Origin of the sequence: Peribacillus sp. AS_2 (assembly GCF_026891895.1) — a bacterium.
GTDB classification, from domain to species: Bacteria; Bacillota; Bacilli; order Bacillales; family DSM-1321; genus Peribacillus; species Peribacillus frigoritolerans.
Window position 1 is genome coordinate 56,399 of sequence record NZ_JAPTGA010000003.1, and the last position, 57,671, is coordinate 114,069.

The 57,671-nt window shown below is 40.6% G+C and carries 46 protein-coding genes and 1 pseudogene (2 of these 47 running past the window's edge); 39 read left to right on the plus strand and 8 right to left on the minus strand.

The window, feature by feature from the left end:
- Positions 1–247: the start of a sigma-54 interaction domain-containing protein gene (locus OTG27_RS05870; RefSeq protein WP_268936477.1), read on the minus strand. The gene continues 1,127 nt to the left of window position 1, outside the view; 247 of the gene's 1,374 nt are visible here — the first part of the coding sequence; the start codon lies at positions 245–247; the stop codon falls past the left edge of the window.
- A gap of 289 nt (positions 248–536) precedes the next feature.
- On the opposite strand from OTG27_RS05870, the gene OTG27_RS05875 reads away from it, so the two are divergent.
- The 9 genes from OTG27_RS05875 to OTG27_RS05915 all read left to right on the plus strand — a co-directional run bounded on the left by OTG27_RS05875 (position 537) and on the right by OTG27_RS05915 (position 10,610).
- The gene (locus tag OTG27_RS05875; protein WP_268936478.1) at positions 537–1,556 is read left to right on the plus strand and encodes an NAD(P)/FAD-dependent oxidoreductase; all 1,020 of its coding nucleotides are present in this window, start codon (positions 537–539) and stop codon (positions 1,554–1,556) included.
- A gap of 22 nt (positions 1,557–1,578) precedes the next feature.
- The gene (locus OTG27_RS05880) at positions 1,579–1,827 is read left to right on the plus strand and encodes a ferredoxin (protein ID WP_268936479.1); all 249 of its coding nucleotides are present in this window, start codon (positions 1,579–1,581) and stop codon (positions 1,825–1,827) included.
- Positions 1,828–1,903: 76 nt separating this feature from the next.
- Complete coding sequence (locus OTG27_RS05885; protein WP_063596645.1) at positions 1,904–2,986, plus strand: aromatic ring-hydroxylating oxygenase subunit alpha; 1,083 nt, start codon at positions 1,904–1,906, stop codon at positions 2,984–2,986.
- Positions 2,979–4,430: an aldehyde dehydrogenase family protein gene (locus OTG27_RS05890; protein WP_268936480.1), complete on the plus strand. Its 1,452-nt coding sequence runs from the start codon at positions 2,979–2,981 to the stop codon at positions 4,428–4,430. The genes OTG27_RS05885 and OTG27_RS05890 overlap by 8 nt, the downstream gene beginning before the upstream one ends.
- A gap of 17 nt (positions 4,431–4,447) precedes the next feature.
- Positions 4,448–5,530, plus strand: coding sequence for a tartrate dehydrogenase (locus OTG27_RS05895; RefSeq protein ID WP_268590760.1), 1,083 nt, complete (start codon positions 4,448–4,450; stop codon positions 5,528–5,530).
- A gap of 222 nt (positions 5,531–5,752) precedes the next feature.
- Positions 5,753–7,513 carry a CocE/NonD family hydrolase gene (locus OTG27_RS05900; RefSeq protein ID WP_268936481.1) on the plus strand — a complete coding sequence of 587 codons (1,761 nt, stop codon included), beginning with the start codon at positions 5,753–5,755 and terminating at the stop codon, positions 7,511–7,513.
- 543 nt (positions 7,514–8,056) lie between these two features.
- Positions 8,057–8,245, plus strand: a complete 189-nt coding sequence (locus OTG27_RS05905) for a DUF3311 domain-containing protein (protein WP_063596649.1) — start codon at positions 8,057–8,059, stop codon at positions 8,243–8,245.
- On the plus strand, positions 8,242–9,726 hold the full coding sequence (locus OTG27_RS05910; RefSeq protein WP_268936482.1) for a sodium:solute symporter family protein: 1,485 nt from the start codon (positions 8,242–8,244) through the stop codon (positions 9,724–9,726). Before OTG27_RS05905 ends, OTG27_RS05910 begins: the two co-directional genes overlap by 4 nt.
- Before the next feature lie 188 nt (positions 9,727–9,914).
- Positions 9,915–10,610: a YjjG family noncanonical pyrimidine nucleotidase gene (locus OTG27_RS05915; RefSeq protein ID WP_268936484.1), complete on the plus strand. Its 696-nt coding sequence runs from the start codon at positions 9,915–9,917 to the stop codon at positions 10,608–10,610.
- A gap of 91 nt (positions 10,611–10,701) precedes the next feature.
- Here OTG27_RS05915 and OTG27_RS05920 read toward each other — a convergent pair whose 3' ends face one another.
- Positions 10,702–12,000, minus strand: a complete 1,299-nt coding sequence (locus OTG27_RS05920; RefSeq protein ID WP_268936485.1) for an MFS transporter — start codon at positions 11,998–12,000, stop codon at positions 10,702–10,704.
- 466 nt (positions 12,001–12,466) lie between these two features.
- Between OTG27_RS05920 and OTG27_RS05925 the strand changes: the two genes are divergently transcribed.
- From OTG27_RS05925 to OTG27_RS05995, 15 genes and pseudogenes are all read left to right on the plus strand, one after another.
- Complete coding sequence (locus OTG27_RS05925; protein WP_034315231.1) at positions 12,467–12,646, plus strand: IDEAL domain-containing protein; 180 nt, start codon at positions 12,467–12,469, stop codon at positions 12,644–12,646.
- Positions 12,647–13,242: 596 nt separating this feature from the next.
- A complete protein-coding gene (locus tag OTG27_RS05930; RefSeq protein ID WP_268936486.1) occupies positions 13,243–13,563 on the plus strand; it encodes an antibiotic biosynthesis monooxygenase family protein in 321 nt (106 codons plus the stop codon).
- Between the two features lie 861 nt (positions 13,564–14,424).
- On the plus strand, positions 14,425–15,894 hold the full coding sequence (locus OTG27_RS05935) for a CoA-acylating methylmalonate-semialdehyde dehydrogenase (RefSeq protein WP_063577288.1): 1,470 nt from the start codon (positions 14,425–14,427) through the stop codon (positions 15,892–15,894).
- 73 nt (positions 15,895–15,967) lie between these two features.
- Positions 15,968–16,783: a 5-deoxy-glucuronate isomerase gene (gene iolB / locus OTG27_RS05940; RefSeq protein WP_063577287.1), complete on the plus strand. Its 816-nt coding sequence runs from the start codon at positions 15,968–15,970 to the stop codon at positions 16,781–16,783.
- Between the two features lie 21 nt (positions 16,784–16,804).
- Positions 16,805–17,782 carry a 5-dehydro-2-deoxygluconokinase gene (iolC, locus tag OTG27_RS05945; RefSeq protein WP_268936487.1) on the plus strand — a complete coding sequence of 326 codons (978 nt, stop codon included), beginning with the start codon at positions 16,805–16,807 and terminating at the stop codon, positions 17,780–17,782.
- A gap of 32 nt (positions 17,783–17,814) precedes the next feature.
- A complete protein-coding gene (gene iolD, locus OTG27_RS05950) occupies positions 17,815–19,725 on the plus strand; it encodes a 3D-(3,5/4)-trihydroxycyclohexane-1,2-dione acylhydrolase (decyclizing) (protein WP_268936488.1) in 1,911 nt (636 codons plus the stop codon).
- A gap of 17 nt (positions 19,726–19,742) precedes the next feature.
- Entirely contained in the window at positions 19,743–20,630 is an 888-nt protein-coding gene (gene iolE / locus OTG27_RS05955; RefSeq protein ID WP_063577284.1) for a myo-inosose-2 dehydratase, read from the plus strand.
- Between the two features lie 22 nt (positions 20,631–20,652).
- A complete protein-coding gene (locus OTG27_RS05960; protein ID WP_268936489.1) occupies positions 20,653–22,065 on the plus strand; it encodes a sugar porter family MFS transporter in 1,413 nt (470 codons plus the stop codon).
- A 48-nt stretch (positions 22,066–22,113) separates the two neighbouring features.
- Positions 22,114–23,145, plus strand: a complete 1,032-nt coding sequence (gene iolG / locus OTG27_RS05965) for a bifunctional inositol 2-dehydrogenase/D-chiro-inositol 1-dehydrogenase (RefSeq protein ID WP_268936490.1) — start codon at positions 22,114–22,116, stop codon at positions 23,143–23,145.
- A 45-nt stretch (positions 23,146–23,190) separates the two neighbouring features.
- Positions 23,191–24,069, plus strand: coding sequence for a sugar phosphate isomerase/epimerase family protein (locus OTG27_RS05970; RefSeq protein ID WP_268936491.1), 879 nt, complete (start codon positions 23,191–23,193; stop codon positions 24,067–24,069).
- Between the two features lie 4 nt (positions 24,070–24,073).
- Positions 24,074–24,919 carry a 2-keto-myo-inositol isomerase gene (gene iolI, locus OTG27_RS05975; RefSeq protein ID WP_268936492.1) on the plus strand — a complete coding sequence of 282 codons (846 nt, stop codon included), beginning with the start codon at positions 24,074–24,076 and terminating at the stop codon, positions 24,917–24,919.
- A 41-nt stretch (positions 24,920–24,960) separates the two neighbouring features.
- The gene (gene fba / locus OTG27_RS05980; RefSeq protein ID WP_268936493.1) at positions 24,961–25,815 is read left to right on the plus strand and encodes a class II fructose-1,6-bisphosphate aldolase; all 855 of its coding nucleotides are present in this window, start codon (positions 24,961–24,963) and stop codon (positions 25,813–25,815) included.
- A 109-nt stretch (positions 25,816–25,924) separates the two neighbouring features.
- Positions 25,925–27,118 carry an MFS transporter gene (locus OTG27_RS05985; protein ID WP_268936494.1) on the plus strand — a complete coding sequence of 398 codons (1,194 nt, stop codon included), beginning with the start codon at positions 25,925–25,927 and terminating at the stop codon, positions 27,116–27,118.
- A 42-nt stretch (positions 27,119–27,160) separates the two neighbouring features.
- Positions 27,161–28,114 (plus strand): annotated as a pseudogene (locus OTG27_RS05990) (sugar phosphate isomerase/epimerase family protein).
- 67 nt (positions 28,115–28,181) lie between these two features.
- Positions 28,182–29,195, plus strand: a complete 1,014-nt coding sequence (locus OTG27_RS05995; RefSeq protein WP_268936495.1) for a LacI family DNA-binding transcriptional regulator — start codon at positions 28,182–28,184, stop codon at positions 29,193–29,195.
- A gap of 548 nt (positions 29,196–29,743) precedes the next feature.
- On the opposite strand, the gene OTG27_RS06000 is transcribed toward OTG27_RS05995, so the two are convergent.
- Positions 29,744–31,147, minus strand: a complete 1,404-nt coding sequence (locus OTG27_RS06000; RefSeq protein WP_268936496.1) for a sigma-54 interaction domain-containing protein — start codon at positions 31,145–31,147, stop codon at positions 29,744–29,746.
- 319 nt (positions 31,148–31,466) lie between these two features.
- Between OTG27_RS06000 and speB the strand changes: the two genes are divergently transcribed.
- The 9 genes from speB (at position 31,467) to OTG27_RS06045 (ending at position 40,367) form a co-directional block, all read left to right on the plus strand.
- On the plus strand, positions 31,467–32,465 hold the full coding sequence (gene speB / locus OTG27_RS06005; protein ID WP_268936497.1) for an agmatinase: 999 nt from the start codon (positions 31,467–31,469) through the stop codon (positions 32,463–32,465).
- A 100-nt stretch (positions 32,466–32,565) separates the two neighbouring features.
- Positions 32,566–34,005: a sodium:solute symporter family protein gene (locus tag OTG27_RS06010; protein ID WP_268936498.1), complete on the plus strand. Its 1,440-nt coding sequence runs from the start codon at positions 32,566–32,568 to the stop codon at positions 34,003–34,005.
- The gene (locus OTG27_RS06015) at positions 34,005–34,811 is read left to right on the plus strand and encodes a class II aldolase/adducin family protein (protein ID WP_268936499.1); all 807 of its coding nucleotides are present in this window, start codon (positions 34,005–34,007) and stop codon (positions 34,809–34,811) included. Before OTG27_RS06010 ends, OTG27_RS06015 begins: the two co-directional genes overlap by 1 nt.
- A gap of 83 nt (positions 34,812–34,894) precedes the next feature.
- On the plus strand, positions 34,895–35,884 hold the full coding sequence (locus OTG27_RS06020; protein WP_268936500.1) for a D-2-hydroxyacid dehydrogenase: 990 nt from the start codon (positions 34,895–34,897) through the stop codon (positions 35,882–35,884).
- Positions 35,885–36,039: 155 nt separating this feature from the next.
- Positions 36,040–36,132 (plus strand): putative holin-like toxin, encoded by a 93-nt coding sequence (locus tag OTG27_RS06025; RefSeq protein ID WP_220126990.1) that lies wholly within the window; start codon positions 36,040–36,042, stop codon positions 36,130–36,132.
- Positions 36,133–36,391: 259 nt separating this feature from the next.
- Positions 36,392–36,964, plus strand: a complete 573-nt coding sequence (locus OTG27_RS06030; protein ID WP_063577274.1) for a TetR/AcrR family transcriptional regulator — start codon at positions 36,392–36,394, stop codon at positions 36,962–36,964.
- A 61-nt stretch (positions 36,965–37,025) separates the two neighbouring features.
- Positions 37,026–38,453, plus strand: coding sequence for an MDR family MFS transporter (locus tag OTG27_RS06035; RefSeq protein ID WP_034315214.1), 1,428 nt, complete (start codon positions 37,026–37,028; stop codon positions 38,451–38,453).
- 192 nt (positions 38,454–38,645) lie between these two features.
- Entirely contained in the window at positions 38,646–39,704 is a 1,059-nt protein-coding gene (locus OTG27_RS06040) for an alkene reductase (protein WP_374941243.1), read from the plus strand.
- Positions 39,705–39,845: 141 nt separating this feature from the next.
- On the plus strand, positions 39,846–40,367 hold the full coding sequence (locus OTG27_RS06045; RefSeq protein ID WP_063577272.1) for a P-loop NTPase family protein: 522 nt from the start codon (positions 39,846–39,848) through the stop codon (positions 40,365–40,367).
- Between the two features lie 486 nt (positions 40,368–40,853).
- On the opposite strand, the gene OTG27_RS06050 is transcribed toward OTG27_RS06045, so the two are convergent.
- From OTG27_RS06050 to OTG27_RS06060, 3 genes are all read right to left on the minus strand, one after another.
- Entirely contained in the window at positions 40,854–42,260 is a 1,407-nt protein-coding gene (locus OTG27_RS06050) for a M20 family metallopeptidase (protein WP_268936501.1), read from the minus strand.
- A gap of 36 nt (positions 42,261–42,296) precedes the next feature.
- Positions 42,297–43,556 carry an amidohydrolase gene (locus OTG27_RS06055; protein ID WP_268936502.1) on the minus strand — a complete coding sequence of 420 codons (1,260 nt, stop codon included), beginning with the start codon at positions 43,554–43,556 and terminating at the stop codon, positions 42,297–42,299.
- A 120-nt stretch (positions 43,557–43,676) separates the two neighbouring features.
- The gene (locus tag OTG27_RS06060; protein ID WP_098864956.1) at positions 43,677–45,221 is read right to left on the minus strand and encodes an AbgT family transporter; all 1,545 of its coding nucleotides are present in this window, start codon (positions 45,219–45,221) and stop codon (positions 43,677–43,679) included.
- Between the two features lie 475 nt (positions 45,222–45,696).
- Between OTG27_RS06060 and OTG27_RS06065 the strand changes: the two genes are divergently transcribed.
- The 3 genes from OTG27_RS06065 (at position 45,697) to OTG27_RS06075 (ending at position 48,334) form a co-directional block, all read left to right on the plus strand.
- Positions 45,697–47,001, plus strand: a complete 1,305-nt coding sequence (locus OTG27_RS06065; protein ID WP_098185642.1) for a helix-turn-helix domain-containing protein — start codon at positions 45,697–45,699, stop codon at positions 46,999–47,001.
- 128 nt (positions 47,002–47,129) lie between these two features.
- Positions 47,130–47,288: a YjcZ family sporulation protein gene (locus tag OTG27_RS06070; RefSeq protein WP_072272451.1), complete on the plus strand. Its 159-nt coding sequence runs from the start codon at positions 47,130–47,132 to the stop codon at positions 47,286–47,288.
- 365 nt (positions 47,289–47,653) lie between these two features.
- Positions 47,654–48,334 (plus strand): LbetaH domain-containing protein, encoded by a 681-nt coding sequence (locus OTG27_RS06075; protein WP_268936503.1) that lies wholly within the window; start codon positions 47,654–47,656, stop codon positions 48,332–48,334.
- A 507-nt stretch (positions 48,335–48,841) separates the two neighbouring features.
- On the opposite strand, the gene OTG27_RS06080 is transcribed toward OTG27_RS06075, so the two are convergent.
- The gene (locus OTG27_RS06080; RefSeq protein WP_268936504.1) at positions 48,842–48,970 is read right to left on the minus strand and encodes a hypothetical protein; all 129 of its coding nucleotides are present in this window, start codon (positions 48,968–48,970) and stop codon (positions 48,842–48,844) included.
- A 1,376-nt stretch (positions 48,971–50,346) separates the two neighbouring features.
- Here OTG27_RS06080 and OTG27_RS06085 point away from each other — a divergent pair.
- The 3 genes from OTG27_RS06085 (at position 50,347) to OTG27_RS06095 (ending at position 56,880) form a co-directional block, all read left to right on the plus strand.
- Complete coding sequence (locus OTG27_RS06085) at positions 50,347–51,375, plus strand: hypothetical protein (RefSeq protein ID WP_268936505.1); 1,029 nt, start codon at positions 50,347–50,349, stop codon at positions 51,373–51,375.
- 126 nt (positions 51,376–51,501) lie between these two features.
- Positions 51,502–55,605, plus strand: a complete 4,104-nt coding sequence (locus OTG27_RS06090; RefSeq protein ID WP_268936506.1) for a non-ribosomal peptide synthetase family protein — start codon at positions 51,502–51,504, stop codon at positions 55,603–55,605.
- A 24-nt stretch (positions 55,606–55,629) separates the two neighbouring features.
- Positions 55,630–56,880 (plus strand): MFS transporter, encoded by a 1,251-nt coding sequence (locus OTG27_RS06095; RefSeq protein ID WP_106026759.1) that lies wholly within the window; start codon positions 55,630–55,632, stop codon positions 56,878–56,880.
- A 421-nt stretch (positions 56,881–57,301) separates the two neighbouring features.
- Here OTG27_RS06095 and OTG27_RS06100 read toward each other — a convergent pair whose 3' ends face one another.
- A protein-coding gene (locus OTG27_RS06100) for a 4'-phosphopantetheinyl transferase family protein (protein WP_268936507.1) crosses the window boundary here: on the minus strand, positions 57,302–57,671 show its 3' portion. 377 nt of this gene lie beyond the right edge of the window; the window shows 370 of its 747 coding nt (coding positions 378–747); the start codon falls outside the window, past its right edge; it ends in the stop codon at positions 57,302–57,304.

The following is a 57,671-nucleotide window of genomic DNA, read 5'->3' on the forward strand; positions in this document are numbered from 1 at the left end:
GCTTTTTTCTTTTAAATACTTCAGGCACGATGGAGGGCGTCCAGTATCCTTTTTCAAATAAGTCCACATTATTTTTGCCGATGACATCAGAAGGCTTCAGCCCATAATGGCGCTCACATGCCTTGTTGACGTAAAGAATCCGCTTTTCACCGTCAAGGACGAAAATCTCATCAGAGGAATGATCAAGAATTTTTAATAGAGTTTGGAGTGTCATCTCGACACTTTCAGTAGAATCCGTACTTTTCATAAGGTAATCCTCTCTTTTCAAAAGGGAATGAGTGAATTCTGAATAACGTTTCATCAAATTTGAGTTAATTATAACTCAATATGACAGCGTTTTCAAAAAGAATTCTAAATATTTAGTATATGAAAGGCGGTTTCCGTGGTTGGCACGCATATTGCAATATATAAAATTATCAATTGCTGAAATTGACGATTGGCTAGGTTTGCATTAATTATTGCATGCATTCACATGTAAGCAAAGCGATTCTAGTAAATGGAATCGTATTACGGAAGACATCCAGGGGGGAATGAGTTTGGAAGAAAAGTATGAAGTCACTGACATCACTATTATCGGGGGAGGACCGGTTGGTTTGTTTACCGCTTTTTATGCAGGGATGCGCCAAGCTTCAGTGAAAATCATTGAAAGTCTCCCTCAATTGGGAGGGCAGCTGTCTGCTTTGTACCCTGAAAAATATATTTATGATATTGCGGGTTTCCCAAAAATTCAGGCCCAAGACCTCATCAATCGATTACTGGAACAAATGGGTCAATTCAAAACGGATATATGTCTTAATCAATCTGTAGAGACCATTGTTCGTACTTCGGATGGGATATTTGCCATTACTACATCTGAAGAAACACATTATACGAAAGCGATAATCATCACTGCCGGAAACGGGGCATTTCAGCCTCGGAAATTAAAAATCGAAGGCGAAGAAAGATTTGAAAATGCCAACCTTCATTATTACGTTCAGAATATGAGTCAATTCGCTGATAAGAAAGTGGTTGTGTTCGGTGGCGGCGATTCGGCAGTCGACTGGTCGCTAATGCTTGAACCGATAGCTGAAAAAGTGACACTCATACACCGAAGGGAAAAATTTCGTGCCCATGAACACAGTGTAGAGCAGCTGAAACAATCCAAGGTTGAGGTCTTGACTCCTTATCTCCCTGACGAACTGATTGGAGAAGAAAGAATAGAAAAAGTGATTGTGACGGATGCAAAGAGTGGAAAACAGCTTGAATTGGAAGTCGATGACGTTCTCGTCAATTATGGATTCGTATCATCAATAGGCCCAATAAAGGATTGGGGCCTTGAAATTGAGAACAATTCCATCGTTGTCAATTCTAAAATGGAAACGAATATCAAAGGCATATACGCCGCAGGAGATATTTGCACGTACGAAGGGAAGGTGAAGCTGATTGCCAGCGGGTTCGGTGAAGCGCCTACAGCAGTGAGTAATGCAAAAGTTCATATCGACCCGAGTGCGAAAGTTCAGCCGCTGCACAGCACGAGCACAATGGGAGGAAAAGAGAAAAGCGCAACATCCGTTTAATTATGTGAAAGGGGGGAGCCACATGGCTATATACACAATGGTTGATCAGGAGACATGTATCGCTTGCGGGGCATGTGGAGCGACTGCACCGGAAATTTTCGATTATAACGATGAAGGGATCGCTTTTTCAATCCTGGATGCCAATACAGGAATAACTGAAGTGTCCGAAGATCTGGAGGAGGACTTGGAAGATGCTTTTGATGGTTGTCCGACAGATTCAATTAAGTTGGCGGCGGAACCTTTTGCCAATATACCAGTGACAGCCGGTTGAAGCGGAAGGCCGGATCAATTAAGGGATATTAATCTAAATAGGAATGCTTGTAATCATTTTTTAGGGGGAAATAATGATGGCTTATAACAAGGTGGAAAATGTTACGAATCGTACATTTGAAAGGACATTGACGTATGACAAATACACGGATCCGAAAGTTCTCGAAAAGGAAATCGATCTAGTATTCTCTAAATCTTGGCAGCTTGTGGGTCATGTCAGCCAATTGGAAAAAGTGGGATCATTCTTTACGACAGAGGTAGCTAATGAGCCGATCATCGTGAACCGTGGCCAGGATGAGGTGATCCGCGCTTTTTATAACGTATGTCCTCATCGTGCTACTAAGCTTGAAAAAAGTGAATCAGGCAAGAAGAAAATCTTGCAATGCAGTTATCATGGTTGGACATTCAAATTGGATGGGAAGTTGAACAAAGCGCCGAATTTCAAAGGCGAAGATGAAGCATGTGTTCAAGATGCCTGTTTACGCTCAGTACGCATGGAAATCTTGGAATCCCTAATTTTTGTAAACTTGGATGATCATGCGAAACCGCTTAGCGAATCTTATGGCGATTTCTTTGACCGTTTAAGTAAATACCCGTTTTTAAGTGAGTTAAAAAGAACAAGTCAAAAAACGAGGGTGATCAAGGCAAACTGGAAAGCGTTCATTGATAACTATTTAGAATGTGATCATTGCCATGTCGCACATCCAAGCTTTGTTGCAGCACTCGATATGGATGATTACCAAATCATTACTTGCGATAACTATTCACTGCAAGGTTCGATCGTTAAACCGGATAAAAATTACGGAACGGTCGATTTAAATCAGGCGGAAATGCAAGGTGGATCCTTTTTCTGGCTGTGGCCTAACTTGATGTTGACCATTTATCCAGGCCCCGGAAATATGGCAACCATTCAAATGGTTCCGATTGATCACGAAACGACTTTGGCTGTTTACACATATTATTTCCGCGATGAGAATTTGACTCAGGAAGAGAAAGATCTTGTTACGTTTGCCGAACAAGTCCGACAGGAAGATGTGGAACTAGTTGAGCTGGAACAAATAGGTTTCCGCTCCCGTGCCTTTAACAAAGGCAGATATTCCTCTTCGGAAAAAGCAATTGTTCAATTTCATGAAATGGTATTGGAGGCCCTAAATGAGTAAAATAGCGAATCAACTAAAATCAGTGAAACAATATCTAATGATCAATGGTGAAAAAGTGGAAACGGTAAGTTATGCTCCGCTATATTCCCCTTATTCCGGGGAAGAAATCGCCCAAATTGCCATGGCGGATAAAGAGCTGACGGAAAAGGCGATTGCAGCCGCTTACAATGCACGTGAAGTCATGGCAAAAATGCCAGCTTATCAAAGGGCGGATATATTGGAGAAGGCTGTCGCGTTATTAGTTGAGAATGCGGAAGAAGCGGCAGAAATCATATCCCGTGAATCAGCCAAACCGATCATGTTTGCAAAAGCGGAAGTTGGAAGGACCATCGAAACGTATAAGTTCTCGGCTGAAGAGGCTAAACGGATTCACGGTGAAATGATTCCTTTTGATGCAGCCGTAGGCGGGGTTGGCCGAATTGGTTACACGTTAAGAGAGCCGATCGGGGTCATTGGAGCCATCACCCCGTTTAACTTCCCGATGAATTTAGTGGCGCATAAAGTCGGACCGGCAATAGCGGCTGGGAACACCATTGTGTTGAAGCCAGCTTCGCAAACTCCACTCTCGGCACTTTTCATCGCAGAAATTTTTGAAAAGGCGGGTCTGCCGGCTGGCGTATTAAATGTGGTTACGGGTCCGGGCAGCACGGTCGGGGAAGCGATTGTAGAAAATGATCGGGTGAGCATGATCACATTCACAGGCAGCCCAAGCGTTGGAATCGGGATCCGCAACAAAGCCGGGCTGAAAAAGACCACACTTGAACTTGGCTCGAACTCGGCCTTAATCATTGATAAAGATATAGATATCGATAAAATTATTGATCGCTGCATCATGGGTGCTTTTTCCAATCAAGGGCAAGTTTGTATTTCATTGCAACGTGTGTATGCACATGAAGAAGTGTATGAAGAGTTTGTCGAAAAATTCACTGCAGCGGCCAAAAAACTTAGAATTGGCGATCCATTAGATCCGGATACGTATATTTCCTCCCTGATCTCCAAAGGGGAAACGGCACGTGTAATGGGCTGGATTGAGGAAACTAAAGACAGTAAGTCAACGATCGCTGCAGGGGGGGGATTGCAAGGGGACATTCTTGAACCTACAATCATTACAGATGCGGATCATACGTTAAAAGTTTCATGCCAGGAAGCATTTGCACCGGTTGTCATTGTCAATAAAGTGGGTTCAGTGATGGAAGCGATTGATCAAGTGAATGATTCCCGCTTTGGTTTGCAGGCCGGTATATACACAAACAATGTCAAAAACGCATTATACGCTTCACGGGAATTGCATGTAGGCGGTGTAATCATCAATGATGTACCTACCTATCGTGTCGATCAAATGCCATACGGCGGAGTAAAAGAAAGCGGGACTGGCCGTGAAGGCATTAAATACGCTGTGGAAGAAATGACCGAAATGAAATTGGTTGTTTGGAATCAAGACTGAAATCGAGGAGATCATTTATGAAACAATTCAAAATTGCAGTCATCGCAGGAGATGGCATTGGCCCTGAAGTGATTAATGAAGGCATAAAGGTATTAAAAAAAGTGGCTGAACTGGATTCAGGTTTTCAATTGGATTTCACATACTTCCCATGGGGCTGCGAATTTTATGCCGAAAATGGTAGAATGATGGATGATGATGGGATTGAAAAGCTGAAAGCTTTTGACGCAATTTATTTGGGAGCGGTCGGGTTTCCGGGCGTTCCAGACCATATTTCACTATGGGAGCTATTATTGAAAATCCGTAAAAGCTTTGATCAATATGTCAATATCCGGCCCGTGACATTGTTAAAAGGGGCACACTTGCCTCTTGTTGATGTGAAACGTGAAGATATTGATATGCTGTTCATCCGCGAAAACAGCGAGGGTGAATATTCAGGCGCTGGAGACTGGCTGTTTAAAGGGCAGGAACATGAAGTGGTTCTGCAAAACGGTGTGTTTTCCCGTAAAGGGACGGAAAGAATCATCCGTTATGCTTTTGAAACCGCGAAAAAAGAAGGCAGGTCGCTCACGAGCATCTCTAAAGCCAACGCCCTGAATTATTCCATGGTTTTCTGGGATCAAGTATTCGAAGAGGTCAGCAGGGAATATCCTGAAGTCGAAACGGCCTCATATCTTGTCGACGCAGCGGCAATGCTGATGATCAAAGACCCGAAGCGCTTTGAAGTCGTTGTCACTTCGAACCTGTTCGGTGATATTTTAACAGACTTAGGGGCTGCGCTTGCTGGAGGAATCGGCCTTGCTGCCGGTGCCAATATTAATCCCGATAGGGAATTTCCATCAATGTTCGAACCAATTCACGGCTCAGCTCCTGACATTGCCGGCAAAGGCATTGGAAACCCGCTTGCCTCCATTTGGTCAGCAAGCCAAATGCTCGACTTTTTTGGCTATGAATCACATGGTAAGATTGTTCTTGAAGCAATTGAGCAACTGTTGCTGGAAGACCGGGTGCTCACGCCTGATATGCATGGAACGGCGTCCACTTCCGAAGTGGGGGACAGGGTGACGGAAATCATTGAGTCAATCATTTTGTCCAAGGTCTGACTTGAATGGATATGGGGAACGTTCAATATTCATTGAATGGTCACCTCAATATAATGATGCATCCAGGGTGGTAAGCCAATCGTTTATACAAAATCAAGAGGCCAAGGCTTGGAAAGAAAAGCACTTGGTCTCTTAATTTTCACGAGCAAGGAACCCGGAATGGTGATTATTAATACACAGGCAAAATCACTCAAATCAATGGTATAGCTAAGAGGAGCGGTCATGATGAAAAAAGTTGAAATCGTTGTCGAAAAAAATGTGCCATGCATCATGAGGGACGGCACCGTCCTTTATGCGGATGTATACAGACCCAATTTGCCTGGGCAATTTCCTGTGTTATTGACCAGGCTTCCATACAGTAAGGACTTACCGAATTACTCCCATCGTTATTTGGACACTAATCGTATTGTTGAAAATGGGTTCGTTGTCATCATTCAGGATGTGAGAGGACGATTTCAGTCAGAAGGAGAATTTCGACCATTCAGCCAGGAAGCGGATGACGGATACGACACAGTGGAATGGGCGGCTTCACTCTCGTATTCAACAGGGAAAGTGGGCATGTTTGGCCTATCCTATTATGGATACACCCAGCTGCTTGCAGCGGAAAAAAAACCTCCACACTTAATCGCCATTTTTCCAGCAATGACGCTGAATGACCAAAGAAATGGAACGGTTTATCGTAATGGGGCTTTTGCTCTCGGCCTTTTTGAAACGTGGACATTGGAATCGATTGTACCTGATTTGCTGAAGCGAAGGTATGAAAAAAATAAGGAAAGAACTTCGGTTTTTCATAAGCTTGCTGACTCCCTCAACAATATTGAGGAATTGTATGCATATGCACCTATTAATGATTGGCCGCCATTAAAGGTTCTGGACGAAAATAACTTTTTCTTTGAACATTTGAATCACCCAATCGAAGACGAAACTTATTGGCAGAACTCAAGTATTACTGAAAAATTTGCTAGGATACAGCTGCCTGCTTTTCATTTGGGAGGTTGGTATGATTGTTTTATCGGCCCTACCCTGGAAAATTACGTTGAAATGAACAAAGTGAATGACCACCTTAGCCATACTCAAAAACTAATTATTGGACCATGGAGCCATGGACTTTTTTCTTCGAACCAGGGTGAACGCTCTTTTGGAGTTCATGCGTCCGGGGATTGGATCAACCTTGAAGAAGATATTACCGCCCTTCATATTCGCTGGTTCAATCGCTGGCTGAAAGGCATCGATAATGGTATTGAGAAGGAACCGCCCGTGAAAATATTTATAATGGGGATTAATAAATGGCGTGATGAAAATGAATGGCCGCTTGAACGGACTGAATATACGAGTTATTATTTGCACAGTAAGGGAAAGGCGAATACGAAAACAGGTGATGGGCGCTTAAGCACGGATCAGCAGGAGGGTGAAAAGACGGATTCATATATATATGATCCCCTAAACCCTGTACCGACAAAAGGTGGAGCTACACTTTTTTCCGGCCCACTTACAATGGGTCCATATGATCAGAGCGACATCGAAAAGCGGAACGACGTGCTCGTTTATACTTCAGAGCCATTGAAAGAAGCACTTGAAGTAACAGGTCCGGTTAAACTGAAGTTGTTTGCATCAACTGATGCAGCGGACACTGATTTTACTGCAAAGCTTGTGGATGAATCACCGGATGGCACAGCGATTATTTTAACCGAGGGAATCATCAATGCAAAATACCGGAACGGCCATCGTGCTGAAAAAGAACTGAATGGGGAAATCGTTGAATACGAAATTAACTTGTGGGCTACAAGCAATGTTTTTCTTCCGGGTCATCGAATCTTGCTTGAAATTTCATCAAGCAGTTTTCCACAATATGCCCCCAATCCGAATACAGGGAAATCAATGATCGAAAGCAGTGAAACGAAGACGGCCAGACAAACGATTTATCATAGCAAGGAATTTCCTTCTCGCATTCTATTGCCAATCATTCCTGCAAGTGATAACTGATTATAAAAGAAGGGAGGAGAGACTTCCTTATTTTCTGGTTTACAACATTGTCACTTGTTTTATGAGTTAAAAACAGTTCAGCTGAGGTGATTAAAACTCAGGAAACAGATGCTCAATAATATAAAAACAAATTGTAAAGTTAATAAAAGCCTTAGGATTTTCAAATCACTCGTATTAATAGGGTTAAAGGGTGAAGCGTTATGAATAAAAGCGATTGGCATAACTCTTGCAAATAACAATATGAAGGGGGGAAAGTTCATCCATTATAATAGATCCCAGGCTTAAGGAAATGACGGAACATGTTAGGCATGATCTTGTCTCTTATGTTATTTGTAAGCCAAGGAAAGGTGATTAACTATCTGCAACCTTAATTAGAAATTGATGATTAATGGTTTGAAAATTTGTAATATTATTACTTTTTGGTGTTAGTAGAGAAGCTACTGCCATTGTGAAGGTGGTAAAGGAACAAGATTTGCGTGACCCATATTTTAAGCGCTTTCACAGGCCGTTTCATTAACAGATTTATTAAGAGGGGGACTTCATTTGAAGAAAATCATTGTGCTGCTCAGCGTCATACCCGCAATTGGCTCATTATCTGTGGTTAACCGTGTTGAGCCATATATATTCGGTTTGCCTTTCATTATCTTTTGGTCCACAGCCTGGCTTATTTTGACTTCCATCTGCCTTTATATTAGCAGTGTGATCTGTGATAGACAGGAGGAGAATAAATGAACAGTTCCATATTGATCATCACCATGACTCTTGTTTTGGCTTTTTACTTAGGTATCCGCGCAAAAAAGGGGCGCGAAATGAAGCTTGACCAGTGGGCAGTCGGGGGGAGGAACTTCGGTTCGTTAATCATGTTCGTACTGATGGCGGGAGAGATGTTTTCGACTTTTGTGTTTCTTGGCGCCAGCGGAGCGGCATACCGTATGGGCGGTCCCACTATCTATATATTTTGCGCTCTTACTTACATCGTTCCTTTCTGGATTTTACCCCCAATTTGGCGCTATGCGAAAAAACATAATGTGCTGACACAATCTGACTTTTTCACAAAAAAGTATAATAGTAAACCATTGGGACTTCTGGTTGCTGTTATTGGAGTCCTATCAATGATTCCCTATATCGTATTACAATTAAAAGGCTTTCAAATCATCGTTTCCGAAGCATCATATGGGCTGATTCCACCAACGGTTGCTGTTTGGATCGGGATGCTATGCGTAACTGTTTTTGTATATGTTTCAGGTATTCACGGTTCTGCTTGGACAGCAGTATTGAAAGATATCCTCATTCTTGTCGTAATCGTGTTTTTGGGCATATATTTGCCCATACATTACTTCGGTGGAATACAACCGATGTTCGAAACTCTTGAAGCAACAAAACCGGGATTCTTATTGCTTCCGGACGAAGGATTTAGCATCTCTTGGTATATTTCCCTTTGCCTGACCATCGCATTGGGGCAATATATGTGGCCGCATTGCTTTGGAGCGAGTTTATCTTCCCAGAACGAATCGGCTCTCAGGAAAAATTCTGCCATTTTACCTCTGTATCAAATCATTCTGGTTTTCATTCTTTTTATCGGTTTTACGGCGGTTTTGCAGATACCGAATCTACAAGGTGGAGAAACAGACCTTGCCTTATTTAAAATCGCGAAAGATGCTTTCCCGCCCTGGATTGTTGGCGTTGTCGGAGCAGCAGGCATGCTTGCAGCCCTTGTACCATGTTCGATGTTAATTTTGACGGCAGCTACGATTTTATCAAAGAATATTTACAAAGCCGTTAAGCCTGACACATCGAATGAACAGCTTGCCAAACTAACCCGTATATTTGTTCCAATCGTATCATTAGTCTCCTTGATCTTTACATTCTATGGAGGCAATACGATGATTGCGTTACTGACCATGGCTTACAGTTTTGTCCTGCAAATTTTCCCTCCTTTAGTATTCAGCTTGCTTAAGAGAAATCCGGTAAGTAAAGCAGGGGCATCTGCAGGAATGATTTTAGGGGTGGTGTTGGTCGCTTACTTTACGCTGGCAGAGGCAACAATGGCCACTTTATTACCGAAGGCACCGCATTTCATACAGGATCTTGATATAGGGATCGTCGCCATTACCTTTAACGCTATCGTCATGCTGGCTGTCAGTGCTTTCACAAGAAAAGATCAACAAATGATTCAGGAAGAAGAGCCGGTTAAACGAATAATCATTTCTTGATCAAAGATGCTTGGTATGTTGAAAACGTCCCATGCGCCTTATCTTCCATGACTCTCTATATAGAACCATACAAAAGGATAGCCTTTGAGCTATCCTTTTTTGTAGTTTTCCAAGCTTTCAGTATATATTTTCGATACGTAATTAAAGGAAATGTGTTAAGTTGGACTAAAATGATTATGGGGGCAGCGATGAAATACGAAATTATATTATTTGATGTTGATGATACTTTGCTAGACTTTGGAATATCGGAAAAGAATGCGCTGCATGAAGCCTTTTTAGAGTTCGGTTTGCCAACAGGGGCGGAGGATTATGCGCGATGTTACCAAGAAATCAGTAAGGTATTATGGAGGGATTTGGAACAGGGGCATATAGATTTAACCATTCTGGGAGTGGAAAGGTTCAAGCGGTTGTTCCTGAAGCATGGGCTTGATATGGATGCGGATGCGTTCAGCCGTGCGTACCTGGGACATTTGGGAAAGGAAATACATCTTCTGCCCGGGGCTATAGAAGTTTGCGAGAAGCTTGGAGGATGCCGGCTTGCTATTATAACAAATGGCTTCACGGCAGTGCAGACAGCAAGGATCGGCGGGTCAGCCCTTTGCAGCACCTTTGAGACCTTGATAGTTTCCCAAGAGGCTGGATTTCAGAAGCCTGATAGAGGGATTTTTGATTATGCATTTTCCAAGTTAAAGATCACAGATAAATCGAAAGCGTTGATAGTGGGTGACTCCTTGACTTCAGATATACAGGGCGGCTTGAATTATGGAATGGATACATGCTGGTACAATCCCCATCAAAAGGATAATGATCTGGGAATCAAGCCCACCTATGAAATCCGGACGCTCACTGATCTTTTGGAGATTGTAGGAAGTAAACAAGTATAGGGTGGTATATGCATCGTAAAAAAACAGAGGCCGCTTGTCCGAGTGATAGGACGTGCAGCCTCTGTTATTACTCATGCAAGAGATTTTAGAATCAGTTCAAATCCAGCTTATGTGGTTTGAGCGTTTGATCCTTTTCATTTCTTCTGCTGAAATGCGGGGATAATATACAAAGCGCCAGGGAAATAGCGAGACCTGCCATCATGAATCCGCCAAATACCAATGGGGATGGGCCATATGATTCTGCCATGGCGGTCCAGATGAGCGGACCGAAACCTGCAATGGCTGCCGCGACCTGATAACCGACGGATAATCCAGTATAACGGACCTTGGCTGGAAAGAGCTCCGAGAATAATGTCCCTTGTGTGGAAAAAATGGCTCCCCAGATGACACCGAGTACAACTGCCTGCATCATGTAGAACCAGCCAACCCCACGCCCAATCATTGTGAAATATGGGATGGCCAAGACGAAAAGGAGAGTCAGGCCCCCAAAATAGATGATTTTTCGATCAATGAAATCTGAAATGTAACCAATGACAGGAATGGTAATCAGCATTGTAGCGCAGCCAATCGTTAAACCGGTAAGAGCTGAATCTTGGGAATAACCAAAATACAGCGTAGTAAAGACGAGAACATAGGACATGATGAATACATTGAAGAAGCCGTCCCCAATTTTTAGTCCGATCACTTGCAGCACACTTCTCCAATCGTGTTTCAACGTTTCAATAATGGGAACTTTCGCAAGATCGCCGCTATCTTTCTGCGCTTTAAATTCCGGCGTTTCTTCAATGCCACTCCTTACCCAAATTGCCAACCCGATCAGTACACCGCTTAAAAGGAATGGAATCCGCCAACCCCAAGATAAAAATTGGGCATCGGTTGTCAAGGAGCTGATGAGGGTTAGGCTGAACGAGCCGGCAACCAAGCCGATGGGGACCCCTAGTTGGGGAATGGATCCATATAACCCACGAACACCTTTAGGAGCAGATTCCGTTGCCAATAGGATGGCTCCGCCCCATTCACCTCCCAAGGAAATTCCTTGAATCAACCTCAGCACCACCAAGATGGCGGGGGCGGCCAACCCAACCTGGGCATAAGTGGGCAGAACACCGATTAGCATTGAACTCCCTCCCATACCAATAAGGGTGAACATGAGTGCTGCCTTCCGTCCGATGCGATCACCCATATGCCCGAACAGGATGCTGCCGATTGGACGGGCTGCATAACCAGCCCCGAATGTGACAAAGGCGAGAAGAAGTGAAATCGCAGGATCATGATTGGGAAAGAATAGCGTCGTAAAAACCAGGCCCGTTGCTGTTCCGTATAAATAGAAATCGTACCACTCAATAACGGAACCCGCTAAACTTGCGAAAAGAACTCGACTTTTTTTCATGATAAATGCTCCTTTAATGCAAAGTTTTTCATCAAAATTGTTTTCAACGATAAATAAAGCCGAAATGAACAAAAATGATGGTAAATGAATATAAGTAAAAAACTGGATTATTTAGATTATTTTAGAGGGCCTATCCATACCGGTCAATATATTTCTGACTTTTCTGAAAAAATGAAGCAAATAACTTAGCTCCCTTCACCTGTAATGGCATATAATTAATTCTAAAGTAATGGAAATAAATGATCCGATCTTCCTGGGTAAAATGACTAAGTGGATAAAAAGAAAATATGTTACTGATTAGAAAACCGAATATTTAGAAATTTTGTGTATAGAAGAGTGGCAAAGTGGAAATCATGTGGATAAGGAAATGAAAAATGAAAAAGAGGAAAGGATAAGATTTTAATAAATAATAATAATCTCCAAGTTATTTAGTATAATAGAAAAAAGGTTAAGGAGTTGGTTTCGTATGGAGAAGCAATTGCCAGGAACATCGCTTGAACCTGAAGAGATGGCTGAAATGGTTTTAAAAAAGGCCCTTAGTGATTACCGGAAAGCACAAATCGAAAAAGAAATCGATGACTCATTAAGAAATCGTGATAAGGAAGAGTTCCTACGTTTAACTGAAATATTGAAGGGCATTTCCTGAAATTTTATTCTTTGTGAACAAGACAAGTAGTTAGGATATGGAATGTATACTGAATAGCCAGCAAAGCTGATAACCATAAATATGCCGATGAAAAAACTTCATTTACCTGGAACATACTAAGTAAATAGCAATCTATAGAATTATAATATTTTACATTGTAAGCGCTTTCTTATATAATCAAATAAAGAAACGATGGAGAGAAGAGTGTAAGTGCGCTAATGGCAGGATTCACAGGTATTAGTTGCTGAAAAGTTCATGCACCGGGATAAAAACTTAAAGGGGGAAAAGTTATGAAAAAGAATGGAGTGTCTTTAGTTGAATTTGTTCAGGAGGATCGATTCGAACTCAGCTCCTACATTACTTCTTTATTTAACAAACTGAATGACTATGTTCCCAAAAGTCTTAAAGATAAAAGGTGAGTGACAATAAAAAAAGGATCAGGAAGATATGCAAGACTTACTGATCCTTTTTTTATTTTGTTTTTGGTAATCAGAATTTTAAGTAGTGCACTTAAGTAAAAGTCTCATTAATTGACAATGAGAATCGTTATCGAATAAAATGATTCAATACAAGTATATCGATTGGAGTTGTTCATATTGTTCGTTCAGATGAGAAAAATGGTGGTAAAGGAAGGTAATGCAGAACAAGTAGTAAATCGGTTCAGCGGGGAAGGGATCATAGAAAAGCAGGAAGGATTCATCGATTTAAGTGTAATGGTGAAAAAAGTGCGACGCGGGGATGAAGAGGTCATCATTATGATAAATTGGGAGTCTGAGGCGCATTGGAAGCAGTGGGAAAAGAGTGAAGCCCATATCGCAGGCCATAAAGCAAACCTAGGGAAACCAAAGCCTGAATATATCGTCAGTTCGGAAGGATCATTATATGAAGTGAAGGCGATTAAAAAGGCAGTGAAATAACTGACCTTAAACTAGCCTGTTTTAAATTTCGTTCAAATAAATAACTGGGTGGAATATCGCATTTCTCAATCATCTTGTTAGCATAAGGATACGGAATGGTTAACATTCACATATAATAGCTTACCTTCACTAAAATTCAGGCTCCCATTATGGGTGCCTCTTTTTGTTGATGAAATGTCGGGATAGGTTATGTAATTCTAAGTCTGTTGATATAGTAAAATATCATTTATTTTCATTGAAATGGAGACATTCATGGAAATGTAAAGAAAAGGGGAGCAGGAAGGTAGTCTGAAAAGTTTACATATATGAAAAACTAGGGATATTATTGTTAGCTGGAATTCCTATGATAAAGTCAATTGAGTTTAGGAATATTAATATATCAAAATACCACTATCGATATCAATATAGTATTGGTCAGTTTTTAAAACCGCTGAAGATGTTTTTTTATTAAATAATTCAGCACATTTCCATATTTATCAATGTTTTGAAATGTGAAGAAGAGAGAATATTTCAAAAAATACAAAAAAAGTGTTTACAGGGAAAATTTTTCATTGTAGTATTTCCTTATAAAGTAAATGAAATCGATTTCATCCCGAATCAAGGTTATGTACAGGCTATAAATTAAGGGGGAGTGGTTTGGTCCTTACTTTTTCTTAAGGTAGACCCTAATAATAAATGAAATCGATTTCATTCGCAGAATATATTCTTGAATATTAGGATTGAGCTAGAAAATTTATTGATAAATCCTAAAAAAACATGGAAGGATTTCTTCCATAGTCAAATGAAATCGATTTCATTGACGGCGATGGTTATACTGGCTTGATGATCTAACAAAATACTTTATTTTAAGGAGGAAAAAACATGTCTTCAGTAACACATGAGGTGAAAAAATTAAAAAACTATATAAATGGTAAGTGGATTGAGTCCACTTCAAAGGAAACGGAAATTGTATTCAACCCTGCAACTGGTGAGGCAATTGCCGAGGTGCCACTTTCAACTAGGGAAGATGTGAATCGTGCGGTTGAAGTGGCGGATGAGGCTTTTAAAAAGTGGTCGCAGGTCGCTGTCCCGAAACGGGCTCGAATATTGTTCAAATATCAACAGCTCCTTGTGGAAAATTGGGAAGAACTTGCTAAGCTGGTCACTATCGAAAATGGTAAAAGCCTATCGGAATCGATGGGTGAAGTACAGCGGGGCATCGAGTGTGTCGAGTTTGCGGCGGGGGCACCTACGCTGATGATGGGCAAGCAACTTCCGGATATCGCGACAAACATTGAATCGGGTATGTACCGTTACCCAATCGGTGTAATCGGCGGCATCACCCCATTTAACTTTCCAATGATGGTTCCTTGCTGGATGTTCCCGCTTGCAATCGCATGTGGCAATACATTTGTGTTAAAGCCATCTGAACGTACACCTTTGCTTGCAGCACGCATTGTGGAACTGTTTGAGGAAGCAGGTCTTCCTAAAGGAGTACTGAACATCGTTAATGGAGCACATGACGTGGTTAATGGTCTTCTGGAGCATGAAGATGTGAAAGCTATCTCCTTCGTCGGTTCACAGCCAGTGGCAGAATATGTGTATAAAACAGGCACGGCTAACTTGAAGCGCGTCCAAGCTCTTGCGGGAGCGAAGAATCACTCGATTGTCTTGAAAGATGCCAATCTTGATATGACGGCCAAGGAAATAACAAGTGCGGCTTTTGGGTCGGCCGGTGAGCGTTGCATGGCCGCTGCGGTTGTTGTCGTAGAAGAAAGTATAGCGGACGAGTTAGTTGAAAAATTGAAACAGGCAGCTGATGCCATTACAATCGGGAATGGTCTGGATGACGGCGTTTTTCTAGGACCTGTGATCCGGGAAGGAGCTAAGAAGAAGACTATTGATTACATCGAATCAGGTATAGCTCAGGGCGCGACCCTAGTACGCGATGGCCGTAAAGATGAGGCAGCAAGCGGTAATGGATATTACCTAGGGGCTACGATTTTTGATCATGTGACACAGGAAATGAAAATCTGGCAAGATGAAATTTTTGCACCAGTGCTCTCCGTTGTCCGTGCCAAAGATTTAACGGAAGCCGTTGAGATAGCCAATGCTTCAGCACTGGCTAACGGGGCTTGCCTTTATACGGACAGTGCAGCTGATGTACGCCAATTCCGTGAAACGATACATGCCGGGATGTTGGGCATTAACGTGGGTGTTCCTGCACCGATGGCATTCTTCCCATTCTCTGGATATAAAGATTCATTCTATGGTGATCTTCATGCAAATGGAACCGACGGTGTGGAGTTCTATACACGTAAAAAAATGGTGACTGCACGCTACGTGAAATAAGTGAAACGAAAAAGCCTTGCAAGATGGCCCGTTTGGATACGGGCCGGATTTTTTGAAAACTAAGGAGGTACATATGAGTAAACTGCTTCAAAAACCGGTAAAAAAAGAGGTCGCTGAAGGTGTTACAGTCGTTCAAGCAGTAACGAAAGGAAATTCTCCTTTAGAATTTGTTGAATTCAAAATAGTGGAGTTGGCTCCTTGTGCTGAGTATACGGAATTGTTGAATAAAACGGAATGCTGCATTGTCGCTCTTACGGGAAAAATCAATGTGGCTGTTGGCGAAAATGTATACCATGATTTAGGCACACGCGATAGTGTATTTGATAAAGTGCCGACTGATAGCATTTACGTGTCAAATGATAGAGGCTTCAAATTGGAAGCGATAACCAAGGCCAGAGTGGCGCTGTGTTATTCGCCTTCTGATAAGCAACTTCCGACTAAATGGATTAAAGCGGGGGATGTTGACGTGGAACATAGGGGCATTTTGAGCAATAAGCGGATGGTGCATAATATATTACCGGATTCAGCTCCGTATGCGAATAGCCTTCTGGTGGTTGAAGTATATACAGAAAGCGGAAACTGGTCGAGCTATCCTCCGCATAAACATGATCAGGATAACTTACCAAATGAGTCGTTATTGGAAGAGTCCTATTATCATGAAATGAACCCGCCTCAAGGATTCGTTTTTCAGCGAGTATATACAGATGACCGTTCGATTGATGAGACCATGTCGGTTGAAAACGGCGATGTCGTACTTGTACCGGCCGGTTATCATCCGGTAGGCGTACCTGACGGTTATGAATCCTATTATTTGAATGTTATGGCCGGTCCGACAAGGACATGGAAATTTTTCAATGATCCCGATCACGAGTGGATCCTGAATCGTTAAAGGAAAGGAGCTGTTAACCGGATGAACTATACATTTAATATCGATAAGGAATTTGACTTGATTGCCATTGGCCGTGCCTGCATCGACTTGAATGCCAATGAATATAACCGTCCGATGGAAGAGACCATGACATTCACAAAATACGTGGGCGGTTCACCTGCCAATGTTGCCATCGGAAGTGCAAAATTAGGCTTGAAAGTCGGATTCATCGGTAAGCTTTCGGATGATCAGCACGGCCGTTTCATCGAGAGTTATATGCGTGGGGCAGGTGTTGATACATCGAATATGGTAATCGATCAAGAAGGGCATAAAACGGGACTGGCCTTCACGGAAATTAAAAGTCCTGAAGAATGCAGTATCCTGATGTATCGGGATGATGTAGCCGACCTTCATTTAGCACCTTCGGAAGTGCATGAAGAATATATCAAAAAATCAAAGATTCTATTGGTTTCAGGAACGGCTTTAGCAAAAAGTCCATCACGTGAGGCGGTTTTAAAAGCAGTCAGCCTTGCGAAAAGAAATGATGTAAAAGTCATATTTGAATTGGATTACCGTCCCTATACATGGAATTCCATTGAAGAAACCTCCGTTTACTATTCGTTAGTCGCAGAGCAATCAGACATTTTGATTGGCACACGTGATGAATATGATGTAATGGAAAATACCGAAAAAGGTACAAATGAAAGGACCGTCCGTTACTTGTTTGAACATTCCGCAGACCTGGTCGTCATCAAACACGGCGTCGAGGGTTCATATGCCTATGCCAAATCAGGAGAAGTATTTAAAGCGAAGTCCTATAAGACGAAAGTATTGAAAACATTCGGCGCAGGGGATTCATATGCTTCCGCTTTCTTATATGCGTTAGTTTGCGGCAAAGGGATTGAAAGCGCTTTGAAGTTTGGCAGTGCTTCCGCTTCCATAGTTGTAAGCAAGCACAGTTCATCTGAGGCGATGCCTGTTGCAGAAGAAATAGAGGATTTGATTGCCGAACGCGTGTAAGGAATGTATCTACATAGAGGGGTGAACAGAAGATGGGAACAGTGAGGTTGACTACAGCCCAGGCTTTGATCAAGTTTTTAAATCAGCAGTACATTCATGTTGATGGTGAAGAGTCTCCGTTTGTAGAAGGGATATTTAATGTATTCGGCCATGGGAATGTAGTTGGTATCGGTCAGGCACTCGAACAGGACGCTGGCCACTTGAAAGTGATTCAAGGAAAGAATGAGCAAGGGATGGCACACGCTGCAATCGCCTACAGCCGGGAAATGCTAAGAAGGAAAATTTATGCCGTCACTACATCTGCCGGGCCAGGCTCGGCAAACTTGATAGCGGCAGCGGGGACGGCACTCGCTAACAATATTCCTGTCCTCTTACTTCCTGCTGATACATTTGCGACACGTCAGCCGGATCCGGTTCTTCAGCAACTTGAGCATGAGCATAGTACGGCGATCACAACTAATGACGCTTTTCTGGCAGTATCAAGATATTGGGATCGCGTCACTCGCCCTGAGCAGCTCATGTCCAGTCTGATCCGGGCCTTCGAGGTCATGACCGATCCCGGGAAAGCCGGGCCAGCGACGATATGCATCTCACAGGACGTAGAAGGGGAAGCATTCGATTTCGATGAACATTTTTTTGAAAAACGCGTCCATTATTTAGATCGGAAAGTTCCGGTAGAACGTGAACTGCAAGGAGCTGCCGAGAGAATTAGAGCAAGTAAGAAGCCGATCATCATCGTCGGTGGCGGAGCAAGATATTCCGGGGCTCGGGATATTTTGATGAAGCTGGCAGAAAAGCATAACATTCCACTTGTGGAAACACAGGCAGGTAAATCGACGGTGGAATCATCTTTTCCTAAGAATTTGGGCGGTGTCGGCATTCTCGGTACGATGGCTGCCAATAAGGCTGCCCGCCAGGCAGATCTCGTAATTGGTGTCGGGACCCGCTATACGGACTTTACGACGTCTTCCAAAACTGCATTTGATTTTGAAAGGACAAAGTTCTTGAACATTAACGTCAGCCGCCTTCAAACCTATAAATTAGATGGATTTCAGGTCGTCGCTGATGCAAAAGTGGCGCTTGAGAACCTTGAAGCGTTACTAGTAGGCTATGAAACCGAATATGGGGAGATGCTTGGAGATTGGAAGGAGGAGTGGCTTTCCGAACGGACCCGTTTAAGTCAAGTCACTTTCAGCCGTGAAAATTTCATGCCTGAAATCAAAAGCCAGTTTTCACAGCAAGTCTTGAATGAATACTCGGATGCATTAAAAACTGAATTGGCACAATCCACTGCGATGATCGCAATAAACGATACGGTCGATCAGGAAAGTGTGGTGGTCGGTTCAGCCGGATCACTTCCGGGTGACTTGCAGCGCCTCTGGCATTCAAGCGTGCCAAATACGTACCATCTTGAATATGGATTCTCCTGCATGGGGTACGAAATTGCAGGAACTTTAGGAGCTAAGCTTGCCCATCCAGACCGGGAAGTCTATGCAATAGTAGGGGATGGCAGTTTTCTGATGCTCCATTCGGAATTGATTACAGCCATTCAATATAATCATAAAATCAACATTTTATTGTTTGATAATTCTGGATTTGGCTGCATCAATAATCTGCAAATGGAGAATGGCAGCGGAACATATTGCTGTGAGTTCAGAACACATGATAACCAAATCATGAATATTGATTACGCAAAAGTAGCCGAAGGGTATGGAGCCAAAACTTATCGGGCCAATACTGTCGATGAGCTGAAAGCTGCATTGGAGGATGCAAAGAAACAGTCGGCATCTACATTAATAGAAATGAAGGTTCTGCCGAAAACGATGACGGATGGGTATGACTCCTGGTGGAATGTTGGCGTGGCAGAGGTCTCTGAACGGAAAAGTATACAAAGGGCATATGAAGCGAGACAAGAAAAATTAAAAATGGCCAAGCAATATTAAAAGGGGGAAGTCGGAAAATGCAGGAGATTTCGTGGGGGATTGCCCCAATTGGCTGGCGTAATGATGACATACCGGAAATCGGAGCTGAAAACACCTTATCCCACCTTTTAAGCGATATTGTCGTGGCGGGATTTCAGGGGACCGAAGTAGGAGGTTTCTTCCCGGAACCGGAGGTCCTGAATAAAGAGCTGAAGCTTCGGAACTTAAAAATAGCCGGTCAGTGGTTCAGCAGTTTCATCATCCGTGATGGCATCGACAAAGCAGAACAGGATTTCCATGAACACTGCAAATATTTACAGGCTGTCGGTGGAGATGTAGCGGTAGTATCCGAACAGACTTACAGTATCCAAGGCGAAAGGTACGATGTATTTAAGGAAAAGCCCCGCTTTACTGAAGAAGAATGGGGAATATTGTGTACGGGCCTGAATCGGTTAGGGGATATTGCAGGACTTTACAACTTAAAACTGGTGTATCACCACCACATGGGGACGGGCGTCCAGACACTGAGTGAAATTGACCGCCTTATGGAAAATACCGAAAAGAAAGTGCAACTGTTATATGATACTGGACATATTTATGTATCGGATAACGATTGCATGTCCCTTCTGCAAAAGCATATCAACCGCATTGGGCACGTTCATTTCAAGGATGTGAGGCATAGCGTGCTGGAGCAGTGCAGAAAAGTTGGAAAATCATTTCAAGAATCTTTTTTAGCCGGAATGTTCACGGTGCCTGGTGACGGCTGCATTGACTTTGTAGAAGCTTACCATACATTACTGGAAAATCATTATAAAGGCTGGATTGTAGTAGAGGCGGAACAAGATCCGTCCGTTGCCCATCCATTGGAATACGCATTAATCGCTCGCAAGTATATAAATGAAAGGCTGCTCCTAGTTCAAGATTAAAAACGGGAAAGAAGTGATTAATTTGAATAATGATGGAAATCAAATGGCATTCTTACGCAAGATTATTATTATCTCGACGTTAGGCGGTCTTTTGTTCGGATATGATACAGGTGTCATTAATGGTGCCTTGCCCTTCATGTCCGAAGCGGATCAACTTAACCTCAATTCACTTACGCAAGGACTTGTTGCCAGTTCACTTCTTTTAGGCGCGGCACTTGGAGCTTTTCTGGGAGGCAGGCTTTCGGATTATGCGGGCCGCCGAAAAAACATTCTTTTTCTTTCGGTACTTTTTTTCTTTTCAACTGTTGGATGTACGTTTGCACCGAGTGTTACGGTCATGATTGCCTGCCGTTTTCTACTCGGCATTGCGGTAGGCGGTGCGTCAGTAACCGTTCCTACTTATTTGGCGGAAATGTCTCCAGCTGAACGACGCGGCCGGATCGTCACCCAAAATGAATTAATGATTGTTAGCGGACAGCTGCTTGCATTCATCTTCAATGCCATTCTTGGGACAACGATGGGTGACAGTTCACATGTTTGGCGTTACATGCTGGCAATAGCCTCACTTCCAGCCATACTTCTTTTCTTTGGCATGATCAGGTTGCCTGAAAGTCCAAGGTGGCTTGTGTCCAAGAACAAAAGTGAAGAGGCTCTGAAGGTTTTGAAAAGAATACGTAAAATGGATGAGGCAGAATCGGAATTTCAGGGAATCAAAGCGACATTCGATGAGGAAAACCATGTTAAAAAAGCGACATATAAGGATTTGACCGTCCCATGGATACGGAGAATCGTCTTTCTTGGAATCGGGATTGCCATCGTTCAGCAAATAACGGGCGTTAATTCCATCATGTACTATGGCACCCAAATTTTAAAAGATGCAGGGTTTGAGACAAAAGCTGCTTTGATCGGGAATATTGCAAACGGTATCATTTCCGTTTTGGCAACACTTTTAGGTATTTGGCTGCTTGGTAAAATCGGGCGCCGTCCAATGCTCTTAACCGGTTTGATAGGTACTACGACCACATTGCTATTGATTGGCGTCTTATCTTCCCTTCTTGAAGGGACGGCTGCACTTCCCTATATCATTTTGACCTTGACTGTCACTTTCCTTGCCTTTCAGCAGGGGGCCATTTCACCGGTTACCTGGTTGATGCTTTCAGAGATCTTCCCGCTTCAAGTTCGTGGGCTCGGTATGGGTGTCACCGTATTTTTCCTTTGGGTCGTGAACTTTCTAATCGGCTTAACATTCCCGGTTTTACTAGATAAAGTCGGATTGTCTACCACATTTTATATCTTTTTCGCTTTTGGCATCATGGCTATCACCTTTGTGAAAAAATGTTTACCTGAAACGAGAGGACTTACACTTGAACAGCTTGAACAGAACTTCCGCAATCATGGAAAAGAACCTGCAAAGGAAATGACAAAAATAATTTAAGAGTTATAGAGTAATGAACCAGATATGCATAAAAGGAGGAATATGATCATGACATTAAATTTTGGTGTAATAGGAACGGGTGCCATCGGCCGGGAGCATATTAAAAGAATCACAGACAAATTATCCGGAGGGAAAATTGTGGCTGTAACCGATGTGAATGAAGAGGCGGCAAGGCAGGTCGTAAAACAATATGGACTTGAGGCACTTGTATATCCGGATGACAAATCACTGGTAAACTCGGAAAATGTCGATGCAGTGCTTGTTACGAGTTGGGGGCCTGCCCATGAGCAAAATGTATTGAATGCGATTGAGGCTGGCAAATATGTGTTCTGTGAAAAGCCACTGGCGACAACGGCGGAAGGCTGCAGGAGAATTGCAGAAGCGGAAATGAAACACGGGAAGCGTTTGGTGCAGGTTGGTTTTATGCGACGTTATGATAGCGGTTACGTACAACTGAAAGAAGCCATTGATAGAAATGAAATTGGCGAGCCGCTTATGGTCCGCTGTGTACACCGAAATCCAGAAGTGGACGAAAAATATACGACGCAAATGGCGGTCGTTGATACATTGATTCATGAGATTGATGTATTACATTGGTTAATCAGCGATGATTACAAATCAGTTCAAGTCATTTACCCGAAGAAAGCAAGCCGCGCGCATGCTAACTTAAAAGATCCCCAACTTATCATAATGGAAACGAAGAGTGGAATTGTCATCCAAGCTGAAGTATTCGTGAATTGTAAATATGGATATGATATCCAATGTGAAGTCATTGGTGAGGACGGTGTTGCATATCTCCCTGAACCAGCGAGCATCGTGACAAGGAAAGGCGCTAAACGGAGCACGGATATCTTGGTAGATTGGAAGGACCGTTTTAGGGATGCATATGACATAGAATTACAGGATTTCATAGATTCTATTATAAAGACAGGTCAGCCGAATGGTCCGACTTCATGGGATGGATACATTGCTGCTGTAACAGCTGATGCTTGTGTAAAAGCACAGGAGTCCGGACAGAAAGAATCCGTTGACCTTGAAGAGAAGCCAGTTTTTTATACGGGAAAAATTACTGTTCAGTGAACGTAATTATGCAATGAACAAAAAAAATTATAGGGGGAAAGACCAATGAAACTAGCTTTGGATCCTACGATGTATGCCAATTTATCATTAAAAGAAATGGTCGATAAAACAGCGGAACTAGGCTATGAATATATCGAACTGTCACCGAGGGAAGATTTTTGTCCATTCTATAAATATCCTAAAGTGGATAAGGAACAGATTAAAAATTTGAAACGCTGGTGCAGTGACGCAGGTGTGAAGATATCATCCTTGCTTCCGCTTTACTACTGGGCCGGTCCTGATGAGGACCGGCGCCAGGCCGCAGTCCGTAATTGGAAACGCGCCATTGAAGTGGCAGTGGAATTGGATGTTAACTTGATGAATAGTGAATTTAACGGATCTAAATTCAATGAAGTTATCTGTGAAGAGAAATTCATTAAATCAATGGATGAACTCCTTCCGGTATTTGAAAGGGAAGGCGTTAAACTTAATTTGCAGGCACACCCATTCGATTTCATCGAAACGCATGAGGGAGCTATGGATATGATCCGTGCCCTTGATCGTCCGTGGATCAACCTAGTATATTCAACAGCACATACATTTTTCTATGATGATGGCAAAGGCGATATTGCCCCTATGTTCGATTCTGCCGGGGATCGCCTGCAACATGTCTTGTTTGCTGATACATTCAATCATAAAGCGTCCAACGGACTCCGTTATATCGTCAATCCTCCAGGTGTCGAGGCAACCGTCCATCAGCATTTGAACATCGGCGAAGCCGAAGTTGACTTTGATACGATCTTCAAAAAACTGAAAGAAATGAATTTTGACGGCATCGCGACAAATGCAGTATTTGCTTGGATCGACAAAGCAGACTGGTCAAGTAAGCTTATGCTTCAAAAAATGAGAGACGGATTGGGTTTAGCAGAAAGAATTGGAGGCTGACAGAATGAAACTTTGTTTCAACCAAGCGACCACACTTGAAAATTCCAACTTGGTCAAAGATCTCAAACACTGTGAAAAACACGGTTACGATTATATCGAAATCCGTACCATGGATAAATTGCCTGAGTATTTGGAAGAGCACACAATTGAAGAACTGGCCGGATTTTTTAATGCAAATCATATTAAGCCACTTGCCTTCAACGCGCTCGTATTCTTTAATAACCGCGATGAAGACGGCCATAAGGCGATAATAGCCGAATTTAAGAATATGATGATCATGGCGGAGAAATTGGGTGTGAAATATGTGGTGGCGGTTCCGCTTGTAACGGAAGCAAAAATATTGAAAGAAGATATTAAAAACAGCTGTGTGAAAGTATTGGCTGAGCTTTCCGAGATTGCTGAACCATTTGGCGTTAAAATTGCAGTGGAATTTGTCGGGCATCCGCAATGTACTGTGAATACATTCGGTCAGGCATACGATATCGTTGAAACAGTCAACCGTGATAATGTTGGTTTGGTGCTGGACTGTTTTCACTTCCATGCTATGGGTTCCAGTTTGGAAGACTTGAAGAAAGCGGATGGGGAGAAAATCTTCATTTTACACATTGATGATACAGAGGATTTTCCGATTGGTTTTTTGACGGATGAAGACCGAGTATGGCCTGGACATGGTTCCATAGATTTAGATAGCATATTATCCATCTTGAAGGGAATTGGTTATTCTGACGTCGCCTCTGTGGAATTGTTCCGTCCAGAATATTATGAACTAGATGCTGAAGAAGCCATTAAGACCGCAAAAGAGACGACAATTCAAGTTATTTCGAAGTACTTTGCACTACAGAATGTATGAGTGGATCTAAATAAACTCGGGAATAAGGGGGTGATGGAATAATGCCTTTAGTAGCAATGAGTGAGATGCTTTTAAAAGCAAAAGCAGAAAGGTATGCTGTGGGTCAATATAATATTAATGGTCTGGAATTCGCCCAGTCTTTTTTACAGGCTGCCAATGAGGAACGAGCGCCGATCATACTTGCGGCATCGGACAGGCTTGTTGATTATCTTGGCGGATTTAAAACGATTGCTGCTATGGTAAAAAGCCTTATGGAAGAAATGGACATTACGGTTCCGGTTGCCCTTCATCTTGATCATGGAATGGATGTGGAACGCTGCAAGAAAGCGATAGATGCGGGTTTTACATCAGTCATGATCGATGGTTCCCATCATCCAATAGATGTAAATATTGAAATCACCAAAAGGGTTGTCGACTATGCCCAAAAGATTGGCGTTTCCGTTGAGGCGGAAGTGGGGACAGTCGGTGGGACGGAAGATGGCCTTGTCGGCGGTATTCAATATGCAGATCCCCATGATTGCACGAGGATTGTAAAAGAAACAGAAATTGATGCACTAGCGGCTGCTTTGGGTTCCGTTCATGGCCCATATCAAGGAGAACCTAAACTCGGTTTTGAGGAAATGGAATTAATTTCGAACATGACGAATGTGCCTCTCGTCTTACATGGAGGCTCAGGTATACCGCTGCACCAAATCAAAAAAACAATTGAACTTGGACACGCTAAAATAAATGTCAATACCGAAAGCATACAAGTGTGGGCAAAAATCATTCGGGAAGTATTGGCCGTTGAAGGAACAGTATATGAGCCACGCGCCATTATCACACCAGCGAAAGAAGCTATCATCTCCGTCGTGAAGAGAAAAATGGCAGAGTTCAATACAAGTGGAAAGGCTTAAGAATGAAAAGGTGTTCCCGATTACGCTGCGGGCACCTTTTTGTACATTCACTTTTTTTCATGAGATGCCATTGCTGAAAGATAGTTCGCTGGTTAGGGGAAGTGTTGCAATGACTTTGTTACATAACGCACGTAATAGACTTTTATTTTTAGTGCTCTCATTTATTTTTTGGTTTTCTAATTTCATTTATATTCCCATTTTGTCTCCTTACCTTGAGACGATTGGAGGGGATTATACATATATCGGCATGGTATTAGGCAGTTATGGGCTAATGCAATTTCTCTTCAGGCTTCCGTTCGGAATCCTATCCGACCTAATAAAAGTAAGAAAACCTTTTATTATATTTGGAATGGTCGTAAGTACATTGAGCTCCGTGACATTTGCATGGGCCGATAGTTTAGGCTGGATCCTTTTGGCCCGCTCGTTAGCTGGAATTGCCGCCGCCACCTGGGTAGCCTTCACCATTTTATTTTCCAGCTATTTTTCAGAACGTGATCTTCACCGAGCGATGGGAAGTATCTCGTTAGCTGTGGTTCTGGCACAGCTGCTTGGAATGGTGGTCAGCGGGTACATTGTCGATCAATGGGGATGGCACGCACCTTTTTGGGGAGGCGGGATCATCGGTTTCGTTGGTATCGTCCTTTCGCTTTTTATTTACGAATCAAACGAGGATTTTCAGAAAGAGCCCATTCAATTGAAAGAACTGTTATCAGTCATGCTTGAACCAGGGCTTTTAAAAGTATCATTTCTATCCATTCTCGCACATGGCATCATCTTCTCGACAATGTTCGGGTTCACCCCGACATTTGCTTTAAAGCTTGGTCTCCAGACTGATGAGATCAGCATGGTCATCTTTTCATTCATGATTCCTCATGCTATTGCCACCATGCTTAGCGGGAAGTTATTCGTACCATTATTCGGACAATGGAAGTTACTGAAACTAGCTTTTGCTCTAACGGCCATTTTTACAGCATGTACGCCATTAGCAGAAACAAAAGAGCTGCTTTTTCTGATTCAAGGATTGAATGGATTCTCATTAGGCACTCTTTTTCCCTTGTTTTTAGGAATGGCGGTAGAGGCGATTTCCCTTGAAAAAAGGGCAACGGCCATGGGGGCGTATCAAGCAATCTACGCGATTGGTATGTTCGCTGGACCTTTCATTGCAGGAATATTGATCTTTCATTTAGGTATTTCTTCAGGATTTTATTTCGCGGGGTCATTAGGTTTAACCGCTTTATTATTTATGATTGTATGGAGTCACCTTGAAAGGAAAGCAATAAAACATAATTTGAAATTGAACTAAGCGATGTGAAAGCGATGCTAGTTTAATAGAGGAGGAGCACTTATGAAGGTTGGTTTAGTTACTGATATTTTAGGTTACATGCCATTTGAAGAGATGCTGGATTCGTGTGTGGATCAGGGAATAGAGACACTGGAGCTAGGATGCGGGAATTGGTCGAAGGCTCCACATCTCGATCTCGATGGACTTCTTGGCAATGCGGCAAAACGAAAGCAATTTTTAAATGAATTGAAAGTAAGGGGGATTAGCATTGCAGCGTTGAATTGTTCTGGCAATCAGCTTGATCCATCAGATGAAGGAGCCATGCATAAAGCCGTTGTTAATAAGACCTTTCAGCTAGCTGGGCTTTTAGGTGTTGAAACGGTTGTCATGATGTCGGGGTGTCCTGGCGGCGGACCAAGTGACAGGACGCCAAATTGGCTGACACATCCCATTTTGCCCTCACACTTTGAGATGCTTGATTGGCAGTGGAATGAAGTGGCATTCCCTTATTGGGAAAAAGCTGTGACAACGGCAAAACAAAACGGGGTTAGAAAGGTAGCCATCGAAAATCTAGGCTGCAATTTAGTTTACAATCCTGAAACACTCTTTTAATTGAGGCATGAAGTTGGTAATACGGTCGGAATGAATTTTGATCCGAGTCATTTATTTTGGATGGGCGGTGACCCCATCGCAGCATTAAGGAATTTAGGAAGCGCTGTTTATCATATTCATGCAAAGGATGTCCGCTTGGAAAGAGGGATATATGATGTCCAGGGATTGATTGATGTGAAACCGATGAACCAATATGCAGGTAGATCATGGAATTATGTTGCACTCGGGTATGGGCACGACAGTGGCTGGTGGAAGGAGTTTTTTACTATCGTTAAAATGATTGGTTATGAAGGGCCCATCGTTCTCGAAATGGAAGATTTGACAATGGAACCACTAACGGGCGTGAAAAAATCCATGAATGTTTTGAAAGAAACATTGCCTAGGGAATTCGATGTTTTAACATGAAGTCTAAATTACTTTATAATGGACTTAATGAAAATGACAAAAGAAATAGGCAGGTGGAGATAATAGTATGAAAATGAGCGATGTGGCGAAATTGGCCAACGTATCTCCTGCAACCGTTTCAAGAGTGCTCAGACAGCCGGATTTAGTCAGCGAGGAAACTAAACAAAAGGTGCTGCAGGTGATTGAAGAGATGAATTACAAGCCTCACATGATTGCCAGTCAGTTCAGGACTAAAGAGACAAAGATCATTCTGGTCGTCGTTCCGGATATCACAAGGCCCTTTTTTTCCGAAGTGCTTCGGGGCATTGAGCATACAGCTGTAGAAAATGGCTATCAGGTTATATTGGGAGATACGGAGAACGATATTGAACGGGAAAAGGAATATATCGATTTGCTTTACAAAAAGCAGGCAGATGGAGCGTTACTCCTTACTGCTAGAATGAATAGGGAAAGCCTGGAAAAACTATCAAATCAATTTCCGATTGTATTGGCATGTGAATACGTGGACGGACTGGACATTCCAACTGTTTCGATCGACAATGTAAGCAGTGCCAGAAAAATAACGGAACATTTAATCAAGCTTGGTTATAGACGGATTGCCCATATAACAGCGCCTATGAACATCATTCTTAGCCGGGATCGCCTAGGGGGGTTCCAGCAGGCAATGAAGAAGCATCACTTGAAAGTAAACCCGGAATACATCCAGGAAGGGGATTATGGCATTGACTCAGGTTATGACCAGATGGTGAAATTATTATCGCTTGAAAACAAGCCTGAAGCAGTGTTTGTATTTAATGATGAAATGGCGCTGGGAGCTGTAAAGGCAATCCAGGATCATGGGTTGAGCGTTCCCGAGGATATTGCTGTCGTAGGTTTTGATAATTTGAAAATAGCATCGATTTTTAATCCGCATATGACGACCATTGACCAGCCTAAGTACGAAATAGGGAAAAAGGCAACGAACTTATTGCTGACCTTAATGAAAGGCGGAACCATTGAAAAGAAAAAATTCGTTCTGGAAGATGAGTTGATCATCCGCGAATCTTGCGGTTCCAAATTGGAAAAAAGCTTGAATGTATAAAAATGTTTGGCAAGATTATTATGTTAGTAAATGGATGGCTTCCTTTTATGGGAGCTTTTTTACATGCAGACTAAGATGTGAATAAACCACATTTGTGGGGAAAACATACTAGGAGGATTTTTCACAGTATGAATTATTGAGTCTTTAAAGCAGGGAAACAACCGGAGCAACAGGATCGATAGGAATAACAGGTGAAACCGGTCCAACAGGAATAGTGGAGGCGACCGGTTTCCGCTTATAAGTAACCAAAATTCAAGGTCATTTACAGTGAATGGAGCCAACACTGTGTTTACCGTTCCTGTGAATGGTCGCTAACAGGTGTTGCAGGAGCTTCACTGACATCATTCGTTAAATTGATGTAAGCTTTAACCTTAATAATATGGAAACGTAAATGATATTTCTGAATCCAATTTGAATGTGGATTTTTTTTTCGATGGATTAATTCAGGGCTTATTTCATTGGACAAACAGCGCCCTTAGCTTGAACAGCATCTATGGCTAAAGGCTAAGGACCATTCATGGATTACAGGGGATATCAGTCTAGATGAATTACAAATACTGTTTGTATTTCTTTAATTTATAGATGACTGTTGGCTGGCTGATGCCTAAATGTTCTGCCATTTCGTATGTGGTTTTACATTTTTTCCATGCTTTTGCAATTAGTTGCCTTTCAACCTTTTCCAGTGCCTTTTTTAAATCGAAATTCTCTTCACAATCCTGTTCGATTGCAAGGAAGTTGGAGTCTTCAGGCTGTTCAATTTGCCCTGTGATGGATTGCGGAAGGTGTTCGGGAAATATAATTGGCTCTTCGATGGTCAGGATTAACCGTTCAATTAAGTTTTCTAATTCCCGTATATTTCCGGGCCAATGGTAATGGGTTAAAACTTCATATGTCGTTGGATGGATTTTTTTGTATTTCTGGTATTTATCATTAGTTTTTTCTAAGTAATGCTGAATTAGGAGAGGGATATCTTCTTTACGTTCATGCAATGCCGGAATTTGGATGGGAATCACATTCAAACGATAAAATAAGTCTAATCTAAACTTACCTTGACTTACCATCTCCTTCAAATCTTGATTAGTCGCTGCAACTAGGCGGAAGTTAATATGGTTTTCTTTTTTTCCACCGATGCGCTTTATCTTTTTCTCCTGTAGTACATTCAGTAATTTAGCTTGCATGGCAAGTGGGAGTTCCCCAATTTCATCCAAGAAAAGAGTACCGCTGTCAGCCTGCTCGATCAGGCCTTGCCTCCCTTGCTTATTTGCCCCTGTAAATGATCCCGGCTCATAGCCGAATATTTCTGATTCAAACAAACTTTCAGGTATGGTGCTGCAATTCGCTTCGATAAAGGGTTCTTTCTTTCGGTTGCTTTGGTCATGAACAGCACGGGCAAAAGTGCTTTTCCCTACGCCGGAAGGTCCTAATAAGAGAATCGTGGCATCGGTTTTTGAAACATTATGGATCGTTTTTAAAATATGCTTCGTTTCATTACTTCTGGCAATCAGATAATGGTTATCCAGTTCTTTTTCTCTTAAATCCTCAACTTCCGTTTGATAGCCTTTAACTTTTCGTTGTAATTGTTCAAATTGATCCTGCAATTGCAGGATCTCGGTTTGATCCTGACCATAGCTTATTACCCTAACGAGGTGTCCTTCCTTATTAAAAATGGGATAGCCAGTAGACATGACAACATGACCCGTTTTTGTTTCTTGCATTATGCGTTTCGCTTTCTTTTCCTTTAAAACAATCGCATTGATGGAAGGTGCAAGAAGGCCCTCGCTTTCTAATTGATAGACGGAGGTACCGATATAAGAGTCACTTTTCATACCATAAATCTCCCAAAGCTTTGGGTTGGAATATAAAATGATTCCATCTTGATCGGTAATGAGAATATTATTATTCGATGTTTCAATAATTTTATTTAGTTCTTCCTCCAGCATATCATCGTACATACGTTACGCTCCTTTGGGTTTTGGGATGCTGCTTAATTAAAATATAAATCAAAAAGTCTAAATAATCAAAATTTAAATCAGGAAATAAGAAAATGATTAAGTTTTTAATCATTTGATGAAACAAAATAATGAAAAGCCTTATATACCGCAGCGAAATAGTTGGCCTGAATCTTGCTTATGTAAAAGGTAAGAAGAGAATTTCCAAACAAGGGTGTTATGAATATCCATTCTATTAGAAAAGATGGAAGTTTGTATGACATCTGCAATTGCAATGGAGTGAAAAAATTAATAGTAGAATTAGAATTTAGGAGGATGTTACATGAAGAAGTATCAACCGAAAGACTCATTCAAATCACCCCGTTTTTGTGGAGTGCGTACGTTTATGCGGCTCCCATTTGTTGAACAGATAGATGAAAATATGGATTTTGTCATTACGGGAATTCCATTTGATTCCGGGCAATCATTTAGGACGGGTGCGAGATTCGGTCCAGAAGCCATTCGAGATTTTTCAATCCTTTTACGTCCTTATAATCCAGAACAAGATATTAATATTTTTGACTATATATCAGGAATTGATTATGGCGATGTTCCGATCATCCCGGGGTATATTTCGGAAACATATAAAAAGATCGAAGAAGAGCTTACTCCCGTCATTGAAAAAGGGATAATTCCGATTTCATTGGGAGGCGATCATTCCATTACACTAGGGGAGTTACGTGCAATCGTAAAAAAACATGGACCCGTTGCCCTGCTTCAGTTCGATGCTCACTCTGACACTTGGGATAGTTATTTTGATCAAAAGTATAATCACGGAACCGTTTTTCGCCGCGCAATAGAAGAGGGGCTCATCGATGTATCGCGATCTCTTCAAATTGGTATGAGGGGCGGTCTGTACGGACCCGAAGATCTTCAGGATGCCCGGGATTTAGGTTTGGGAGTTTACACGACAAACGATTATAAGCGTATCGGGGTCGAAAAGATGTTAAGGGTCATTCATGAGCGTGTTGCGAATGGTCCGGTGTTTTTATCTTTCGACATTGATTTTTTAGATCCGGTTTATGCTCCGGGTACGGGGACTCCAGAAGTTTCCGGTGCCAGCATTGATGATGCTTTAGCCTTGGTGAGAGGATTGACGAATATAGATTTTGTTGGATTCGATCTTGTGGAGGTTTTACCATCATACGATCACGGACAAATAACGGCTGCCGCTGCCGCTAATATTGTCTATGAATTCATCACACTCATCGCACTCGCAAAAAAAGGGAAAATGGAGAAGACAGAGAGAGTAGGAGATTTGGAAACGCAGTTTAATAATTAGTTTCCTCATTTAACTGTAGAGAAGGAAGGAAGCGGTAAAGTCCTTTCTTCCCTCTTTACAAAGCGATAAGAACAATACAAGCCCAAAAGGAGATGTATACATGCATATTTTGGATATATCGATCATGATTCTATATTTTTCTGTTTTAATCATTGTGGGAGTAATCGGATCCAAACGGGCAAAAACAGCAGATGATTTCATTGTGGCAGGACGCAATCTTGGTCATTTTATGTATTTATCCTGTTTAGCTGCTGTTATATTAGGGGGGGCTTCCACTCTAGGAACAGCAAAGTTAGGTTATCAGTTTGGGATATCCGGTATTTGGCTAGTGGTGATGATCGGGCTCGGCATTATCGCTATCGGGCTGTTTTTAACAAATAAGATATTTAATTTAAAAGTATTGACGATCAGTGAAATGCTTGAGAAGCGCTACAACTCTCAAACAAGATTGATCAGTGCCCTTGTCTCTGTTATCTATACATTCATGCTGACTGTAACGCAAGTGATCGGGATGGGGACAATTTTACATGTTTTGGCTGGCTGGAATTTAACGGTTTCCATGATAGTCGGGGGCGGGATCGTTTTATTTTATACAATATTAGGAGGTATGTGGTCAGTCACCATGACTGATGTCGTGCAATTCGTCATCATGACGATCGGTATTTTCTTTATCATGCTTCCGATGAGCATCTCTAAGGCAGGAGGGTGGGGCTCGCTTAAAGGAAATCTCCCGGCATCACATTTTGAGTTAGGAAATATTGGCGGAGAGACGATTTTTCAATATTTCCTATTATTTACCCTCGGGGTAGTTGTTGGCCAAGATATTTGGCAGCGTTTATTCACCGCACGAACCAAAGCTGTTTCTCGTGGCGGAACGATTGGAGCGGGGTTATATAGTGTTTTTTATGCGATTGCAATCAGTATCATTGGAATGTGCGCTTTTATTATCCTTCCTGATTTAGGCGATCCCCAAAATGCATTTACCAGTATAGCGATGGTAACTTTACCTGCTGGTCTATTGGGGGTTGTCATTGCAAGTGTGGTATCAGCCCTAATGTCCACTGCTTCAGGTACTTTGCTTGCTTCGTCCACTTTAGTTGTTAATGACATCATTAAAAAATATATTGGTCCAAAAATGAGTGAACGACAATTTTTAAAAACATCCCGAATTACAACTTTAACGATTGGTGTATTGACCATAATCGTTTCGATTTGGATTCAAGATATTTTAGTTGCATTGGATGTAGCTTACGCAATTTTGTCCGGAGCTGTGTTCTTTCCGATCATCCTTGGTTTCTTTTGGAAAAGGGTCACGGCTACAGCGGCATTTTACTCGATTCTCGCCAGCATGATCGTTATCATTGTCGGATTGGTGATTAATGGACCTTCCTCCACTCAACCAATTCTGTACGGGCTCGCTACTAGTTTTGTCGTCATTACTACGATCACTCTCCTAAGTTCCAATAATGATCATATAAATGAAAGTGAAGTAAAGCAAGATATAAAGGGCAAAGCTGACATGGATACCATGGCTAATTGATGTTTCAGCAAAAAAACGGAAAAAGATTCGAGGAGGAACGAAATATGACAAAGACAATTTCCCTGCAACCGGCAACATTCAATTCATTGGAAGAAGAACGCATTCACAGGAAGGAACGCTTGGCAGCTTCATTCCGCCTTTTTTCAAAGTTTGGTTTCGATGAAGGGATAGCAGGCCATATTACGGTCCGTGATCCTAAATATACAGACCATTTCTGGGTCAATCCGTTTGGGATGCATTTTAGTCAAATTTCCGTTTCGGATCTTATATTGGTTAATCATAAAGGTGATATTGTAGAGGGTGAACATTCTATTAATGGTGCTGCCTTTGCCATTCATTCTGAAATTCATAAAGCACGGCCGGATGCGATTGCAGCGGCACATGCTCATTCGGTCTATGGAAAAACATGGTCTTCCTTAGGGAGACTGTTAGATCCGATTACGCAAGATGCCTGCCAATTTTACAATGATCATGCATTATTTGATGATTTTACTGGTGTCGTTTATGCATCCGAAGAAGGTAGGCGCATTGCGAAGGCTTTAGGTCAATACAAAGCTGTCATCCTCCGCAATCATGGATTGTTAACGGTCGGCCAATCTGTAGATTCAGCTGCTTGGTGGTTCATAACGATGGAACGTTCATGCCAAGCACAGATAATGGCTGAATCTGTAGGTAAGCCGATTTTTATAGAAGAAGAGTATGCCAAATTGACTGCAGAACAAACGGGAACGGAATATGAGGGATGGCTGAGTTTCCAGCCTCTGTGGGAAAGGATTAGAAAAGAGCAACCAGATTTCTTGAAGTGAAGCACGGCATGGTATAATCCCAACGGATTGCCTTCCCGTAAAAGAGGGAAAAAGGAATCGTATGTTCTTGAGGAGGTTTTATAATGTCCGCTTCTAAGAAAGCAGCACCTTCACTTTATATCAGGGTCGATATACCGGAAAAATACATCAATCAGTTTAAGGAGATTTGTTCGGAAGTTGTTGTCGAGCCATGGGAATTCGGCGAACCCGAACCACAGCCAACGGTTGATTTAACAAAGTTTGATGTCCTATATACGCTGGGGCTTCATGATAATCTTAACATTATAAAAAAAGCTCCAAAGATTAAATGGGTCCATTCAGACAGTGCTGGAGTGGAGGCCATGCTGAATGAAGATATAAAAAACAGCGATGTCATCATCACCAATGTCAAAGGCTGCACATCTGTCCCGATAGCCGAGCATACAATTGCGATGCTATCTTCGTTAGCAAGAGGCGTACCGACAATGATCAGAAATCAAATAAACAAAACGTGGGTTGAAATTCCAGTGAAAGATCTTCAAAATGCAACAGTGGGGATAATAGGGTATGGTGATATTGGCCATGAGATAGCCAAGAGATGTAAAGCGCTGGGTATGACCGTTATTGGGTGCCGCCGGAATCCCACCAAGAGGAACACCGAATATGAACCTGCTGATTTGATAATGGGAATGGATCAAGTGGATGAGGTCCTTTCCATGTCCGACTTTGTCGTCTTGGCCCTTCCGTTTACAAAAGATACTTCATACTTTTTCAATAAAGAACGCTTAAATAAAATGAAAAAAGGCAGTTATGTAATTAATGTCGGCCGAGGTAATACGATTGTCGATGAAGATTTAATTCATTCCTTGAGCAATGGGCACATAGCAGGAGCGGCTCTGGATGTGTTTGAAGTAGAACCTTTACCTAAGGACCACCCATTTTGGCAGCTGGAAAACGTCATGGTATCCCCACATAATGCTTACAACTCTTCCAAGCACCTAGATCGTGTGATGGAATTATTCCTTAGAAATTTAAAGCTTTTTTCTGATGGTAAACCCCTAATGAACGTTGTAGAAAAAAAACTTGGTTATTAACAGCGATCGGTCTTTTGAAAAGAAATTCGAATGGAGTACAAGGGCAGACCCTGATTGGGTTTGCTTATTTTTGTTTAAAAGCCGCTGCTTCATCTTTTTCTTGTATAGGACAATCTCTGATCAGGAAAAGCTGGATATAAGGAGGCGATGTATGAATGGGTACTTTCGAAGTTATTTCCCTGATGCTAAGCTTTGGCATGTTTGTAATTGCTATTCTTGATTTCAAAAATCATGACAAAAATCCTTGAAGATATTGAGGCAGGCCGATGTGTTTGATTAATAATGGAAGCGTTTTAAAAAATTCCGGGTTATTTAAAGAAGGTATTGATTTTCTCGATTTTTTAAACTTGCAGGGAACACCATTATGAGGTGTTCTTTTTTGTTTTGTTTCCAATGAGTTTTAATCGATATTCCACGCATACATAAGTATCATCTTTGACAAAACAATGAGATACAAGTATAGTCTCTAATAGACCGGTTGATATAATTTCAAGGAGTGATCCAGCTATGGCAGAGAAACGAAACTCGAAAGACATTCTTATTGAAACTGCTTCCAGACTTTTTCGTATACGTGGATATTACGGTGTGGGGCTTAAGGACATTATTGAGGAAAGTGGTATCCCAAAAGGTTCGCTGTATCATTATTTTCCGAAAGGTAAAGAAGAATTGGCGATTGAGGCGATTATTCATACAAAGGAATTCGTGATAGATGAAATTAAACGGGGGTTTGATGAAATTGAAGACCCTATTAAAGCCATTCAGTCTCATATTTTTCATTTATCCGAGGTTTTTGGTCATAGTGAAAATCTATTAGGACTGCCAATCGGGACGATTGCAGCGGAAACATATACGACGAGTGAGCAGATAAGAATGGCCTGTCAAGAAGCGATGGAAGATTGGCAATCCATTTATGTGAAGAAATTACTCGAAGCGGACTTCAGTGAGAAACGGGCAAAAGAATTGAGTATCGTAATTAATGCTTTGATTGAAGGGGGTATCCTTTTATCCTTAACGGCGAAAAACGGGGAACCTCTTCAAGCCATTGCGGAACAGATACCATTATTGCTGATAAATAAATAAGTCATGCGGAAAAATTATCTTAAGCTTAGGTCGAACAGTTAGTAATTGGAGGAATTATTTTATGTCAGCAGATGCAACACAGCAACAAAACCCAGTCATTAGGACGACCCCTATATTAATTGCATTTTTAATTGCAGGGTTCATCGGGTTATTCAGCGAGACGGCATTAAACATGGCGCTGGGAGATCTAATTCAAGAATTCAATGTCAGTCCTTCAACCGTGCAATGGCTAACAACGGGTTACCTATTGACATTGGGGATATTGGTTCCCGTTTCGGGACTCTTGATTCAGTGGTTCAATACTCGTCAATTATTCATTGCCTCAATGGTGTTCTCCATCATTGGGACGCTCATTGCAGCAATTGCACCCGGGTTCGGCATCTTGATGCTAGCCCGTGTCATCCAGGCAATCGGAACGGGTCTTTTATTGCCTCTCATGTTCAATACCATTTTATTGATTTTCCCTATTCATAAAAGGGGAGCGACGATGGGATTGATGGGGCTGGTGATCATGTTTGCCCCAGCCATCGGGCCGACAGTTTCAGGCTTGATTATTGAAAATCTAAAATGGAATTACATTTTCTGGGTGTCTTTGCCGTTCTTTGTGATCGCTTTACTATTCGGTCTCAAGTATATGCAAAACGTTTCAATAATCACCAAACCTAAAATCGATGTACCATCCATTGTTTTATCGACCATTGGTTTTGGGGGAATTGTTTATGGCTTTAGTATTGTCGGAGAGCAAGGATGGAGCAATGCGATCGTTTTATCCTCGATCATTGTTGGACTTATAGCGTTATTCCTGTTTGCTGTGAGGCAATTCAATATGGATAAACCAATGATTGACTTGCGCGTTTTTAAATACCCGATGTTCACGTTAGGGTTAATAACCGTCTTCATCACCTTCATGATCATCATGTCATCCATGATTCTCTTACCGCTATACCTGCAAACAGGGCTTGCATTAGCTGCGTTTTCTGCTGGGCTGGTACTATTGCCGGGTGGGGTGCTTAATGGTATCATGTCTCCGGTTACGGGGCGCATTTTTGATAAGTTCGGTCCAAGAGGGTTAGTGGTTCCAGGCTTCATTATCATGATTGTCATGTTATGGACTTTGACGAACGTAACGACTGAAACGACGATCATAATGGTAATCGTCATGCACTCCCTCCTTATGATTGGTGTTTCGATGGTCATGATGCCGGCCCAGACAAATGGCCTGAATCAACTGCCAAAAAATCTTTATCCGGATGGAACGGCTCTAATGAATACATTGCAACAAGTATCGGGGGCCATCGGTACAACCGTTGCCATTACGATCATGTCAGCATCCCAAAAAAATTATATGGCAAATGCAGAAGATCCGTTCGATCCATCTGCCATTAGCGGTTCATTGACTGCAGGTGTTCAAGATGCCTTTATTTTTGGCCTTGTCCTTGCAATCATTGGTTTGATCGTATCGTTTTTTATCAGAACAGCACGAGACTAATAAGATAAATTAGCCAGCAGGGAATGGAGTTTCTCTGTCTGGCTTTTTTTTACTGGTCTTTATTACCATATTTCATCGAAAACGAAAAAAACAGAGTGAATTATTTGAAAACTAACCACTTATCGGATAATCTTACACAATGAAAGTTACTAAAATTCAGCTCAGGTAAAGCGGTTAACAGGAGGAACTCAAATGAAAACAATAAAAACCAAAATGTTTGAACCTGTAACAATAGGTGCATGGAACTTAAAAACAAGAACGGCAATGGCTCCTATGACTCGGTCGTTTGCCGATAACGAAACTGGTGTTGTGAATGACCTGACCGTAGAATATTACCGAAAACGGGCTCAAGATGGAATCGGACTTATCATTACTGAAGGTGTAGTGATTTCACCAAGAGCAAAGGGCAATCCTGGAGTTCCCGGTATATATACTCAAGAGCAAATCAACGGGTGGAAAAGAGTAACGGAAGCAGTACATGCTGAAGGCGGAACGATTATTGCGCAAATCTGGCATGTGGGCCGTGCAAGCCACCATGAAATTGCAGGAGGACTTCCTCCGCAGGCTCCGTCACCTATCGCTGCAGAAGGTAAGGTTTCACGATTCGGCAAACCTTTTGACACCCCTGAAGAAATGACAGAGACGGATATTGCAGAAGTTGTGAACCAATATAAACAAGCTGCAAAGAATGCAATGATTGCTGGTTTTGACGGCGTTGAAATTCATGGTGCACATGGCTACTTAATAGACCAGTTCAATTCTGACACCTCCAATAAAAGGACCGATCGGTACGGTGGTGATTTAAAACAGCGTCTGACATTTATGAAGGAAGTGCTAAAAGCAGTTATTGATGCGGTAGGAGCGGAACGTACCCTTATTCGTTTCTCGGCTTTGAAAATTGACCAGCCGTCTTATATGTGGGAAGACCCTGAAAAAGCGATCCAAACATTTATTGAAGCGTTCAATGAAACAGGAGTCAAAATGATACACCCATCCACGATGGAATTTACCAAACCGATTGCAAGAGGATTGACCATGCATGAATTGGTACGCAGCCACTGGGATGGAATCATAGTCGGTGTGGGCGGGCTTGATCCTGAAACAGCGGAAGCAGCACTGGAAAAAGGCATCATTGACGTTGCGGCGATTGGCCGTCCGCTTATAGCCAACCCGGATTATCTGGCACGAATTAAGAAAGATGAAAAACTTGTTGATTACGAGGTAAAGAAACATTTAGGGCATCTGATTTAATAGAGATAAAATGTAGGCTGGCTTGTTCTTTGACAGGACATCGCAGCAACCATACTTCATTTTCTAAAACTGATGCGATTCTTCTTCAAGAAGGGTCGCCTTTTCTTATGAACATAAAAGGGGAGAGTGGATGGTATATCGATGGAACGTATCATGGTTATCGGAGTGTCCGCGGGTGTCGGGAAATCTACTTTTGCAAGAAGACTTGGAGATCATTTGAATATCGAGGTATATCATTTGGATACATTCTACTGGAGGCCTGGCTGGGTGGAGGCTCCTTTAGAGGATTTTATTTCTGCTCAAAAGGAAGTAGTGAGTCATGACAAGTGGATCATGGAAGGCAATTATAGTCATTCTTTTAACCTGCGTTCGGAGCTAGCCGATACGATTATTTATTTAGAACTTCCTCTCCGTGTTTGCCTTTACCGTGTGATAAAACGCTGGTTGTCTAATCTAGGTAAAACAAGGACCGATATGGCTAAAGGCTGCCATGAAAAACTAGACTGGGAGTTTATCAAATTTATCATATCCACTTACTTTCCTCGCAAGAAAGAAATGAAAATCAAATTGGCAGATCTTCAAAAGAGTGACCCTGAAAAGGTGATAGTCATGTTAAAAAGTAAGCCCGATATTGAAGGATATTTGTTGAATATGAAGGGATAAGCTTCTTATCATTAATCTTTATGAATCTTAGAGATTTTCGAAACTGGGTCTTTCCTGATCTTAACAGCAGCTCATAAGCACAAATGGAAAAGGGATCTTCCAATCGAAGATCCCTGAGACTTTAGACAAATTCGAAGAAATCGAGTTTACCACAGTTTTTTTATGGCTTGTACAATTGGACGTAGATTTCCGCTCCAGGCACTCGCTTTCCGCGGGCGGTCCGCGAGCCTCCTCGGCTTGCGCCTTCGGGGTCTCCCTAGACGCGCTTTTCCCGCAGGAGTCTCGCACCTTTCTCTCCAATCAACTTTGTTCAAACATATAGATAGAAACCATACTTGAGGAATTGAAGGTGTTGGTTTTGGGAACATTTTTTGATGAAAGATATGTTTTCCAAACCCCTTTTTATACATCATAAGTTTCATGAATTAAATTACCATATAGCTACGGACAATTAACGATTAAGGCAACCCACTAACAACTAGTCTATCATCTTTTTACTAAAGGTTTTACATTTTGCGGGATAGGGGAGATATAGCTTTTTCCTTGTAATCGTTCTTTTAGTTCCGTTTTTGCCTTTTCAATTAATTCCGGATTTTGAAGTACTTCTACTGCAGTTGCCGCAATAACCTTGCCGGCATGAAGCATTCCTTTATGGGCAATGGATGTTGATCCCAGTGTAACCCACTGCCAGCTATGCAAAGGTGACCCAAGAACAAAACAAGCCGTTGTGCATTGGGCAGTAGGAACAATCCAGCTAACATCTCCCACATCCGATGAACCTGTTAATGGCGCTTGTAGGCCCTCAATGGGTTCTAACCAATTTGACAGTGCACCATCTTGATTATCTTTAAATGGATTGATTGTACTGTTCCTTTCTTGTTCGGTTAAGGTGGCGCGGATTTCTTTGGCAAGCTGTTTTTCATCATCATCGTGTTGTGGAATGCCTAATTCTTGGAAATTTTTATGCATGACGGAATCTAACACAGTGTTTTGGATAACATTGGAACAGGCTTTGTCAAAAACGATTTCCAATTCAGTTCCTGTCATCAGGGCAGCACCTTTAGCAATATTACAAACTCTTAAGTAAATATCTTGAACTTGTGAAACTTCTGGAGCTCGTAATAAATAAAGAACTTCAGCATCTTGTTGGACAACATTAGGAGATAATCCACCTGAATTCGTTATTGCATAATGGACTCTTGCTTCCTGGATAATATGCTCTCTTAAATAGTTCACGCCAACATTCATAAGTTCTACGGCATCTAAAGCACTCCGTCCCAAATGTGGTGATGCTGCTGCATGGGAGCTTTTGCCTTTAAACTTATAATACACTTGGAAATTGGAAAGTGAATCCATCGACAAGACGCCGTTAACATCCAGTGGATGCCAACAAAATGCAAAATCAACGTCATCGAACAAACCTTCTCTGACCATGAAGGTTTTGCCTGATCCGCCTTCTTCTCCAGGACATCCATAATAACGAACTGTCCCATTTATATGATTCTCTTCCATATAATCCTTCACTGCAACAGCTGCAGCTAAAGATCCCGTACCAAGTAAATTGTGACCGCAGCCATGGCCATTTTCACCTTGTACTAGTGGCTCCTGTTTAGCCGTAGCCGCTTTTTGACTCATACCTGACAATGCATCGAACTCTCCCATGATTGCCACAATAGGTTTACCGGTTCCAAAGCTGCCGATGAATGCCGTTTCTATGTTTCCAACACCTTTTTCAACAGAAAATCCTTCGCTTTCTAATGTTTTGCATAGCAATTCGGCCGATTGATATTCTTCGAAACGTGTTTCTGCAAAATTCCAAATACAGTCACTGACTTCAATGAATTTTTCTTTTTTTTGTTCAATGATTTCCGATAGTCTATTTACATATGTCATTTTTCACTCTTTCCTTCCTATATATATACTGAAAAACTATTTTAAAAGCCGTCTAGCAATAAGATTCAAAAGTTCTACACTCCTTGGTAATACCTCTTCTTGAATATCAAATTTAGGGTGGTGATGTGGTGCAGGAATATCAGTCCCAATAATCATATATGTCCCTTTCCCGCCATTATCCTGTACTCTTCGAATCATGAAACTTGCATCTTCGCTTCCCGCAGAACCGGATTTTCTGCATGCTTCGATTGTTGAAAAACCATCTATATTCCTGGCTTCTTCCATGGCCAGTTCGACAAGTTCTTGATCACAGCGAATCGTAATTGCTTGTCCTATAATTTCAATTTCATGTTCAAGCTCATGCATACCTGCACTATGAGCCACGATATTTCGAACACGTTTCTCCATTTCAGCATTTGCTTCTTCGGTTACAGATCGGGTTTCAATGATCATTTTTGCATGCGCTGGAATAATATTAGCGGCTGTTCCTCCATTAAGAACACCTACGTTCACACGGGTCGAGCCTGAACTGAATCTAGGAATGGCATGAATATTTAACAATGCGGTTGCTGCTCCCAATAATGCATTTTTACCTTTTTCAGGAGAAGCACCTGCATGAGAAGATACCCCATGAAAATGTGCAGCCATTTTCGTACTTGCTAAAAATCCGGAAGACCCACCGTGAAATTCTCCTAGAGGGACATCTGTGCCAAGGTGCAGACAATATATATGATCCACATCATCCAAAATTCCTTTTTGTACAATTGAATAGGCACCGCGTACGCCCTCTTCAGCTGGTTGAAAAATAAGCTTTACGGTTCCTGCGAAATCGCCATCCGCTAATTTTTCAGCAAGTCCTAAGCCAATGGCTGTATGGCCATCGTGTGCACAGGCATGCATATTTCCTTCATATTTTGAACGAAAACCGTTTATTTGCGGGAAGTGGTCAGAATCAGTACTTTCCGTAACAGGCAATGCATCCATATCAAAGCGGAAAGCAACGGTTGGGCCAGCCTTTTTTCCTTTTAATACACCAATGACGGCAGTATATCCACCCTCCATTTCTTGGAGGATCTTTGGATTGGCACCATCTTTTAATGCTCTATTAAATGTTTCCTCTAATACTTCGATAGGGGGGACTCCACGGCGAGAATCACCATCTAAAGCGTCTTTTCCAAATATCACGTTATACTTCAGGGAAGTTAGTGCTTCCACTACCTTTGAAGCAGTACGAAATTCCGTAAAGCCAACTTCCGGGTGTTGATGAAGATCACGTCTTAAAGAAATAATATCCAATTCGTTTCACTCCTAATTTTATTTGATGATAATTCGTATCATACAATTTAGTGTCTATATCAAGCGGCCCAGCCCCTCAAGTCGCTTAAGGGACATACGGGGCGCTTGGGACTTTTCAAATTACGGTAATTTCGGATATACTCCGGGACCAATTGGGAGGCCAAGGAAATACCAAACCACAACCAATAATGTCCAAATGATGAAGATGATAATCGGATAAGGCAAAATAAGAGAATAATAAGTTCCTAGTTTTGCATCTTTTCGATACTCTTGTAAGAAACTTAAGAATAGTGGGACAAATGGAGATACAGGTGCCAATGGCAGTACAGATGAATCTGCTACCCTGAACAACATTTGGGCGAAGGCAGGATGATAGCCTAATACCATGAACATTGGGACAAAAACGGGTGCCAATATAGACCATATTGCCGATCCGCTGGCAATGAACATGGAAAGAAGTCCAGATAAGAACATTAGCCCTATTAGGACAGGTGCACCTTCTATGTTTAGCTGTTCCAACAGATCTGTGATGGATAAAGCCAAAAACTTACCCATATTACTCCAGTTAAAGCAAGCGACAAACTGGGAAAGCGGGAAAACCATAATAATGAATCCGGCCATGCCTTTAATTGGGTCTACCAATAATTCCGGAATGTCATTTTGTTTCTTGATTGCTCCCACCTTAACTCCATAAGTAATGGAAACTGTAAAAAAGAAGAGTAAGATGATTGCGACAATTCCGGACATGAATGGAGAAGGGAGGATGGCTCCGGTTTCTGGATTTCGCAATAGGGCTCCTTCTGGAACGACTAGAATGGCCATAACAGCTATAAAAATCAATGCTGAAATACCTGTAGCCAGGAGTGCTTTGTTTTGTTGCTTCGTTAATTGCTCCAATTTTTTATGTTTACCGCCACCTTCATACTTTCCTAAACGCGGCTCAACAAATTTATCTGTAATCAAGGATATAACTACCGTGAGTACGAGAACGGAAGTCGCCATAAAGAACCAGTTATCCGTAACATTAACGGTCAAATTTGCATTCATGCCTTTCGCTACTTCCGAACTGATTCCTGAAAGCAAGACATCTGTTGTGACGATTAATAAGTTGGCAGTGAAACCTGAACCAACCCCAGCAATGGCAGCGAGCAAGCCTGCAACAGGGTGCCGTCCCACAGCAAGGAAAATCAAAGCTCCAAGGGGAGGCATGATGACAAGCGCAGCATCAGAAGAAACATGACTGAAGAAGGCAACAAATACAACTAAATAACTTGCGTATTTCCCTGAGACCTTTAACGACATTTTCCGAATCAAAACTTCTAACAATCCGACCTTTTCAGCGAGTCCCACTCCCAGCATTAGGGCTAAAATAGATCCCAATGGTAAAAACCCTGAAAAGTTTTTAATCATATTCGGCAAAATCCATTGGATGCCTTCACGGCTTAAAAGGTTTTGAACTTCCACTTTCTCTCCACTAATGGGGTCCGATGCCGAAACATGGAAAACGGATAAGAGAGCGGTTACAACAAATAAAAAGGCAATCATATAAATAAATAAGATAAAGGGGTGGGGGATTTTGTTTCCTATTCTCTCTACTCTATTGAAAAAACCACCCGTTTTCTGATTTTGAAGATTAGTTGTATCTTTGATTACTTTTTGTTCCATTACATTCTCCTCCTAAACCTTCTTCCATTTGTAGTTTGTGCGTTTTGCACCATTCCATTTATAAACTTTTCTCTAAACCTGCCTTAAACTCAAATTAGCGTCTTTCATCCTTTGTGAACTTTCATTAATCTCTTCCAAATATACTGCTTTTTATTTAACGAATATTTAGCGCTATTTTCGTTAAATGTATTATATAATTAAGAATAATCTATTTCAATAAAATTTTCTGAATAAAGGGAAATTATTTTCTGGTAATTGTTGTGAAGTAAACAATGGAATGCGAAATCATTGAATGATTAAATCCTGCCATTCTTGAACTTGCGATAGATAAGTAAACCATATTAAGCAGCACCGTTTATTCATGTCAAACGGTGCTTTACCATGCTTGTATTTTTAGATATCATTTTTATTCCCTGTTAGGGTTGGTTATTTTGATATAATAAAACGAATAGTATGATGTAGGGGTGAAATAAACTTGTATAAAATTGGGGTTGTGGGTCCACTTTCATCTTTAAAGAAAATTCGGGATGTCACTAATGAATTTGAACATGAAATAGATTTTATTGATTTTCCATATGAAGATGCACGTGAGGTAACGGATATTATAAAAAAACATCAAAGTACAGTAAATGGTTGGTTTTTCTCTGGACCGGTACCCTATAGAATAGCAAAAGGAATGTTGGATTCAGAGGCTAATTTTACATATTGTCCCCCTGTAGGATCTAGTTTATATCGATGTTTATTACAAATGTCTGCAGATCAAAAACATTTTTTCGATAAGTTGTCCATCGATATGATTCGATTGGAAGACTTTTTTCTTCATGAGTCGCTGCAAGAGCTGGGGATCTCCACTGAACATATTTATGTAAAAACATTTGATGAACAATATGATTATCAAGAAATTGTCCAATTTCATCTTCAGTTGTGGAGGGAAGGGGAGGTACATGGTGTCCTTACCGTTTTACAATCTGTTTATGAGGCCTTGAAGAAGGAAAGTGTTCCTGTCTACAAAATTAATATGACCAAAATGGAAATTCGGCAAGCGGTCAAGATTTTAATTGAAAAGGCAAAAAGTACTTATTTCAAGGATAGCCAGATAGGTGTCGAAATCATTGAAATTGATCAGTTTGATCAATTTGTTGACGAGGTTAATATTCGTTACCATCTGCAGCATTTGGAGCTTAAGATTAAACAAACATTGCTTACATTTTGCGAAAAATTAGATGGATCCCTCATCGAAAATGGAAACGGACGCTATCAAATATTTAGTTCACGAAAGGCCATTGAACGGGAAATTGGCAGCTTGCGAAGTACTGTTCAACAACTGGCCCTTGAGATGGATGTTTCTGTTGCAGTCGGCATTGGTTTTGGTGAAACGGCAGCATCGGCAGAAATCAATGCCCGCAAGGCGATCCGTCATTCAAAAAAGAAAGAAAGTTCTGGAATTGTTGTTATCCAGGAAGATGGTGTAATGATCGAATCCGTAGGTCAAGAAGAACAATTGGCATACACCTTCCGTTCCAATGATAAAGAACTGCTGGATAAATTGAATCAGGCTAACATTAGTGTGAAAACGTATAAAAAGATAGAAGCATTGATCGATCGTATGGGCTGGGATGGCTTCACTTCCTCGGATTTAGCTTCCCATTTATCCATGACCGTTCGAAATGCCCAGAGAATCATGAGTGGTTTGAGTGAAAGCGGTTTAGTGGAGTATAAAGGAGAAGAACTTCAATCACCTCGGGGAAGACCTCGTAAAATTTATATGTTAAAGAAGTAACACCTTGACGTTCTTCGTATTCACGTAAATGAAATTCGGTTTCCGGTGAGATTATTGTGCCAATATCCTAATTAGAACATAAAGTAAAGGAACCCATTTAATTAATTCCTCCTTAAAAAAAGAAGGAGATGTTTCTATTGTCAAATTGTGATTCTGATAACGGTGTTGGTGGATTTGGTGGAGGTTTCGCTTTTATAGTCGTATTGTTTATACTCTTAATCATTGTTGGAGCTACTTGTTATGGTAGCGGTAATGGAGCGGTCCAAGGATATGGCGGTTTCTGCTAAAAGCTCACCCGCTGTAACGAACAGAGTAAATAAGGCTAGTTTAAGGAGGATGATCTTTGTTTAAAAGGGGTCATTCTTTTTAATTCCATTGATATCTGTATTGATTGTGGTATATTTCACGTTTTAGATCCCCAGTGGCAAAGAAACTTCGTGATTCTTTTGGTTGATTTACAAACTTGCAGGTGCATAACAGGATCGATGGGTATTTTCCTAAGTTTCAAACACCGAAATATCTATTTCTATTTCTATACCAAGGCAAAAACTGTACTGCAGGAAAGGGATGGATACCTGAATGATAGCCCTTTCGCCACCCATCTTCCTGCATAAAAAAATTAAGCCCGATAGATTGTGAGGGAGGTAATTGCTTGGGTGAAAAAAAAGGATCAAACGCCTCTTCCAATAACCATTCTCACTGTTTTGAACCATTTATAAGCCCCAACCCCATTACTTCATTAAATCCTGTTCAATGCTTTCCTAAAATTGATAAAACAGCATTTGTCAGTCAGTTTTCCAGTGTCATAGGTGATGTTACCATTCGTAACAATGTCTATGTAGCGCCTAATGTAAGTATACGTGCGGATGAAGGAACTCCTTTTTATATAGGATCCAATTCAAATATACAGGACGGAGTAATTTTACATGGATTATTCAATAAAAGGATTTTAGTTGGGACAAATGGCTATTCAATATTCATTGGAAATGAAGTGACCATTGCTCATGGTGCGATTGTCCATGGGCCTTGTTATATTGCAGATAAGGTATTTGTTAGTTTTAAATCCATTGTTTATACGGCAATTGTAGGAAGAGGCGCATTTATTTCTTATAATGCAGTAGTAACAAATGGCGTTCGTATACCGCCTGGTAGGTTTGTACCGCCAGGAGCTAATATTGATTCACAAGAAAAAGCGGATGCACTTTCAACAGTACCTAAAGATAGTAAGGAATTTGCACATGAAGTTCAACGGGTCAATCATGAATTCCCCGCATCTTACCACCTGTTATTTGGGAAAAATCGTTGCTCCTGCGGATTTGCCTATGACCAGTAATAAGTATGGCTGGATTGGGTCATTCGTAGAGGATTCCAGAAATGCGAAGCTGTCATTGAGGCAGCTTTTTTATTGTTATGGGCGGACGTTATAATCATACCTAAGAGGAGATGTTCCGAATAAAAGTTGTTTGCAATTTAAAGAGATGGAGCATTTGCCGGGATTATAACAGGAGGAGTGCTAGTTTCCATCATGGAACTGGAGAATATAAAAATTGGTCAACTGTTTCCTAAATCTTCCTCAGGCAATAAAATTCACATCCGGTTTAAATATGTAAAACGAATTCCTTCCAATTAAAACTTTTCTGTGGTCAGTTTTACCAGCACTCCATTTACAGTTTGGAACGCTTTTAATGAATTGGGCTTTTTGGAATCAAAGTTGGTCCAGTGTACACAGGATAATTCAATGATCGCTAGAAGGGGATCTTTTGAGAATTGTTCTTTTTAACAATGAATAGTGCCTGCAATGAAACAAACCGGTCTGAATATGACCGGTTTGTTTCATTAGTTACTCTGATTTAGAGCTCTGATCTTTATTTCTTTTATTTCCTTTGCTGTTGTCCCCACTAACAGGGGTTTGTCCGTGTAATTGCGGCGAATTTTGGTTACCGCTGCCTTTATTGAATTTTTTTGTCATGTCTCACATCTCCTTTCTTTTTTCAAATACAGTTTGTCCTTTTTTGGAGAACTTATGTTTCTCACTTGAAAGGAACAACTTTGTAATATTTATGATTCACGGCTAGTAAGGTAGCTCAGTAGGGAGGATAGGTAGAATAATCATTACCTGTTGAAAAAAGCTCAGCCCTATGGAGTTACAGAGGACTGAGTTAATGTCTTAAAACGCTTGTCGGGCATCCAGTTTATCAATCTGGAACCGTAAGGAGAATTGCCATTTCGCCTTTGAGGGATCTTGCACAGACAAGGCGTACAAATTGGCTGTTATGACGGTTGAAAGTGCTAATAATGAAGATGAAATACTCGTAAGGGAATGTTCGTAGGATCTTTTAGCATAGTTCATTCAAGAGGTTTTAATTACATGATTCTTACTTTATTTTTAAAAAGCTTGCAGTAGTAGTTTGTAGCTCTGAAAAAAAGAACAGTATATACAGATAACTGATTTCAAGGGTACATGTGGCATTCTTTTTTAAAGCATGCATGAGTGATCTTTCCTTTCTTATTGTAATTTCATCAATTATACTAATGGATTTATACAAAATCTTCCTCTTTGTTAGATTACCTGCCATTGTTTTTCTGGATGTACGATTTTGTTGAAACAGGATCGTTCACCATGGTCAACTGATGCCATGTATATGGAGGAGGCTATTTTACGTGTCTCAATAAACACTTGCTATTTTGGTAAGGGGCATCATTCTTTAACCCTAAATACGGAATATGACATAGGTGATTACTTTTATCCACTCAAAATGACAGTCCATAAGTTCCTGTTCCATTTACGGTGATTAAATTAGGTAGAAAGTCGCAACGTTGCTTTTCTGATCTCAGGGTTTTAGGATCATTACTCGATCAGGTCAATAGAGGAATGCGACTTACTCTTCATTACTTACATATATTCAAAAAATGAAGAAAAATTCGATGCCCGGTTGATTTAGATGCCCTGACTTAATGACATATAAGCTTGGGCATTTTCTTGTATTTCTCAACTGTTATCAACCAGGCAGTCCATCACCATAAATCAGGTTATAAAACACCAAAATCCTCCTTTTGATCTCATGTAACACTGCCTTGCAGGTGTTCAGAAAATGACGAATCATGACATTGCCATTTTAAGAATGAAAGCTCTAATGTGAGTGGTAATGAGCAAGAAGTTGTATTTTTTTAACATTCGTTGAATTCTGAAAACTATCGTGTTAAAATTTGGTAGCACCAGCAATCATATTACGTATTTACATATTAATAGGGCCCTATTATTCAGAAGATTGCTAGATTTTTTCACATCTAGACTTTAGTGATTTACTGCGTAAAAATAAAATCAATAGAATTGGAGCTAAGTTAATGGGTGTAGATACTAATGCAAGTACGAAGAATAAATTAAAAGTTGATTATGTGTTTACAGATGCAGAGAATCAACTTCTTACAAATAAATTTTTGGAGTTAAAATGTAATCCTTATGAAGATTACACTTCCTTTCGTTCAGAAATCGAAAACATTGTCGAAAACGATGTTGAAATAAAAGATATTGTGGAAAAAATAAAAGCTTCCGGTAATAGGATTTGGAAGGAAGAACCTTACTTATATCTACAAAACTGCCCTATAGATAAAGATGTTCCTATTTTTGACCATGAATCACCAGTTCAATCAAAAAGAGAGCTTAAAAAAACATATGTTGGGGAAGGTTTTCTTCAATTCTATGCTCAAGTCATGGAAATGCCAGCTATTGGATATATAAATGTAAATGATGGCGATGTCTTTCAAGATATCTATCCCATGAAATCTTTATCAGAAACACAATCACAAAAAGCACTGGTGGCTTTAGGATTCCATAAAGATTTAGCAAATCATTTCGTTCGGCCTGATTTTGTGAATATGTTATCAATGAGGGCCTATGAAGGAAATCAAATCTTTACAACATTCGTCAAAAATATTGATTTAATTCAGAAACTTGATCCTTCTGATTTAAATTTGATGCGTCAAGAACTCTTCTATACACCTTTTGATGATTTATCGACATATGGTAATCGTACTGAATTAGGGCGTGCAAAAAATCACGCCATCCTATTGAATGAAGAAGAATTTGATATTGCATATTTTGAAAATCGGACAGTGGGTCTTACGGAAGAAGCCCAGGGAGTTGTAGATAAAATAAAAGTTTTACTACATGAATTAAAGGCTCCGCACCTACTAAAGGCGGGTGAATTCATTTCCTTATCAAACAATCATTCTATTCATGGTAAGGATGTTGAAGAAATTACGGATGTGGAAAAGCAAAGAACTCGTTGGATAATGAAAACCGTTAATTTGTGGAGTTTAGAAGAACATAAAGAGCATTATGTAGATGGTACAGATTGCATTGTAAACGGATAAATAATAAATCTGTCGGGAGTTAGTTCCCGACAGGTTTGTTTCCTCTAATAGTTTTGAATTTTATAATACATACTAAGTTGCCCAAAGGAGGACAGCGTTATTGATTTGCCAATACGCTAAATTATTATGAATAATAGGTTTCTTCAAAATGCTTTTGAACTTATGGTAACTATATATCCCAATAACATTGCAATAAAAGATAAAGATATGGTTATAACATATAAGGAATTGGATACTTGGGCAAATGCTCTCGCCCATTTGCTTGCAAAAAAGGGTATTAACGAAGGAGACCGGGTAGCCATTGCAGCAGAAAGATCCATTTCATTAATAGCTGCCATGCTTGCAACGCTAAAAGCGGGTGCTGCTTACGTACCACTTGACCCTTCTTATCCATTAGACAGACTAAGGTATTGTATTGAAAAAGCAGAAGTCAATGTATTAATGACTGACGGTTCCGTTAAGGATTTAGCCTTTAATCGGAATTCAATAGATTTAAGGGAGCATTCTAAAATTAGGACGGAAGATCCTCCAATGGTTCTGATTAATAATGAAACACCTGCCTATATCATTTTCACATCGGGCTCTACAGGACGACCAAAAGGTGTAGTTATTCCGCATCGTGCCATTGTCAATCATATGCAATGGATGCAAAAAGAATTTTCTTGGACTGAAGATGATATATTTTTACAAAAAACTGCATCGGGATTCGATGCTTCTGTTTGGGAGATATTTGCACCACTATCGTCTGGTGGTACTATGGTTATCGGTTCATCCAACCCATTTGATATTGCAACGGATATCAAAAGGCATAAAGTAACAGTTGTACAGTTTGTACCAACTGTACTTAAATTACTGTCAGAACAGGAGTCATTATCCAATTTCACATCCTTGCGCCTATTGTTTTGCGGTGGTGAGTCATTGCAAACATCATTAGTAAATAAAATCCAAACGAATTTACCAATACCGATTATAAATCTATATGGTCCTACTGAAGCAGCTATTGATACTACTTATAGAGTTTGTTTGCCAGGTGAAAATCACCTTTTTAGAGAAATCGATTTGGGACAGCCAATCGATAATGCCTCAGTACATGTTGTGGATGAAGAGTTGAATTTATTAGGTACTGGATGCGAAGGGGAACTACTGATTTCCGGTGAGGGTCTAGCCTTGGGTTATTTTGGTCTTCCCGATGCTACAAAAGAAAAGTTTGTTATATGTCCTTCTACAGGTCAATTGTCTTACCTCTCTGGAGATCTTGTTCATATTAGAGAAGATGGTCATTACGAATTTCGAGGTCGTAAAGATTTACAAATAAAGTTAAGAGGACTTCGTATTGAACTTGGTGAAATTGAAGAAACCATACGAGAAGTATCCTTCGTTAAAGACATAGTAGTAGAGGTTCGTGAAGAAGTCGAAGAACAATGGCTTGTAGCTTATATACGTTGTGATACTGAGACTTGGGATGAGATTGGGTTGAGAAGCTATATTGAAAAACGTTTGCCTTCCTATATGATTCCTAATTTTTTTGTCCAGATGGATCGTTTCCCTTATTTAGAGAATGGGAAAATGAATCGACGGCAATTATCTTTAGTACCTTTTAGAAGTAATAATGATTTTAGCGGAATTCATGATAAATGGGAGCAAGTCATTGCGAATATTTGGGAAGATGTCTTAGGAGAAAAAGTTCGTTCTGCTACAACTGCATTTGCCTCAGCGGGAGGGCATTCTTTACTGGCAATTCGACTCGCAAACCTTCTTTCCGCGGAGTTTCAACTTTCGTTAACACATGGATTTGTCTTCTTGTATCCAACAGTTCGAAAACAAGCAGATTATCTGAAAAAGCATATTTCAAAGAATGGCAAGAATACTGTAGAACCTAAGAAATTGGAAAAGATAAACCAAAAATTTGATGCTAATCTTGAAGCCCCATTATCGTTGGGACAACAGGGAATACTATTCTTTGAACAAGAAAAAGGAGCATCTCAATATCATATAGCGTTTCTGTTAAACTTTGAAAAAGGTAAAACCACAAAAATAAAAAAAGCAATTTCCTATTTACGAAGAAGACATCCGATTTTATCATCACGAATTATATTAACTAACAATGGTGAATATATACAGAAATATGACAGTACGCTGAATTCCGAAATAAGTGAACGTTCAGTTGAGGAAACGGGCTTAAGAGAAGAAATTCAAACTGAAGCAGAAAGGAAGTTTGAATTAAATAAGGGAGGATTTCGTGCCTCATTATTTATTACTGACAAGGCGGAATATTTATTATTAACTTTCCATCATCTAATAGTTGATGGCTGGTCCTCTCAGTTATTTGTAGATGAGTTGCATGAACTTATTGGAACCGATCTAGTGGAAAATACGGAAATGAATGCTGCATTCTTCCAATTTGCACATCATCAAAACTCAATGGACTTTAGTGAGGGTCTTAAATTTTGGAAGGAGTATCTAGAACAGATTCCAAATCAATCAAGATTCTCAACAAGTATGATGAAGGGGAGTACCCAAACAATAAATGGTAATCATATAAAGTTTTCGCTGCCAAAAGAACTAGAGCAAAAGATACTTTCTTTTTGTCAGAATACATCAATTACAGAATTCTCCATTCATTTAGCAATGGCAGCTTATGTCCTTGCCAGAATGAGTGGTCAACGGGATATTTGCATGGGTGTACCAGTAGCAAATAGAACCTACGAACAGGATTTTGAAGCGATTGGGAATTATGTTAATGTTGTTCCGTTTAGAATAAACTTTACTGAGGATGCTACATTAAAAAGTATTTCCGAAAAAATTGGACAGGATTATGCCGAGATAATAAAGTACGAGCATATTCCCATTGAAAAAATTATTCCTGCTGTTCTGAAGAGTAGAAGTAGTGACTATCGGCCCCTATTTCAAGTTATGTTTGTATATAATAGATTTTTGAAAAAACAACCCTATACTCAATTTAAGATGGAATCGGTTTTAAGTGATACTTCCAAATGCGATCTTAGTTTCATCATAGAACATGATGGAGAGAATTCAACATTCACAATAGAATACTGTAACGATTTGTTTACGGATCATGTAATCTCGGAAGTGAAGCAAGAATGGATCTCTCAAATGCAAAGAATAGCTGATGAAACCACTAAATTTGAAATCCAGGAAAATAGTATTGAAGCTACAACATTGAAAAATGACAAAAACTATCATGCGGATAAAGAAACATTGATGAAAGTTCAGAACATATGGAAGGATATCTTCAGAAACTCAGACGACAATATAAATAGTAACTTTTTTGAAATAGGTGGACATTCGTTATTGGCCATGAAATTTATTGCTCTACTAAATAAACAATTCGAGCTAACTTTGCCAGTATCAATTGTATTTGATTATCCCACTATACAAGGAATAGCTCATGTTATAACAAATTCCATTAAACCTAATGGCGTAGTACACGTCTCACCAGCTGAGAACCGTCAAAAAATATGGTTTATTCACCCAGCTGGCGGAGCACTTTGGTGTTATAAAGAAATGGCTGCGGAATTAAATGAAATGTTTGACGTCTGGGGAATTGAAAGTGCGGAGATTCCTGAAAGTGATAAATATGAAGATGATTTATTAAATATGGCTAAACGATACGCTTCTTATATTCTATCTGTTCAACATGAAGGGCCATATTATATTACGGGCTATTCGTTCGGTGGTAATGTGGCTTATGAAATAGCTCGTTCCTTTGAGGCTGAAGGAAGAGACGTTGGTTTATTAACATTATTAGACTGTCATTTCAGTAAAGCCCGTGATTTCGACAAAATGGAGTTTGTTAAATCATATGCATTAAAGTTTACAAATGGAGTTAATGATAAGTTTAATCCGGATGAGTTAACCCATATGGACAAAGGGGAACTATTGGAATTCCTTTTAAACTTAGGAAAAGATGGCGGTCATCTCCATATGGACGCAGAAGTTGAGGATGTTAAGAGCGGCTTGGGAATTTGGGAAGCAAATAATGTCGCTATTCATCGTTACAATATATCAGGAGCTTTTTATGGAAAAGTTCTGTTTATACGAGCTGAAGAAAATGAGCAGGATACCACTGTGGGTTGGGAAAATTACTTGGCTGGGGAACTAACAGTGCGTTCAGTTCCAGCTCAACATTTTACGATCTATAAATCTCCAAATGCTGAAAATGTTGCTAAGATTATTATGGAACAAGTTGCATCTATAAGGTATGTATAAATCTAAGGAAAAAGGGTTTTTAGTATGAAAAAAAATCATATGCGTTGGAGATTTTTTGCTGAGGGTATTCAAAACACTTTATTTTATATGCTATTTCCATTTATTGTTTTATATTTAAACGATGCCTGGAACCCTTACCTAGCATCTTTTGCTTTAGCCATAATTTCAGTATTGGGTGTAATATCAGGTATTTGGGGTGGGATCTTTGCAGATAGGATAGGAAGAAAACCTATGATGATATCTTCAAGTATAGGTTTTCTGGTTGCGACTATATTATTTATCATTGGAAGAATAGCTGGAAGCAATATAATGGTGTTTGGCAGCTTCGGTTTAATGAGTATAGCTTATTCTTCATATATACCCGCAGGAAGAGCTTATATATCTGATTGGCTCGATGAAAAGGAACAAAAAAAAGCTTATGTATTCACCTACCAGATATTTAATGTTGCGGTGACGCTTGGTCCACTTATAGGAAGTTTTATATTTGATTCCATGCCTATTTGGTTTATTGGAACATCCTTGGTATCTGTACTGACTTTAGTATATATATCACTATGGAAAACTCCGGAATTTCAGGATGATAGAAAATTAGGTAATGAAGAAAGAATGAATGCGAATGGTAAGTTTACAAAAGCAGTAGTGCTTATAGGAAAAGATAAACGTCTTTTAATTTTTGTTGTTGCCAGTGTATTTGCAGCTCAAGCTTTCATGCAGTTAGAAATATTGCTTCCGTCAACTTTACTAGATCGATTATCTGAAAGTACATCAATATTCGGTTTTACGATTAATGCTTCTCAGAACTATGCTTCTTTGTTAATGACGAATGGGATTTTGGTCATTATTTTAGGCAGCATGGCGGCTAGACTTTCTTCAAAGTATAGCACCCGTTTTGGGTTTGTAGGTTCCAGTATTTTGTATGCTTTCTCCATGGTTATCTTTGGTTTCTCTCAAAACTATATAGGTTTTTTTATAGGAGTCTTAATCCTTACAGTCGCGGAATTACTTGTTGTTAGTACACAGGATTCTTACATTGCTGGCATTGCGCCTGCTAACCAAAAAGCACAGTACTTTGCTGCGGCAAATATACGCTATTCAATAAGTCGAATATTTGCTCCACAGTTACTAGCATTTGTACCATTGATTCGGCATGAGGGAGCTTTTCTGGTCGCTGCTTTTTCTTCCTTAATAAGCGCTTTCCTATTTTTCATGCTCTTTCAAAAAAGTATATTAGCTTATAATTCAAAAGTTGGACAGAGTATATCGGAGAAAATATAAAAAAAGGCAGAAATATTCTGCCTTCGGAATGTAGACAAACTCGATGAAATTTGAGTTTGTCTACATTTTTTTCGGTTGCACATTTTGAACTTTGATTTCCACTCCAGGCACTCGCTTTTCCCGCAGGCGTCTCGCACCTTACGTTCCACTCAACATTGTTTTACCATCTAGATAGAATTGCCTAAAGTCTTCATTTTTTTTAAATAGAATGAATAAAGCTTGAGGTGATGAAGATGCTTTATTAATATGATTCCATTCAGCGAGGCGTAAAAAAAATGAAGAAGTTGAAAACAACTAGGGCTTACCGTTTGTTCTTAGGCAATGGTTACCATGATAAAGTGCCTCATTTCTCAGCTTCAGGGAAAATCATGAACGACGCTTTAAAACTTCTATATAGTAATATAAAGTTATTCAAAGTTATTCAAAGTGCTTTCAACCCATTCATTAAACTATTCAATTCTATAATATCGATATTATCAGGGAATTCGAAATGATTTTCATTTCCGTTATTAATACAAACACTTATGGGATACCCAGGTCCAAGATGATACAACTTAAAACGATAGTCATACGTATTTCCAATTTTTAAACCTAGTGATTTTATTTTTGAAAATTCCTCAGGTGGTATTTCTAAACTATAACGATTCCTTCTATTCAAGATTGAAAAAGTATTTGGAGGAACCAAAAAACCTGAACCTATACATTTTAACCAGCTTTCCTTCAGCGTCCACATTTTAAAGAAAATTTCGATTTGATTAGCTTTGGGTGATTTAATTAAATACATTAGTTCT

What these genes read in the sequence shown, in the direction of transcription:
- OTG27_RS05880 (WP_268936479.1), top strand. Translation starts at nt 1,579, where the DNA reads ATGGCTATATACACAATGGTTGATCAGGAGACATGTATCGCTTGCGGG.
- OTG27_RS05885 (WP_063596645.1), top strand. Translation starts at nt 1,904, where the DNA reads ATGGCTTATAACAAGGTGGAAAATGTTACGAATCGTACATTTGAAAGG.
- OTG27_RS05890 (WP_268936480.1), top strand. Translation starts at nt 2,979, where the DNA reads ATGAGTAAAATAGCGAATCAACTAAAATCAGTGAAACAATATCTAATG.
- OTG27_RS05895 (WP_268590760.1), top strand. Translation starts at nt 4,448, where the DNA reads ATGAAACAATTCAAAATTGCAGTCATCGCAGGAGATGGCATTGGCCCT.
- OTG27_RS05900 (WP_268936481.1), top strand. Translation starts at nt 5,753, where the DNA reads ATGATGAAAAAAGTTGAAATCGTTGTCGAAAAAAATGTGCCATGCATC.
- OTG27_RS05910 (WP_268936482.1), top strand. Translation starts at nt 8,242, where the DNA reads ATGAACAGTTCCATATTGATCATCACCATGACTCTTGTTTTGGCTTTT.
- OTG27_RS05915 (WP_268936484.1), top strand. Translation starts at nt 9,915, where the DNA reads ATGAAATACGAAATTATATTATTTGATGTTGATGATACTTTGCTAGAC.
- OTG27_RS05920 (WP_268936485.1), bottom strand. Translation starts at nt 12,000, where the DNA reads ATGAAAAAAAGTCGAGTTCTTTTCGCAAGTTTAGCGGGTTCCGTTATT.
- OTG27_RS05925 (WP_034315231.1), top strand. Translation starts at nt 12,467, where the DNA reads ATGGAGAAGCAATTGCCAGGAACATCGCTTGAACCTGAAGAGATGGCT.
- OTG27_RS05935 (WP_063577288.1), top strand. Translation starts at nt 14,425, where the DNA reads ATGTCTTCAGTAACACATGAGGTGAAAAAATTAAAAAACTATATAAAT.
- iolB (WP_063577287.1), top strand. Translation starts at nt 15,968, where the DNA reads ATGAGTAAACTGCTTCAAAAACCGGTAAAAAAAGAGGTCGCTGAAGGT.
- iolC (WP_268936487.1), top strand. Translation starts at nt 16,805, where the DNA reads ATGAACTATACATTTAATATCGATAAGGAATTTGACTTGATTGCCATT.
- iolD (WP_268936488.1), top strand. Translation starts at nt 17,815, where the DNA reads ATGGGAACAGTGAGGTTGACTACAGCCCAGGCTTTGATCAAGTTTTTA.
- iolE (WP_063577284.1), top strand. Translation starts at nt 19,743, where the DNA reads ATGCAGGAGATTTCGTGGGGGATTGCCCCAATTGGCTGGCGTAATGAT.
- iolG (WP_268936490.1), top strand. Translation starts at nt 22,114, where the DNA reads ATGACATTAAATTTTGGTGTAATAGGAACGGGTGCCATCGGCCGGGAG.
- OTG27_RS05970 (WP_268936491.1), top strand. Translation starts at nt 23,191, where the DNA reads ATGAAACTAGCTTTGGATCCTACGATGTATGCCAATTTATCATTAAAA.
- iolI (WP_268936492.1), top strand. Translation starts at nt 24,074, where the DNA reads ATGAAACTTTGTTTCAACCAAGCGACCACACTTGAAAATTCCAACTTG.
- fba (WP_268936493.1), top strand. Translation starts at nt 24,961, where the DNA reads ATGCCTTTAGTAGCAATGAGTGAGATGCTTTTAAAAGCAAAAGCAGAA.
- OTG27_RS05985 (WP_268936494.1), top strand. Translation starts at nt 25,925, where the DNA reads ATGACTTTGTTACATAACGCACGTAATAGACTTTTATTTTTAGTGCTC.
- OTG27_RS05995 (WP_268936495.1), top strand. Translation starts at nt 28,182, where the DNA reads ATGAAAATGAGCGATGTGGCGAAATTGGCCAACGTATCTCCTGCAACC.
- OTG27_RS06000 (WP_268936496.1), bottom strand. Translation starts at nt 31,147, where the DNA reads ATGTACGATGATATGCTGGAGGAAGAACTAAATAAAATTATTGAAACA.
- speB (WP_268936497.1), top strand. Translation starts at nt 31,467, where the DNA reads ATGAAGAAGTATCAACCGAAAGACTCATTCAAATCACCCCGTTTTTGT.
- OTG27_RS06010 (WP_268936498.1), top strand. Translation starts at nt 32,566, where the DNA reads ATGCATATTTTGGATATATCGATCATGATTCTATATTTTTCTGTTTTA.
- OTG27_RS06015 (WP_268936499.1), top strand. Translation starts at nt 34,005, where the DNA reads ATGTTTCAGCAAAAAAACGGAAAAAGATTCGAGGAGGAACGAAATATG.
- OTG27_RS06020 (WP_268936500.1), top strand. Translation starts at nt 34,895, where the DNA reads ATGTCCGCTTCTAAGAAAGCAGCACCTTCACTTTATATCAGGGTCGAT.
- OTG27_RS06025 (WP_220126990.1), top strand. Translation starts at nt 36,040, where the DNA reads ATGGGTACTTTCGAAGTTATTTCCCTGATGCTAAGCTTTGGCATGTTT.
- OTG27_RS06030 (WP_063577274.1), top strand. Translation starts at nt 36,392, where the DNA reads ATGGCAGAGAAACGAAACTCGAAAGACATTCTTATTGAAACTGCTTCC.
- OTG27_RS06035 (WP_034315214.1), top strand. Translation starts at nt 37,026, where the DNA reads ATGTCAGCAGATGCAACACAGCAACAAAACCCAGTCATTAGGACGACC.
- OTG27_RS06040 (WP_374941243.1), top strand. Translation starts at nt 38,646, where the DNA reads ATGAAAACAATAAAAACCAAAATGTTTGAACCTGTAACAATAGGTGCA.
- OTG27_RS06045 (WP_063577272.1), top strand. Translation starts at nt 39,846, where the DNA reads ATGGAACGTATCATGGTTATCGGAGTGTCCGCGGGTGTCGGGAAATCT.
- OTG27_RS06050 (WP_268936501.1), bottom strand. Translation starts at nt 42,260, where the DNA reads ATGACATATGTAAATAGACTATCGGAAATCATTGAACAAAAAAAAGAA.
- OTG27_RS06060 (WP_098864956.1), bottom strand. Translation starts at nt 45,221, where the DNA reads ATGGAACAAAAAGTAATCAAAGATACAACTAATCTTCAAAATCAGAAA.
- OTG27_RS06070 (WP_072272451.1), top strand. Translation starts at nt 47,130, where the DNA reads ATGTTTCTATTGTCAAATTGTGATTCTGATAACGGTGTTGGTGGATTT.
- OTG27_RS06080 (WP_268936504.1), bottom strand. Translation starts at nt 48,970, where the DNA reads ATGACAAAAAAATTCAATAAAGGCAGCGGTAACCAAAATTCGCCGCAA.
- OTG27_RS06085 (WP_268936505.1), top strand. Translation starts at nt 50,347, where the DNA reads ATGGGTGTAGATACTAATGCAAGTACGAAGAATAAATTAAAAGTTGAT.
- OTG27_RS06090 (WP_268936506.1), top strand. Translation starts at nt 51,502, where the DNA reads ATGAATAATAGGTTTCTTCAAAATGCTTTTGAACTTATGGTAACTATA.
- OTG27_RS06095 (WP_106026759.1), top strand. Translation starts at nt 55,630, where the DNA reads ATGAAAAAAAATCATATGCGTTGGAGATTTTTTGCTGAGGGTATTCAA.